Source organism: Denitrificimonas caeni (assembly GCF_905120345.1).
In the GTDB taxonomy this organism is placed as follows: domain Bacteria; phylum Pseudomonadota; class Gammaproteobacteria; order Pseudomonadales; family Pseudomonadaceae; genus Denitrificimonas; species Denitrificimonas caeni_A.
The window spans coordinates 1-57385 of record NZ_CAJHOA010000007.1; the positions used below are offsets into that span (position 1 = coordinate 1).

Sequence of the window (57385 nt, forward strand, 5' to 3'; positions counted from 1 at the left end):
GATTTATGATTGAATTTGAAGACCGCTTAACGGATTATATTTAACCTTGGCAGTTACACAGAATCATTTACAGGGTCTCAGTAAACCCAGCTGAGCGGTGTTGCGTAATAACCATACGCCGCTGATACCGCAAACCAACATCAATACGGTAGGAATCTGCAAGCCGTGATACAGCACTCGAATACTATCAGCATCAAGTCTCCAAAAAGCAGGCTTACAAGTACCACTTTCCAGCATATTTTTATCCGTTGCCATTAGCAGTTTTATTGTTATGTCGTGACATTTCACTGTCTCAACTTATGTGGATAGGTAGAGTTTGAATGTTGCCCATGTAAAGCATGCAAACATCCGTTTAATTTTTAGCAGCCAACATTAATCGTATTGACCTACTGTCCACAAGCCCAGAATGCGAAAAACCTTACGCAGAGCGAATAAACCCTAGACCATCAGCTTAACTCATAAAAGCTTTTATGCTTGCATTGTGTTTGCCCTTAATCGTATCGCCCACTAGAATACTCTGATGCATGATGATATCTCACACTTATTAAACGCCCTCAACGAAGCCCAGCGTGAAGCTGTTGCTGCGCCCATTGGTCAACAACGTGTTTTGGCGGGCGCTGGCTCCGGTAAAACACGGGTATTAGTCCACCGTATTGCTTGGCTCATCCAAGTTGAAGGTGCCTCACCACACAGTATTTTATCGGTCACTTTTACCAATAAAGCGGCTGCGGAAATGCGCTTGCGCATTGAAGACCTACTTGGGATCAGTCCTGCGGGCATGTGGGTTGGTACTTTCCATGGCCTAGCCCACCGTTTACTACGTGCACATTGGCAAGAAGCCGGTTTAGCCGAAGGCTTCAGCATCCTTGATGGCGATGATCAACAGCGTTTACTCAAACGTGTGATGCGCGAACTGCAGCTGGATGAACAACGCTGGCCAGTACGCCAAGCGCAATGGTTTATTAACGGACAAAAAGACGAAGGCTTACGCCCGCAGCACATTCAAGCCGGTGGCGATCTATTTCTCGCCACCATGCTGCAGATCTATACGGCTTACGAGGCGGCTTGCGCACGTGCTGGCGCTATTGATTTCGCCGAACTCTTGCTTCGTGCTCTAGATTTATGGCGTGACAACCCAGGTCTGCTGCAGCATTACCAACAACGTTTTCAACACATTCTCGTCGATGAATTTCAAGATACCAACGCCGTACAATACGCGTGGTTACGTTTACTGGCACAAGGCGGCAAAAGCTTAATGGTGGTTGGTGATGACGACCAATCCATCTACGGCTGGCGTGGCGCAAAAATTGAAAACATCCAACAGTTCTCCAGCGACTTTGTAAATACGCAAAGTATTCGTCTCGAACAAAACTATCGTTCTACTGCCAATATCCTCAAAGCCGCCAACGCTTTAATCGATAACAACCAAGGTCGGCTTGGCAAAGAACTCTGGACAGAAGGTGCTGACGGCGAACCCATCAGCCTCTATAACGCCTATAACGAATATGATGAAGCGCGTTATATCGTTGAGTGCATTGAGCAAGCGCTACGTAAAGGTGAGCTAGCACGCAGTGATATTGCTATTTTATACCGCTCCAACGCTCAGTCTCGTGTTCTAGAGGAAGCATTATTAAGTGCGGCAGTGCCCTACCGTATTTATGGCGGCCAGCGCTTTTTTGAGCGCTTGGAAATTAAAAACGCCTTAGCTTATCTGCGTTTATTACGTAGCCGTCATGATGACGGTGCAATTGAGCGAGTCATCAATGTACCGACCCGTGGTATTGGTGAAAAAACCATCGAAACAGTCCGCCAAGCAGCACGCGAACACGACGTGTCGTTATGGCAAGCGATGCAGTTGTTGATTAGCCAAAAAGCTCTAGCGGGGCGCGCCAGTAATGCCCTACAGGGTTTTGTTGATTTGATTGAGCAATTAGCCATCCAGACCCACGATTGCGAATTACATGCCGTCGCGCAAATCGTTATAGAGCAATCGGGCCTGATCAAGTATCACCAAGAAGAAAAAGGCGAAAAAGGCCAAGCACGTGTGGAAAACCTTGAGGAGCTGGTCAGCGCAGCGCGCAACTTCAAAAAGAATGACGATCTCGACGATGACTTACCGCCACTGGTGGCTTTTTTAGACCATGCGGTACTGGAAGCCGGCGACACCCAAGCTGATGAGTTTACCGAGGCGGTGCAGCTGATGACCTTGCATAGCGCTAAAGGTCTGGAGTTTCCGATTGTCTTTATTGCCGGTATGGAAGAAGGCTTGTTTCCACACAAAATGAGCCTAGAAGAACCCGGTCGTTTAGAAGAAGAGCGGCGCTTAGCCTATGTGGGTATTACCCGCGCCATGCAACAACTGTATCTGACGTGTGCCGAAACACGACGTCTATACGGCTCTGAAACGTACAACAAAGTCTCGCGTTTTGTTCGTGAAATCCCATCCGAACTCTTACAAGAAGTGCGGATGAATAATAGTGTCAGCCGTCCGTATCACAGCAACCGTCAGGTGCAACACGCTACCAGTAGCCTATTTAGTGGTACAGAAATACCACAAACAGAATTCAAGCTTGGCCAATTCGTCAGCCACACGGTATTTGGTGAAGGGGTTATTTTGAATTTTGAAGGCGCTGGCGCGCAAGCACGTGTACAAGTTAACTTCGCTAACGACGGTATCAAATGGCTGATGGTGGCGTATGCCAAACTGCAACCATTATAACGATCATCCACTTTTATATTGAGCTCAACGAGGACCCTACATGAAGCATAGTCAGAGCTTTACTTTTGCAGCCATTATCACGGCTTGCTTTACCCTACTGGGCTGCAACCAAGAGCCAGCCAGTCAAGCAGATAGCGTTGCTATCCCAGAAGAAACATTCACTTGGAAAATGGTGACGGCTTGGCCGAAAAACTACCCCGCCTTAGGCACCTCTGCTGAACGCGTGGCTGAACGTATCAACAGTATGAGTAAGGGTCGTTTGACCATTAAAGTCTACGCCGGTGGTGAGCTGGTGCCGCCACTGGAAGTGTTTGATGCGGTCTCCCGTGGCACTGCACAAATGGGCCATGGCGCAGCCTACTACTGGAAAGGTAAAACAGATACCGCACAATTTTTTACCTCTGTACCCTTTGGTTTATCAGCCATTGAGATGAATGCGTGGCTGCATAAAGGTGACGGTTTGAAGCTATGGGAAGAAGCCTATGCCCCGTTTGGCGTTAAGCCCTTCGCTATTGGTAACACCGGTATGCAAATGGGCGGCTGGTTTAACAAAGAAATTCATAGCTTAGATGACCTTAAAGGTTTAAAAATTCGCATGCCAGGTTTAGGCGGCGAAGTTCTCAATCACTTAGGCGCAACCACGGTCAATCTGCCAGGTAGCGAAGTATTTACCGCACTGCAAACCAATGCGATTGATGCATCAGACTGGGTGAGCCCGTATAACGACTTAGCCTTTGGTTTGCATAAAGCGGCCAAATACTATTACTACCCCGGCTGGCAAGAACCACAAGCGGTGCTGGAGCTGATTATTAATCAAGCAGCATGGGACAGCTTACCGAGTGATCTGCAAGCTATCGTCACTGAAGCCATTCGTGCAGGTAACGCCGATATGCTCGATGACTTTACTTGGAACAATGCTCGCGCCTTAGCTGAGCTTAAAGAGGCGGATGTACAATTGCGCCGCTTCCCTGATGAAGTATTGCAAGCAATGCAAGCAGAGTCAGCTAAAGTACTGGATAACCTAGCCAGTAAAAGTGATCTGAACCAGCGTATTTGGGATTCCATGCAAGCGTTCCAGAAACAAATCACTCTGATGCACGAAATATCAGAAAAAGAATTGTATAACTGGCGTGATTAACTGTCGCGGCTTGCTCTTAGTAGAGAGCACTGATGTCATAACCCTACTCCTGTCAGCACGCGCAGCATGCACCAGTGCCGACCTATTAAATTAACTGACAATAAAAAGGTACTTTATATGCAACGTTTTCTCAGTATTGCCTTAGCCCTGTGCTTAGGCTTAACGTTCAGCTTAGACGCTGACGCACGTCGTTTTGGTGGTGGCAAATCATTTGGATCAATGAAGCACCGTCAAACACAACAACAACAGCAAAAACCTGCTGCAACACAAGCACCGGGTAAACAAGCGGCAGCGGCTGGTGCCAGACCAGGCATCGGCGGTATGTTAATGGGCCTTGCTGCTGGCGGCCTGCTGGCCTCTATGTTTATGGGTGGAGCCTTTGAAGGCTTACAAATCATGGATATGCTGATTTTTGGCCTGATTGCTTTTGTCATCTTTAAGCTGATTGCCAGCCGTCGCAGGCAAATGCCGCAAGCAGCGACCGCTGGTGGTCCAGCTATGCAACGTGAAGCACATACGCCAACACAAAATATCTTTGGCAGTACCGCGTCAGCCGCAGCGACTGTAAAGCCAGTGATCAATGCCCCTGCCTGGTTTAATGAAAGCAGCTTTTTACAAGCGGCAGAAGGCCATTTTAATTCTCTGCAACAGCATTGGGATGCCAATGAGATGGAACAGATTGCCGAGTTCGTTACTCCGGAAATGCTGACATTCTTAACCAATGAGCGCAGCAGCCTCGGTGACGAGATGCAGTCCACCTATATTGACGACCTGAGCTTACAACTGGATGGTGTTGATGAGGAAAACGGTGTCACCATTGCTACGTTGACCTTCCACGGTGTTGCGAAAACGTCACGCTTTGATCAAGGTGAAGCCTTCTCGGAAAGCTGGCGCATGGAGCGTCAACAGGGCGACAACCAACCTTGGTTAATCGCTGGCATTCGCCAAAACGCTTAAATTTCCAACACGAATCTGCAGCGGTAGCCTCTAACGGCGCCGCTGTAAGCATTCAATGCTGCCCCGCAATTAATCGAGTGAGAATGCCGTGGAAGAAGTCATCGACGAGTTACGTGAGCGTAATGAGCCTGTCCCTGTTGCGTTAGAACTACCCGAAGAAGAAACCCTCGTAGAGATTCAAGAGCAAATTTTGATTCACCTACCTTTTGCTTTACGCGAATTTCTATTGACCGTCAGCGACGTTGTTTATGGCCGCCTCGAGCCTGTTACCGCCAGCGACCCTCACTCTCATACCTATTTGCCTGACGTGACAGCTACAGCGTGGGATCTTGGTTTACCACGCCACTTGGTGCCTGTCTGTTATGACCCACCGCTGTATTACGCCGTCGAGGAAGACGGAGAAGTGTTTGCTTGGGACTCAGAGACGCAGGAGATGCTCGACGAGACATGGGAAAGCGTCTGGCATTGGGTACGTGACGTCTGGCTGGAAAGCTAAGTAAGATCAGAGTAAGGTAGCATTGCTTTTTCAAGTGCATAGGTTTATTGCACCCAACACAACAAAAAGAGAGCGCTATGGAACCCGGATCTTCAACACTGACCATGACTGTTTTAATGACACCAGATAACGCCAATTTCTCTGGTAATGTGCATGGCGGTACCTTACTCAAATACTTAGATGAAGTCGCCTATGCTTGTGCCAGTCGTTATGCAGGTAGCTATGTCGTCACGCTATCGGTCGACCAAGTCACCTTTCGTCAACCTATTCATGTCGGCGAGCTGGTTACTTTTCTGGCCACAGTAAACTACACAGGGCGAACCTCTTTAGAGGTCGGTATTAAAGTAGTCACGGAAAATATTCGTGACAAGCTGGTCAGACACACCAATAGCTGCTTTTTTACTATGGTGGCGATTAATGAAAATGGGCAAACAGTTGAAGTACCTAAACTGATACCGCGCGGTGAAGATGAAATCAGACGCTTTGCTAACGCGCAAGAGCGCCGTGCAATTCGCGCTGAATTAGCCGAGCGCTATAAAGCACTTAAAGGCGACTAACTGTCACCTAAGTACAGATTGCAAACGACCCAGCCGATACTCTCGATCTGGGTCGTTTGCAATTAAGCGTCAGTTACACATGCTTTATACATCAATATTGTTTTCGACTTCCTGTACCTTACCACCGCGCGCTAAAAACTCTTCCATCGCCTTAGCTAAGGCATCACGCTCTTTTTGCTTAGCTTCGACAGACGGCAAGTCATCAACACTCACCGCCGCCTTGGCTTTTGCGCGTGACGGTGTGACCACCGCATCAGAACCATCATCAACGCTATCGTCAGCGACATCATCAACGTCTTCGACATCGTCATCAACGTCGTCGATATCTAAATCATCAGCATCAACGTCGCTATCATCGCCCGCATCTAATTCTTCTGTTTCTATTTCTTCATCAAACATAGTCAACCTCAAGCCTGCCTTCAGCAAGATAGTTTTAAATCTAACGCCAAAAAAATTTAGCGCCTAAATTGGGTTTAGCATAATGTCTAGCGATACTGGATGGCAATAAGATGTGCACAGCGCACTTAAAGCAGCCAACTGGCAATCACCGGTTATGCGTTGGGCGCGCATTCTAGTGTGATAAAAAGAAAATAACCACGATAATAAATTCTTTTTTAATATTTCTAAAAACCGCTGGATTAGACGGCGCGTTGCCTATAATAAGCCGTAAAAAGCACTAAGGCGCAACCCCACAAGAGCTACGCCTTAGTCGTATTGATACACCAGGGTAAAACAGCGTTAAAGAGCAGCGCGCACCCAGTAAACCGATAAAATTTATCTGATTAAATAGCGTCGGAGCCCGTTTCGCCAGTACGAATACGTACAGCTTGCTCTAAGCTGACCACAAAGATTTTACCGTCACCAATTTTGCCTGTATTGGCAGCTTTGCTGATAGCCTCAATCACACGGTCGAGCTGCGCAGCAGAAATCGCTACTTCAATTTTCACTTTAGGTAAGAAATCAACAACATATTCTGCGCCACGATACAGCTCTGTGTGACCTTTCTGCCGGCCAAAGCCTTTCACTTCAGTCACTGTAATACCTTGTACGCCAATTTCTGACAATGCTTCACGTACATCATCCAGCTTAAAGGGTTTGATGATGGCGGTAACTAATTTCATACAGTATCTCCGAGATTAAATGACTTATCATTCAAGCCAATTTTTAACATGCTTAGGCTCAGCATCTACGTATTAAGGATCTGGACTGGCGCGCATCACGCATTTATACAGTCAGTGAAACAGCAGCTACTGACAATATTTGAGCAGACACAGAAATACAATACGCTTTTTTGTAAAAACATCTGCACAGCCTATCAGTAACTGTAAATTATACCCAAGATTGCAGCGCTTCTCTTAGTTTTCATCGACATTCATATCTGCGCTGACGTGCTAAACTAAAACCATCATGATTAAGGAATGTTTTTATGTTACCGCCTAAGGCCTTATTTGACAGTATCAGTACCCATGCCGCACGTTTGCTGGGCAGTGAAAATCCGCTACCACGTGCTGAAGTTGAAGCGCAGCTTAAAGCACTATTACAAAGCGCCTTTAGCAAGCTCGACTTAGTCAGTCGGGAAGAGTTTGACAGCCAAATGGTTGTTCTGGCGCGTACCCGTGCCCGTTTAGAAGCGCTGGAAAGCACAGTTGCTGCTCTGGAAGAGCAGCTAAGACACACTGCACCTTAATATATAAGCAACACCCGGTTAGCCGCTTGCCAGATAAAGCTGCTCTGTAATGAAGATCAAGGAGGATCTATGTCACTCGCTATTATTCACAGCCGTGCACAAATTGGTGTTGAAGCGCCTGCTGTTAGTGTAGAAATTCATCTAACCAACGGTTTACCCTCGCTAACCATTGTTGGCTTACCCGAAACAGCCGTACGCGAAAGCAAAGACCGCGTACGCAGTGCGATTTTAAATAGCGCACTTGAGTTCCCACGCAAGCGTATCACTCTTAATTTAGCGCCTGCTGATCTGCCTAAAGAGGGCGGCCGTTTTGATTTAGCTATTGCCTTAGGTTTATTGGCTGCCAGTGCACAACTGCCCGGCGGTTGTCTTGATGGTTTTGAGTGTTTAGGAGAACTGGCCCTCTCTGGTCATCTGCGCCCCGTGCGTGGTGTGCTACCAGCAGCGCTAGCAGCACGTGCTGCAGGAAGGGCTTTAGTGGTTGCCTTAGCCAATGCCGAAGAAGCCTGTTTAGCCACGGGTTTAAAAGTCTATGCGATTGACCATTTGCTGGAGTTGGTCAGTCACTTTAATCAACAAACTGTTTTAAAGCCTTATCAATCACAAGGCTTACTACCACAAGCCACCAGTTACCCTGACCTTCTCGAAGTACAAGGCCAAGCAGCAGCCAAACGTGCGTTGCTAGTGGCTGCTGCAGGACGGCATAATTTATTACTCAGTGGCCCACCCGGTACGGGAAAAACCTTACTGGCCAGTCGTCTCCCCGGTCTATTACCACCGCTGACTGAACAAGAGGCTTTGGAAGTCGCTGCAGTACAGTCGGTGGTTAATATTGAGCCGTTACGTGGCTGGCCACAGCGGCCCTTTCGACAACCCCATCACAGCGCCTCAGGTCCTGCTTTAGTCGGCGGCGGCAGTCGTCCACAACCCGGGGAAATCAGCTTAGCTCACCAAGGTATTTTATTTCTAGATGAGCTACCTGAGTTCGATCGCAAAGTTCTTGAGGTACTGCGCGAGCCTTTAGAGTCAGGTTATATTGTGATTGCCCGGGCCCACAGCAAAGCGCGTTTTCCAGCACGCTTCCAATTAGTCGCAGCGATGAACCCATGTCCTTGTGGTTATTTTGGAGACCCCAACGGCCGTTGTCGCTGCAGCCCAGAACAAGTACAGCGTTATCGCCATAAGCTGTCTGGCCCTTTACTCGATCGGATTGACCTGCATATCAGCGTCGCCCGTGAAACCACCTCATTGAGTCAGCCGAAAGAGCAGGGACTCAGCTCTGCAGAAGCGGTTAAACAAGTCTGTGCCGCACGCGATAGGCAGCTAAAGCGCCAAGGTTGCAGTAATGCGCAACTGGACTTAAATTCTTTACACCAGCACTGTCAGTTACAGGATGAGGACCGTATTTGGCTTGAGCAAGCCAGCGAGCGTTTAAACTTATCATTACGCGCGACTCATCGCGTGTTGAAAGTAGCACGAACCTTAGCCGATCTAGAAAACACCGTGACCATTGCTCGTAGTCATCTCGCCGAGGCGTTGCAATATAGATTTAACGAGCAGCAATAACAACAAACAGCAGCACGCTTGCAATAAGTGCGCTGCTCAACAGACTTAGTCAGCTTTAGGCTTAGGCTTCTTGGGTACTAAATACTTCATTAAGCCCTGAAACCACATCACTAACATGGTATTGCCTTGAATCTGAATATTTTTATCTTGAATGCCCTGCATGAATGCCAACTGTTTGTTTTTCGCATTCATTGTGGCAAAACCAAAGGCGGCATCTTTAAAGCCAATCGAAAATGCCGGCTCGTGCGCCACACCTGAGCGGCTTTCTAAACGATTATTTTTCACCACAAAATGCCGCGCAACCTTGCCATCCAAAGTATGCAACATAAAGGTTAAGTCTTTACCGTCCAGCTGCTGTTGAAAAGCAGGATTAGTTTTGCTGGCCTTCTTCATCATCCGACCAAGCATCCAGAGTAAAAAACGAAATTTCATTAAACAGTTCCAATAAGCCAATAAATATCGACCAAGGATCGCACGATAGTCACATACTGACCAGAGCCACGTTACAATTTCGCTATGATTTTTACTATCAGCAACGTATTTCTGTGCACTCATGCCTTAACAACAGCATTAAGCCGTGTTGATCCACGAACAGTTGGACGCAAATCATCGATTAATGCGTGCTAAACTGGCAGCATATTTTCAGCAAGTAAGCAGCACTGTGCTCTCCAATACCTCAATCACTACTGCCACTGACTGGCACACCAACCCAACCGCGGTCGCCGCATTAAATGACTGGCTGTTTGATCAAGGCTCGCTAACCCAACGCCTGACGCAATTATGCCACAGCAGCTTCACGGTACAGTTGCTGGCGCAAGGTTGGCAAACCTTGACAGACGATGAGTGCCAGGCATTAAACATCGCTAGCAGCAGCTGTGGCTGGGTACGCGAGGTTTTTTTATGTGATGGCACGCAACCTTGGGTCTTTGCTCGTAGCGTGGCCAGTCAAACAGAGCTGCACGACTCAGATTTTGATATCAGCCAGTTGGGCACTCGCTCACTGGGAGAACTATTATTTAGCCACCAAGCCTTTAGCCGTGGCACGATGCACATCTGTCAGATATCACCTCTGCAACTGCCCTTGCAGGCTCAACAGCATGCTACACATACGACTCAATTATGGGCTCGACGCTCACGCTTCCAAAATCAAGGATTGGGCGTACTGGTCGCTGAGGTTTTTCTACCACAACTTTGGCAAGATACTGGCCACTCAGACTTTAATCGTTTTAATCCACGTTAAACTCAGCCAACCCCATACCGCGGAGTCTTTTATGTATATCAAACTGCTTAAGTCCTTTAATCGTCTACACCCTCGAGCTTGGGATTTTATTCAGTTGATGCGCTTAGATCGTCCCATTGGTATCTATCTATTGCTCTGGCCGACACTATGGGCGCTATGGATTGCCGGCGATGGCACGCCCAGTGTTAAAAATGTAGTTATTTTTGTTCTTGGCGTTATTTTAATGCGCTCAGCGGGCTGCGCGATCAATGACTTTGCCGATCGCGGTATTGATGGTGATATTGCGCGCACCAAGAACCGCCCGATTGTCACTGGACGCGTCAGCGCTAAAGAAGCGTTAATCACTTTTGCTATTTTAATTGCTATCAGTTTTTGCTTAGTGCTCTTCACCAACAGCCAAACCCTCTATTGGGCCTTTCTGGCTGTTGGCTTAGCCGCGCTCTATCCTTTTACTAAGCGCTACACCTATTACCCTCAGGTGGCGTTAGGTGCTGCTTATTCATGCAGTATTTTATTAGCCTTTAGCGCCGAGACAGGCTCAGTTCCTGCAGCCGTTTGGCTCATTTATAGTGCTAATCTGTTGTGGACCATTGCCTACGATACCTACTATGCAATGAGCGACCGCGAGGATGATTTAAAAATCGGAGTGAAGTCCACCGCGGTACTCTTTGGCACAGCAGATCGGACGATTATTCTAAGCTTACAAAGCGCTGCTGTATTATTACTGCTGCTCGCAGGTAATAGTTTTGCCTTAGGCGGTTATTTTTATCTGAGCTTACTGGCTGCTGTCGCTTGTTTTGCTTGGGAGTTTATCCATACGCGTCAACGCGATGCACAATCCTCACTAGAGGCATTTTTGCACAATCACTGGGCCGGCTTTACTATCTTTTTGGGTATTGTTGCGCATTATGCTTTTGCAGCTTAAACCTACTCATCCAAGATCCCAAGCAAAATGACATGCCCAACAGGCCGTATTAAATGCCTGTTACTCGCCGCCCACGGCAAAGTTAGGCAAGCTGTTAATCGGCTGGTTAAAGTCAAAAGGAATGGACTCAACGGCCAGTCCGACATTACGTTGCACCACAAAATGTAAATGTGGCCCAGTACTGTTGCCGGTATTACCAGAGCGCGCCAACAGCTGACCTTGTTCTACGCGCTGGCCCTCGCTGACGCTAACTGAGTCTGTTTGCAAGTGCAAATACACACCCATGGTTCCATCGTCATGCAAAATACGTACAAAATTGCCGGCTGGATTATTTCCGCGCCCAGTTTGTTGGCTTTCAGTGGTCACCACAACGCCTGCGCGGGCTGCCACAATCAGCGTGCCTTCAGGCATAGCGATATCTAGCGCATAACGACCTTTAGGGGTGAAGTGGCTGTACTTACCATTCGCGCCTTGAGTTAAGCGAAATGGGCCACCGCGCCACGGCAGGGGATATTGATCAGTCGTAGGTAATAAGCCTGGATCACCTAAGGCATAACGCAGCTTAGGCGTGTAATGCATCGACCGAGCTGCGTCTGTAGGTACCAAGGTTAATACATTACTTTTACTGCGTGCTGGTATCACCAAACGAATCGGTGACTTCATCTCACCCGCAAGATTAATTTGCTTTTCAAGGGTTAATTCAATTTCCACTGGCGCATATAAATCATTGCGCACCAGCAGCGTTTCACCTACGGCGTGCTTCTTGGTTTCCAGCTTTACATCATTATTGAGGCGCTCAACCATACGGTCGTTAAAGACAAATACTTGAGCGCCTGTTTTGGCTTTATCTGTATAAGTTACAACACCATTTTCATCGGTGTATTTATAAACAGTGAAAGCAAAGCTCTGACCACTCAGTAGCGTTAAAAGTGTCAGCAGCAGAATTTTTTTACACATAATCTATGCCCAAAATATGCCTTGCAAGGCAATATAGTAGCGCTCGCAGTGATGTTAGAACGCAATCAAAGAAAATATGCCCAGATGAACTGAACCACAGGCTACTATTCGTTTAAAGCATAATCGCACTTATGCGCTGGGAGAAAAATGCCGTTGTGTGGTGCCGCGTGCAATTAAACGCGATAAGTAATCCATCTTCTTAGGATCACTGTCGACAAAACGGCACGTCACTTGCAACCATTCACTATCAGGTCGTGATTCTAATGCACTAACGGCGTGCACATAAGCATTAAGACGCGCCACTTCAGCTTCTTCGCCTTGCTCTAAATCGAGTACAGCGCTGTCCAAAATCTGCGGTAAGGTGTTACCACGTTTAACCACCACCAGTGCATCCTTCAAACTTAGCGCTTTAATCACGCAAGCAAACTCACCGTTAGATAAACGCAACCGACCTTGGCCTTGTTCACGTACCGTACTACTGCTTGTTGCTGCAGAAACCGGTGTTAGAGAAGCAGCGAGTAAAGGTGAGCTAGTCGGCTTTTTTAAGACTGATGGCGCGACAGACGTCTGTCCAGTTAACACCGATAAAGAGTCATTCGCCACACCTGTGCTCAATATTTTGCTCGGAGCAGAGGCTGTTAATGCCGCTAACCGCCCGCTACGCGTTAGAGCTTTAGTGACCTTGCTGGTTAACTGCTCTTGAGTAAAAGGCTTACCAACGTAGTCGGTCACACCCGCCTGAATGGCTTGTACGACATTGTCTTTATCGCCACGGCTGGTCACCATAATAAACGGCACAGTCTTAAACTGCGGCTGCTGGCGGAACCACTCAAGCAGCTCTAGACCGCTCATTTCTGGCATTTCCCAATCGCACAAAATCAAATCAAAATCTTGCGTTGAGAGTATCTGTTGCGCTTTCAGCCCATTCACGGCTTCTTGAATTTGAATACCGGGAAAATAGCTACGCAGACCTTTCTTAATCAAGTCACGAATAAACGAGGCATCATCAACAACCAGCACATTCACTTTACTCACTGATACCCCCAACCCTACAACCATAGCGCCGCTAGCGCTTATCGAGCATGCTCCATAAACGCTAGAGTATTCGAGACTTAAGCTTGAACGTCTGCACCGGCTTGCATGCGCTGTAACTCTTGCGCATAGAGCGCATCAAAGTTAACAGGAGCCAGCATCAGAGCAGGGAAAGAGCCACGCACCACTAGACTATCTAAAGTTTCACGCGCATAAGGGAATAAAATATTTGGACAGAATGCGCCCAGTGCATGCCCTTTAGAAGCAGCATCTAGACCTTGAATCAGGAAAATACCCGCTTGCTGAACTTCAGCAATAAAAGCCACTTCTTCACCCGTTTTAACGGTCACGGTTAAAGTCAGGACTACTTCATGGAAATCGCCTTCTAAACCGCGCTGACGGGTATTAAGGTCCAGCTCAATGCTAGGATTCCACTCTTCACGAAAAATCTCTGGGCTTTTTGGTGCTTCAAAAGATAAATCTTTGACATAAATGCGCTGTAAAGAAAACTGTGAAGTTGGCTCTTCCTGTGCAGCTACAGTGTTGTTGTGTTCGCTCATCGGTGTTTTTCCCCTTAATTCTATAATAGTTAAATGAACTGCTTATCTAATAAACTAGCGCATCTTGTACAGTAACGACGAATGGTTTTCTAGCTGGCTAATAGAGAGTCTAGTTTACCAGCACGCTCAAGCGCAAAAAGCTCATCGCAACCGCCGACATGCAGCTCATCAATCCAAATTTGTGGTACTGATGTACGCTTAGCTTTTGCAACCATTTGCGCACGCAAATCAGCTTTACCATCCACTTTTATTTCTTCAAAAGCGACGCCTTTACTGCTGAGCAAATTTTTTGCCCGAATGCAGAAAGGACACCAGTCACTTGAATAGATCATTACTTTAGCCATTTTATTTCACCACAGGCAGGTTTTCACTGCGCCAGCCCGTAATACCACCGGATAAGCGTGCCACAGTAAAGCCTGCCTTTTTCAGTTCTGAACACGCTGCACCGGCATTAATGCCAGAAGCACAGACCACAATAATAGTTTTATCTTTATGCTTTTCAAGCTCAGCCATTCGGGTTTTCAGCTGATCATTGCTGATATTGACTGAACCAACAATATGTCCTGTTGCAAACTCTTTCTTCGGTCGGATATCGATGATAAATGCCTCATCTCGATTCACCATAGCAGTGAGTTCACGCGAACTTAAATTGCGCCCCGAGTTACGGGCCTGTTGCAGGATAAGCAGGACAACAAGCACTAAAAATGCGCCGCTGAGCACATAGTGAACAGTAATAAACTCAAGAAACTTGGCAAGCGTGTCAGCAATCATAATTAGTATCCAAAGCGTTAGAATTGGCAAAGTATACACAGACCTACGCATTCTCTGAACCACTAACAATGACGCGCCGAGCACATCCAGCTAAACTTAGCCTATATTCTGTCATTTACTTGCGAGCTAATCCTTATGCATGCCACGCCTAAACCTCTAGTTCTGGTTATTCTCGACGGTTTTGGTCATAGCGACTGCCCTGACTACAACGCCATTTACAGCGCTAATACCCCCGTCTATGACCAATTGCGGGCGCAATATCCCAACAGCCTAATTTCTGGCAGTGGTATGGATGTCGGTTTACCCGACGGACAAATGGGTAACTCTGAAGTCGGCCATATGAACCTCGGCGCTGGACGCGTGGTGTATCAAGATTTTACCCGAATCACTAAAGCCATTAAGGATGGTGATTTTTTCACTAATCCGGCACTTAGCAAAGCAGTCGACCAAGCGGTAGAGCATGGCAAAGCCGTGCATATTTTAGGTTTACTCTCTGAAGGCGGTGTACACAGTCATCAAGATCACCTCATTGCAATGCTTGAGCTGGCCGCACAACGCGGTGCTGAAAAAATTTATTTACATGCCTTCCTAGATGGTCGCGATACCCCGCCACGTAGCGCACAGCCGTCGATTGATGCGATTGAAGCGGCGTGCGCCAAGCTGGGCAAAGGCCGTATCGCCAGCCTGATTGGTCGCTACTATGCGATGGATCGTGACAATCGTTGGGATCGTGTCGAACAAGCGTGGCAGTTGTTGGTAGACGGCCAAGGCATTCATCAAGCCGCTAGTGCTACTGCGGCATTGGCTGAGTCCTATGCTCGCGAGGAGTCGGATGAGTTTGTTAAAGCCACCAGCATTGGTGAGCCAGTGCGAATGGAGGATGGCGATAGCGTGATCTTTATGAACTTTCGTGCTGACCGCGCACGCGAGCTCAGCCATGCCTTTTTAGATCAAGATTTCTCTGGGTTTAATCGTCAACGTCTGCCACAACTGAGTCAATTTGTGATGCTCACTCAGTACGCTGCTAATTTACCCGCACCCAGCGCCTTTGCCCCCACAGCATTGGTTAATGTACTGGGTGAATACTTGGCTAATCTTGGTAAAACCCAGCTGCGTATTGCCGAAACAGAAAAGTACGCCCATGTTACCTTCTTCTTTTCTGGCGGTCGTGAGCAGCCTTTCGCTGGAGAAGAGCGTATTTTAATTCCATCACCGAATGTCGCCACCTATGATTTACAGCCGCAAATGAGCGCACCTGAAGTCACTGACCGCATTGTTGAAGCCATTGAAAAACAGCGGTATGACGTCATCGTCGTCAACTATGCCAACGGCGATATGGTGGGTCACACGGGTGTGTTCTCCGCTGCCGTACAAGCTGTAGAGTGCCTCGATGCATGTGTAGGACGTATTGTTACGGCTCTAGATAAGGTTGGTGGTGAAGCGCTTATTACCGCCGACCATGGCAACGTTGAACAAATGGAGGATGAATCAACTGGGCAAGCGCATACTGCGCATACCTGCGAGCCGGTGCCTTTTATTTATGTTGGCAAACGTCCTGCCAGCATGCGTGTCGGTGGTGTATTGGCGGATGTTGCGCCGACCATGTTGACGCTGATGGGCTTACCTATTCCCGTTGAAATGACAGGTCGCAGTATTGTTGAGCTGAAATAACACGACTAACTCGAGTGTAGTGACTGTACTCAGCGCTACACTCGGGTTTAATCTTCTAACTTAGCAGGCTGTGTGCTGCGCTATTTTTAGGCATAATCACACCCTTGTCTCGTTCAGGTTAATCTCCGCCATGTTGCGCACATTTCTCTTTATTTTACTTAGTTGTGCATTCACTGTTGCCGTGGCAGATGATCAACGTGCGCAAACTCAACAACAGATTGCCCAGGCGGCAAAAGATATTGCTGAGCTGAAAAAACAATTAAGCAAAATTCAGCAAGAAAAATCCACTGCCGAACAGGCTCTGAAAAAAACCGAAACTGAAATTGGCGAGCTAGAGAAGCAAGTTAATACGCTGAAACAGCAGGAAAAAGCTACTGCACAAGAGCTACTCGAACTGCAGAAACAGCAAACTCAATTAAAAAACTCACGGCTTGAGCAGCAAGAATTGATTGCCATTCAAGCGCGCGCAGCCTACCAAGCAGGCCAACAAGAACCGCTGCGATTATTATTGAATCAGCAGCAACCGGAAAAATTCTCCCGCAACCTGACCTACTATCAATATATTGGCAAAGCGCGCCAACAACAAATCAATACATTTAATGATACTTTGCGCCAAATAAACGACATTGCCACAGAAATCAGCAAACAACAAAAAGCGCTCGCCGAACAACAAAACGCTCTGCTTAGCAAACAAGAAACGCTTAAGCTGTTACGTCAGCAACGCCAGCAAAAAGTCGCCACGCTTGATCAGCAGCAACGTAAAGAAACGCAATCACTGAAAACACGGCAAACCGATCAAGACGCGCTGAATAAAGTATTAAAAACTATCGAAGAAACACTGGCACGCCAAGCGAGGGAAGCGCAAGAAGCCGAACGTAAGCGTCAACAACGCATCGCTGAACAGCAACGCCAGCAAGCACAAGAGCTACTTGCTAGCAGACCATTCAGCAGCCCTAGCAAACAGCCCAAAAGCCCCATGGTGTCCACTGCAGTCACCCATAACGGCGGCTCATTTGCCAGTGTCCGCGGTAAACTGCCTTGGCCAGTGAACGGCCGTCTGATTGCCAACTTCGGCAGCGCTCGCGGTGATACCCGTAGCAAGTGGGACGGAGTATTAATTAGCTCGCAACCCGGCACACAAGTACGCGCCATCCACTCAGGTCGTGTAGTATTCGCCGACTGGTTACGCGGTGCTGGATTACTGATTATTGTTGATCACGGGGATGGTTACCTCAGCCTCTACGGCCATAATCAAAGCCTATTAAGCAGCCCGGGTGATATTGTGCAAACCGGTCAAGCAATATCGACCGTGGGTAATACTGGCGGCAATGACCAAGCAGCCCTCTACTTTGCTATACGACAAAAAGGTCAGCCGACCAACCCAACATTGTGGTGTCGCACACAAGGCTAATGGAATGCCAAAACTAACTAGGAGTTACGTCATGCCCTTTACTAAAACATCTTTGGCTTCGGCTATATTAAGCACTTTGCTGATATTGGGCTTGATCAATACGCCAGCACTTGCGGTACCCAACTCTGCAGATGCAACGGCTCCCAGCGAAGTCTTGCCGCTCAATGACCTGCGCACCTTTGCCGAAGTTTTAGAGCGGATAAAGACGGCTTATGTCGAGCCCATTGACGATAAAACTCTGTTTGAGAACGCCATTAAAGGCATGCTCAGCAATTTAGATCCCCACTCCAGTTATTTAGAACCTGAAGCCTTTCGTGAACTGCAAGAAAGCACCAGCGGTGAGTTCGGCGGCTTAGGCATTGAAGTTGGCTTAGATGATGGCGTGCTGCAAGTCATTGCTCCGATTGATGATTCACCTGCCGCTGCAGCAGGTCTTGAAGCTCAGGATTTAATTATCAAAATTGATGATCAACCCACCAAGGGTTTGTCTTTAATGGAAGCCGTCGACAAAATGCGCGGCAAGCCTGACACCAGTATTCGTTTAACCATCGTACGCGATGGCCGCAAACCCTTTGATGTCAACCTCAAGCGTGCAGTGATTAAAAGTCGTAGCGTAAAAAGCCAGCTGCTAGAAGAGGGCTATGGTTTTCTGCGCATCAGCCAATTCCAAGTCAATACCGGTAGCGAAGTTGAGAAAGCGCTGAGCAGTTTAAAGAAAGATAATAAAGGCCAGCCGCTGCAAGGGTTGATCTTGGACTTGCGCAATAACCCGGGTGGTGTCTTGCAAGCCGCAGTCGAGGTGACCGATCACTTTATTAGCTCTGGCTTAATCGTCTACACCAAGGGTCGCTTAGCCAATGCCGAGTTGCGCTTTTCTGCTAATGCGGCTAACGCCAGTGCCGGCGTACCGCTGGTTGTCTTAATCAACGGCGGCAGTGCATCAGCATCAGAAATTGTTGCAGGTGCTTTGCAAGACCATAAACGTGCCGTATTGATGGGGACTGATAGCTTTGGTAAAGGCTCGGTACAAACCGTGTTACCACTGAATAACGACCGCGCCCTGAAGCTGACCACAGCGTTGTATTACACGCCCAAAGGCCGCTCAATTCAGGCACAAGGCATTGTTCCAGACATCCTCGTGGAGCGAGCAAAAATCAGCCAAGAAGACAGCTCTCTAGGTATTAAAGAGGCTGACTTAGCCGGCCACTTGGGCAACGGTAATGGCGGCCCTGATAAGCGCGGCACAGCGGATAAAGATAAAAAGCCACGCTTGCAGGATGAAGACTACCAAATCAATCAGGCGATAAATTTGCTGAAAGGCATGAATGTACTGAAAACCACTAGCGCTAAGTAATCTGTACTCGCCCCACAGGAGGCAATAAAAAACGGCATCTCAGCACGTCGCTCAGATGCCGTTTTTTATTCGTGCGAGCAAGGGTTAGTGAGCTTTAACGCACCACAATACCTTGGCTGGCTAAATAGGCTTTTGCTTCTTGGATAGTGTATTCGCCAAAGTGGAAAATACTCGCTGCTAATACTGCATCAGCCTTACCGAGTAAAATACCATCAGCTAAATGCTGCAAGTTACCCACACCACCCGATGCGATCACGGGGATATTGACGGCCTCACTGACTGCGCGAGTGACCCCCAGATCAAAGCCATTCTTCATACCGTCTTGATCCATACTGGTCAGCAGAATTTCACCGGCACCGAAGCTTTCCATCTTTTTCGCCCACTCAATCGCATCAATACCAGTTGGTTTGCGACCGCCATGAGTGAAGATTTCCCAGCGTGGCGGCTCACCAACAGCTGAAACTTGCTTGGCATCAATCGCGACAATAATCGACTGCGAACCAAAGTGTTGCGCCGCTTCCTGAACAAACTCAGGGGTAAATACTGCAGCTGAGTTGATCGAGACCTTATCCGCACCAGCATTGAGTAAGTTACGGATATCGTTGACGGTGCGCACGCCACCACCGACAGTGAGCGGAATAAACACCTGACTGGCCATGCGCTCTACAGTTTGCAGCATGGTGTCACGGCCTTCTAGCGTGGCGGTAATATCAAGAAAGGTAATCTCATCAGCACCTTGCTCGTTATAACGACGGGCAATTTCTACCGGATCGCCAGCATCACGAATATTCTCAAATTTTACGCCTTTTACCACACGGCCATTTTCAACATCAAGGCAAGGAATGATACGTTTCGCGAGCGTCATGCTGCTCTCCACAGAGTTCGATTAAGTTGCTGTATTGTTATAAAAAAAGCCCTTGTTTAAAAGGGCTTTTTAAGAAGAATTACTTGAAGCTATCGCACAAGGCTTGTGCCTCGGCAATATCCAGCGTGCCTTCATAGATGGCTCGGCCAGTAATAGCACCAACAATACCAGGCGCGCGTGCATCCAATAAAGATTGCACATCACCAATATGATGGATACCGCCTGAAGCAATCACTGGAATACGGGTAGCGCGTGCTAACGCAGCAGTAGCCTCAACGTTACAGCCCTGCATCATCCCGTCTTTAGCAATATCAGTGTAGACAATCGCGGAGACACCATCAGCTTCAAAGCGCTTAGCAAGATCAACCACTTGCAGCTCGCTGATTTCAGCCCAACCATCAGTTGCCACAAAGCCATTCATCGCGTCTAAGCCAACAATCACTTTACCCGGGAAGGCTTTGCACGCTTCAGCGACAAACTCAGGCTCTTTCACCGCTTTGGTACCGATAATCACAAAACTGACGCCAGCACTCACATAGTGCTCAATGGTGTCTAAATTACGAATACCACCGCCAATTTGAATCGGCAGATTAGGGTAACGTGCCGCAATCGCTTTGACCACGTCGCCATTCACAGGCTGACCTTCAAAAGCACCATTTAAGTCAACTAAGTGTAAGCGACGGCAACCCGCCTCAACCCACTTCGCGGCCATTTCCACTGGATCATTAGAAAAAACAGTAGAATCTTCCATACGCCCTTGGCGCAGTCGAACACACGCACCATCTTTTAAATCAATCGCGGGAATAATCAGCATTAAATCAGCCTGCCTAACGGTTAAAGTAATTAATCAACTCAGAACCTGACGCTACCAGCGCCCATCCCAAGCCACAAAATTTTGTAAAAGTTGCAAACCATGAGTATGGCTTTTTTCTGGATGAAATTGCACAGCAAAGCGTGCTCCATCAGCCAAGGCAGCCGCAAATTCGACGCCATACTGACAACTACCGGCCACTTGGCGTGAGTTATCAGCCTCAACATAGTAACTGTGCACAAAATAAAAGCGCGTGTGATCAGCAATGTTATGCCACAACGGGTGCGGCAAACGTTGCTCAACAGTATTCCAGCCCATATGCGGCACTTTTAAGTGCTGCTCGCCTTGATACAGCGTTGGACCGAAAGCACGTACTCGCCCAGGAAATAAGCCTAGACAGTCCACCCCACCATTCTCTTCACTGCTATCGAGTAAAGCTTGCATACCGACACAAATCCCTAAAAAAGGACGGTCGTTGCTGACCTCACGGATCACATCGAGCAACTGGTGCCGCGCCATTTCCGCCATACAGTCGCGAATTGCACCGACACCGGGCAGGACAATACGATCAGCATCGCGGATCACTTGTGGATCACTGGTGATTTGCACTCGCGCAGAACTAACATGCTCGAGCGCCTTACCGACAGAGTGTAAGTTACCCATCCCGTAATCAATTACGGCGATGGTTTGCATCACAGGCTGCCTTTAGTAGATGGCATGCGACCTTCCATACGTGGATCAATTTCCACTGCCATTCGCAGCGCACGGCCAAAAGCCTTAAACACTGTTTCAATCTGGTGGTGAGTGTTGATGCCACGTAAGTTATCAATATGCAAAGTCACCTGAGCATGGTTGACAAAACCTTGGAAGAACTCTTGGAATAAATCCACATCAAAGCCGCCAACGACTGCGCGAGTAAATGGCACATGCATTTGCAAACCAGGACGGCCAGAAAAATCTAAAGCAACACGTGACAGCGCTTCATCCATCGGCACATAGGAGTGACCATAACGGCGCAAACCACGCTTATCACCGACCGCTTTCGCAAAAGCTTGACCAATCGTGATACCCACATCTTCGACGGTGTGGTGATCATCAATATGCAAGTCACCGGTGCACTCAATATCTAAGTCGATCAAACCATGGCGCGCAACTTGATCAAGCATGTGCTCTAAAAAAGGCACACCAATTGCAAAACGTCCCTCGCCAGTGCCATCTAAATTAATTGTGGCCTTAACTTGGGTCTCAAGTGTATTACGTTCAACAGAAACCTTACGTTCGGTCATGATTTACTCCACCGCTAAAAGCCGCACGATACGGCCAACTTGTACCATTAGTTGCTTATTATAGGCTTGCAACGACGATGACCGCTACCGATAGACGTTTTTGAGCGGTACACTAAGCCATCAGTTGTAGGAGTTTTGTAATGCCTGTTTACTTTGAAAGCGCTGAGCAACCCAGCGAGCAAGACCTCGCCGACCTTGAAAAAATTTATGCCGACGCACCTCATTGGCTACTTGCACCTTATGCTAATGCTGCAGCTCTGACCGAGCACGGACTCAATCAGAGCACCTTGGTCACCGCGCGATTCAATAGTCGTCTGCTGGGTGCTGCTTTATTGGATAAACAAGCCGATCGTTGGTTATTATCGCACCTATGCGTGCGAGAATTAACCCGTAACCGCGGTGTAGCCCGTCGTTTAGTCGAGGAAGCGACGCGTTTAGCTGGCGAAGCAGGACTAATACTGCAGGTCGTGATCCCTAATGATCAGCTGGAACTTGTGCAACTGGCTAAGAAAAAATCACTGGTCATCGCTACTCACGCATGATTGCATGTGACACATCGTATTGATTTACCCGCCTGCTCAACAGCAGGCACTATTGTTTATTTTCCACAAGGAATCGGCCCGTGAAATCTTTTAGCAAGCTTATCGGTCTGCTACTGCTAGGTGTGCTACTCCTGTTAGTAGCGGCTGGATTTGCCCTAACTCATTTTTTTGATCCCAACGATTATAAAGATGAAATCCGCCAGCTAGCACGCAAACATGCCAACCTTGAGTTAGAACTCAACGGCGATATTGGCTGGAGTTTATTTCCTTGGCTGGGTATTGAGATTACCGATGCCAAAGTTGCGAGCGCCGACACACCTGAAGATCCATTTGCCGACTTACGACTGTTAGGTCTTTCCGTACAAGTGCTACCGTTACTGCGTAAAGAAATCCAAATGAGCGATATCCGTATCGACGGTTTAAATCTCAGCCTGCACCGTAACGCCAAAGGTCAGGGCAACTGGGAGCATATCGGTAAGCCGCACAAAAACCCTGAACAAGCTACCGAACAACAAGTGCAGGACGCCACTACCACGCGTGCGACTGAATCAGCTGTTGCCCCCAACACACCGCTGAAACTGGACATCAATAGTTTGATTGTTAATGGCGCGCGGATTGATTACCACGATGAGAAAAGTGGTCAACAGTTCAACCTGGAAAGTGTACAGCTGACCACCGGCGCTATTCGCGATAACCAGCCGATTGCGCTAAAGTTTTCAGGTTTTTTAGGCAATACTAAACCACTGATTCGCGCACGCATCGAACTCACGAGCAAAGTAAGTATTGATCAAGCATTACAACGTTACCTACTCGATGATATGAAACTATCGGGTGAAGTTGCCGGTGAGCCGTTAAATGGTAAAACTGCCAATTTCACTGTACGCGGCAATCTACTGTATGACCAAAGCGCCCAAGTCGCACGCGGAGATAATCTCAAGCTGTCGATTAATCAACTCAAAGCGCTCGGCGAACTGCAAGCCACGCAACTTGATAAACAAGCTCAGATCAGCGGTGCATTGTCGATTGCGCCACTGAACCTGCAAGAGTTTCTCAGTGGTGTTGGCATTGAGTTACCAGAAATGGCCGATAAGAAAGCCTTAAGCCACTTTGAATTTAATAGTCGTCTGCAAGGTAGCAAAAACAGTTTACTATTTAACGAAATGGCACTGAGCATTGATCAAACAGCCCTATCCGGTAGCGTGGGAATTAAAGACTTCGTTAACAACACCCTTTACGTGCAGCTGCAAGGCGATCAATTGGATGCCGATCGTTATTTACCACCCGTCAAAAAACAAGCACCAACCGAACGGCAAGCAGAAGTTAAACAACAAACTGAGCAAGCCGGCAGTAGTGGCACGACCGCATTGCCTAAAACACCGTCACAATCTGCTTGGAGCACCGAGCAACAGTTGCCTATCGAACGTCTCGGCAAAATCAATGCTGATCTGGAACTAGCCTTTAATGAGCTCACCATTAGCAAATTCCCAATCACCCAAGCCAAACTTAAATTGCTCGCCAAACAAGGTGTTATCACGTTAAATAACTTACAAGGTAATCTGTTTAACGGTGAATTTAAGACCAGCGCTAGCGTGGATACTAAAGCTGAGCCGCCGCTGTTGACCCTCAAGCAAACCACGCACAATATTCCCGTTGAAAAGATTTTGCAGACCCTTGAGCATGAAGTGACCATCACCGGACTGCTCGATCTTGATACTGACCTGCGCACCCGTGGCAATAGTCAACAGGACTGGGTTAATCACCTCAATGGCAAGCTAGACTTTGCACTGCATAAAGGTGTGTTGCCCGATGCTAATCTTGAGCGTCAACTGTGCATCGGTATTGCCACCTTAAATCGCAAAGCACTCAGCACCAACACGGCAACAAGAGACACTGCCTTCAACGAGCTGCATGGCAAGCTGAATATCCAGAATGGTCTCGCCAACAACCCAGACTTACGTGTCGCCATCCCTGGCATTACCGTTAAAGGCCAAGGTGATATCGACTTACGCGTATTAAGTCTTGATTACTATTTGGGCATCATTATTGAAGGCGACACCCATCCTATGCCGGACCCCGCCTGCCAAGTGAATCAGCGTTATGTCGGTTTAGAATGGCCAGTGCGTTGCCGCGGACCTCTGGAGCTCGGTGCTAAAGCTTGCCGTATTGATCAAGAGGGCTTAGGTAAAATCGCCGCCACCTTAGCCGGTGAAAAACTCACCGAGAAGCTTAATGAAAAACTCGGCGACAAAGTCAGTCCAGAATTAAAAGATGCGCTTAAAGGGTTATTTAAACGATGAGTCCAGACGCCTTTGGCCCCGCGGTTGTTGCTTGGCATAGCGTCCACGGCCGCAAAGATTTGCCTTGGCAGCAGGACATCTCACCGTACCGCGTGTGGATCTCCGAGATTATGCTGCAGCAAACTCAAGTCAGTACTGTGCTGGATTACTTTGCCCGCTTTATGCAAACCTTGCCCAACCTACAAGCTCTGGCTGACGCACCACTCGATGAAGTGCTGCACCTGTGGACCGGCCTAGGTTATTACACTAGAGCGCGTAATTTGCACAAAACCGCGCAATTGGTCTGTACCACCTACGGGGGTGAGTTTCCACGTAGCGCTGAAGTGTTAGCCACCTTGCCGGGTATTGGTCCGTCCACTGCCGGCGCTATTGCCAGCCTCAGCATGGGCCTGCGCGCACCTATTCTTGATGGCAACGTGAAGCGCGTACTCGCTCGCTATAGCGCTCTAGAAACCTATCCTGGCAGCAGTCAAGCCAGTAAACAGCTATGGCAGCTGTCTGAGTTACTCACCCCGCAGCAAGATGTCGCCCAGTACACGCAAGCAATGATGGATTTAGGTGCAACTCTATGCACACGTAAACAGCCCCAATGCACGCGTTGTCCGGTACTCAACGGTTGCCTCGCCTATCAAAGAAACCAACAACACCTCTTACCGGCACCACGCCCGCGCAAAGAGCTACCCGTAAGGCGCGTAGCCATGCCACTGCTGATAAACCAAGACAACGCTATCCTTTTACAACAGCGCCCCACCACAGGCCTGTGGGGCGGCTTATGGAGTTTGCCAGAGCTTAGCAATATCAGCTTGCTTGAACCGCTCTTACAACAGCATCAGCTGCATACCCCCCAACAGCAAAGCTTAACGCCACTGCGCCATACCTTTAGTCACTTCCATTTAGACATTGAACCTTGGCTGATCCGCGTACAGAGCAGTGGGCCACTTAGCGTAGCCGAAAACAATTGGCTCTGGTATAACCCCATCAACCCTCAGCGCTTAGGTTTAGCAGCTCCAATCAAAGAGCTGATTAAGCGCGCACTTATTCAGTTGCAACAGGAGATCTAAGATGACTCGTATGGTTATGTGCCGTAAACATCAGCAACAACTCGCCGGCTTAGCTCGCGCGCCCTTCCCTGGCAGTAAAGGTGAAGATATCTACAACAACATCTCTCAACAAGCTTGGGATGAATGGCAGAGCCATCAAACCATGCTGATTAACGAGCGTCATCTGAATATGATGAATGCCGATGATCGTAAATTTCTTATGGCGGAAATGGATAAATTCTTCGCCGGTGAGGACTTTGCCAAGGCTGAGGGTTACGTGCCGCCTAGCGAATAAAAACTATTTTCACTAAGGTGCTTGACAGTAGACCCATAAATCTATTTAATTGCACCCCGTTGAGCCCGGATAGCTCAGTCGGTAGAGCAGAGGATTGAAAATCCTCGTGTCGGCGGTTCGATTCCGTCTCCGGGCACCATATTTAAAAAACTCATTCAATTTGAATGAGTTTTTTTTTGCCAAAAAATTATTCCTCGACAAACTAGTTCAGCATCAATTATTTGTATACTCCATTAAGCTATCTTGTCTCACAGCTGTTCAGTATATAATCTGATAAATCTCTTATTCTGAGTTTGCAGTCAAAATGAAGCTGGAACCTAGCCTATTAAAGTACTTGTTAGCTTATGCACTGCTTGGAATGAGCTGGGCGCTGGGTAGCTTTGCTTTACATTCTTTGTCGGCAGCAACTGCCGAGAATAGCGCACAATTACAGCTGATCAATATTGCACTCTTTGCCTTAATGTCAGGGTTGTATTGGTTTATTGCTCTACAGTGGCACAGCAAACAAAAAACCAACCAACAGGTCGATGCACAAGTCAGCTTAGAACGCCTGAAACTGGCCTTAGACTCGGCGCAAGAAGCCTTATGGGACTGGAGTCTCAATGAGCAACAAGAGGTGTTCTTTTCCGCGACCTACTGCAGCAACCTAGGCTATAGCCAAAAAGAGTTTGGGAGCAATCAACTGGCGTGGCAAAGCCGCTTAATTCCAGAAGAGCGCGAACGTATTTATCGCAACGTGATGCGCTTTATTGCAGAGGGTGATGGCAACTATGACAGCACCTACCGCATGCTGCATAAAGACAACAGCCATCGCTGGATACGCTCACGCGGCCGCTTAATCAAAAACGCCCAAGGGATGCCTGTCCGTTTTATTGGTATTGCTCAAGATATCACCGCACAACGTGGCGCAGAAGAACGTTTAAAACAAGCCAATGCGGTTTTTGAAAGCACTCATGAAGGGGTGTTGATCACTGACCACACCAATACTATCGTGCATATCAATCCAGCCTTTAGCCATATTACTGGCTACAGCGCAGAAGATGTGATTGGGAAAACGCCACGGATATTTCAGTCTGGTCGTCATACACAAGAATTTTATAAGTCCTTATGGACAACCTTAGAAGCCACTAATGAATGGAGTGGCGAAATTTGGAACCGTCGTAAAAGCGGTGAGATTTTGCCTCAATACCAAACGATTCGACTGATCCGTGATGAAAACGGTTTTATTTCACATAACGTCGCGATCTTCTCAGATATTTCGGTTCTCAAAGACTCCCAGTCGGAACTCAATTACCTATCACTTTATGATCCGCTAACCGGTTTACCGAACCGTTCACACTTGTACGAACGTTTAAAAACAGCGTTAAAAACTGCGATAGAGCTGCAAAAAAACAGTACCCTTTTCTTAATCGATTTAGACCATTTTAAAAATATCAACGAAAGCTTAGGCCATAGCCTTGGCGATCAATTGTTACAAGCGGTAGCTCTGCGCATATCTAAACACATCAACAAAAACTGCACATTATTCAGAGTGGGTGGCGATGAATTTGTACTCATCAGTGAGACAGTTACCACACCGGCTGAAGCGGTGTTGCTGGCACAAAAAATCACTAAAATCAGCAAAGAACCATTTGTTTTGGATAACAATGAGCTTTTTATAAGTGCCAGCGTTGGCATCTGCATGTTTCCAAGAGTAGGTAACACTGTTGAAGAAATCATGCGTAATGCCGACTCAGCATTAAGCAAAGCTAAAATAAGTGGCCGCGACACTTTTGCTTTTTATTCCAGTGAACTGACCGAACAAGCACTACAGCGCATTCGTATTGCCAGCGAATTACGCCATGCGTTAGAAAGCGATGGACTGCAAGTCTACTATCAGCCTGTCTATGCAATGCCTGAACAAAAGTTAGTCGGGTGCGAAGCGTTGGTACGCTGGAACCACCCTGAGCGCGGCTTAATAGCACCGAATGATTTTATTCCGATTGCTGAAGAAAATGGGCTGATTAGCTTTATTGATGAGTGGGTACTGCAGCATGCCTGTCAACAAATGCGTCAATGGCTCGATGCTGGGACTGAGATGCAGTTTGTCGCAGTCAACCTTTCAAGCCGCTCCTTATCCAACCCGCTGCTGGCAGCAACAGTGGCTAACGCTTTGCAAAAAGCTAATATTACCGCACAGCATTTAGAACTAGAAGTGACCGAAAGCGCAGTGATGGAAGACCCAGACAGCGCTGATAAAATCCTGCAAGAGTTACGCGTGCTGGGGGTGCATTTAGCCATTGATGATTTCGGTACCGGCTACTCATCGCTAGCGCGCTTAAAGTCTTTGCCGGTACATAAGCTAAAAATTGATCAGAGTTTTACCCGTAACTTACCCGCAGACCTCGAAGATGTTGCTATTGCTCGTGCAGTGATCGCGCTCGGCAACAGTCTTGGTCTTGAAGTACAAGCCGAAGGTATAGAAACCAAGGAACAAATGGACTTTTTACAAGAGCAAAACTGCCCTTTAGGACAAGGTTACTGGTTTGGTCGCCCGATGCCCAGAGAGGTCTTTACTGAGTTGTTGGCGAACAGCACTAACCTGCATATTTAGCTTTCACCATGCCCAATACACCGTGAAAACCAAACACAAGCAATCGATTAAACACGCGCCAAACTTAAAAAGAACAGCATAAAGAATGGCGCGGCAATCGTGAGAATTAAACCACTAATGATTGCCGTAGGCACATACTCGTAATTACAGGCTTTGCGCACGAAGGGTAACGTCGTATCCATCGCCGTTGCCGCACACACACCGATGCTGCTATTGGCATATTTACTGCCTAATAAAAACACCACAGTTAAGCCAATCAGCTCGCGCATCAAGTCATTCAGTAAGGCCACGCTACCGTAAGCATCGCCTAAATATTGTCCAGCCAAGGCACCGGACAAACTAAACCAGCCAAAACCTGTGCTCAATGCCAGAGCTACCGCCAGTTGCTCGCCGGTTATTAGACTAATAAGTACCCCAGCCAGCATTGAACCAATCATCACTAAGCAGGGAATCAGCAGCACCCGCGGCGCCAACCAAGACCGACTGATCGAGACTTGCGCCAAATCTAAGCCTATCAATAACAGCAGCACATACAGCCAGTAGGAAATATTAAACAGCACCTCACCGAGCTGGTTTTCATGCCAGTGTAAACGGTAAAAAAACGCCCCCAACAACACTAAGCTAAAGGCTATTAAACACTCTTTAAGCGGATGCCAGAGTGCCGCCCACGAGTTAGGCTCGACATCCTCTGCAGAGCGCTTACGGTTAAATGGCATGATCAGCGCAAACACTACCGCGCTGATGGTAAAAGCATACACCGCGGCATGTTTAAGGATATTCAACCCTGATGCCAGCGAGCTAAACGCCTCACCCGACTCCAAACCAATCACAAACAGAATAATCCACACCACTGGTGTGATACGTTTGACGGCGCTGTGCACGATAAATTTTGCTAATACTTTTCCTAAGCCATAGCCGCCTACTAAAAACAATAAAATAGGCAGCACTGACGATAAAATATTGTACAAGACAGCAGTCACAGATAACCTCTCAGGGATCAAGGTAAAAATAAAGAAGATAAAAGAATGGTCGCTAGTCTAGTGCATTGACTCTTTGAAAGGGTGCAACGAGCGCTGTTATTTATTGATTTTCAGCTGATTCCCTCGCGTATCTGTTGCGTATTATGATTCAGCCGTTGCAGCACTTAATCCTTTATAGATTGCCAGCCAGTCGTTTATGCTAAGCAGCTTTTATACATCTAAATCGAGTAGTGATGAGCAGTACTGCGCGCAATGCCCTGTTGTTAATGATTGGCAGCTCAATTGTCCTCGCGCTGTCGTTAGGCATTCGTCACGCCTTCGGTTTATTTTTACAACCGATGAGTACTGAGTTTGGTTGGGGCCGTGAAATTTTTGCCTTTGCCATCGCGATTCAGAATTTAATTTGGGGCATGTTGCAGCCTTTTGTCGGAGCCTTTGCCGATCGCTACGGGGTCAAGCGCACGGTATTTTTTAGTGCCCTCGCGTATATGCTGGGCTTGGTGTTAATGGCCTATGCCAGCACGCCTTCAGCATTGATTGTGAGTGCTGGTTTATTAATTGGTTTTGGCTTGTCCGGTACCTCCTTTGCCGTACTGCTATCCGCAGTAGGACGCTCGGTGGCGCCAGAAAAACGCAGTATGGCCATGGGCATGGCCAGCGCTGCAGGCTCCTTTGGTCAGTTTGTCATGTTACCTGGCACCTTAGGCTTACTGGAATGGTTGGGCTGGTCGTCGACCTTGTTGGTCTGTGCTGGGCTTATTGCGCTACTACTGCCCTTATCACGCATGCTAAAGGAAGACCTTGCCACTGCACCCGATGACAGTGACAAGCTGCCACTGCGCAGCGTATTAAAACAGGTGGCTGGACATACCGATTTCTGGCTGTTGTCGTTAGGCTTCTTTGTCTGCGGCTTTCAGGTGGTATTTATTGGCATCCATATCCCAGCCTACTTGATCGACCAACATCTACCGGCACAAGCTGGCACCACGGTACTAGCCTTAGTCGGGTTATTTAATATCGCTGGTACTTGGTGCGCAGGCTGGCTTGGCGGACGCTACTCAAAACCGCACTTACTGGCGGCTTTATACTTTTTACGTGCGATTGCCATTGCTTTGTTCTTTTATTTACCGCTCAGTGAATTCTCAGCCTATGCCTTTGCGGTGGCGATGGGCTTACTCTGGTTGTCTACAGTACCGTTAACCAATGGCACCATTGCCACTATGTTTGGCGTACGCCATTTGTCGATGTTGGCCGGTATCGTCTTTTTATTCCATCAAGTAGGATCATTTTTAGGCGGCTGGTTGGGCGGTTTAGCGTATGACCAAACTGGCAGTTACTCGTTAGTCTGGCAACTCTCAATTATTTTAAGCGTGATAGCTGCGCTACTTAACTTGCCCATTCGTGAGCGTTTTGTCGCCTTCACTAAGGTGCAAACAAGCCGCTAGCAGGAGTACTAGCATGTCGAAAAAACATCTGTATATTATTGCCTCAACCTTAATCTTGCTGGCACTCCTCGCCGGCGCTTGGTGGGGCTGGTCGAAAGCAGGCCTGACGGTATTACAGCTGGATATGGGTGTTTGCTAATCACCCTCAAGATCTTTTAGCGGCGGGCGCTGTAGTGCTTGCCTGACAAGCGAGATACTCTGCTAGCAACCAACACAATACAGCGCCTCAACATCAGCTTAACGCTATGACACGGATTAAAAGTCACCCCATAACTGCTGCGCCACACTTAACGCCACCACCGGAGCTGTTTCCGTGCGCAACACCCGTGGACCTAGACGTGCAGGTTGAAAATCATGCTGCCCTGCTTGCGCAACCTCATCTTCAGTTAACCCACCCTCTGGACCAATTAAGAAAGCCAAAGTACTTGGTGCGGTATGCTCAGTTAATGGCTGCGCGACTGGGTGCAGGACTAATTTCAAATCTGCCTGCACCTGAGCTTGCCAGTCTTTAACTGACTGCGGCGAATGTATGACTGGCACCTTAGAGCGCCCACACTGCTCGCAGGCGCTGATGGCAATCTGTTGCCAATGCTCTAGACGTTTCTGTGCACGCTCATCGTTGAGGCGCACCTCACAGCGTTCTGTGAAGAGCGGCGTAATCTCTGCTACACCCAACTCAGTGGCTTTTTGAATGGCCCAATCCATGCGTTCGCCACGCGATAGGCCTTGGCCGAGATGAATATGTAAAGACGACTCCGGTAGCCCGGCAAGGCTGCCGCGCAAATCCACCTGCACGGCTTTCTTCGTCACGCTGCTCAGCTCGCCAATATATTCTTGACCGCTACCATCAAACAACTGCACAGCAGCACCCGCAGTTAAGCGCAGCACGCGGCTGAGATAGTGCGCTTGCGCTTCTGGCAAATCATGCAGACCCAACGCCAATGGCGCAGCAACAAAAAAACGCGGTAGCGACATCTTTAAACTCCGACGATAAAAAACCACGCTATGGTGCGTGGTTTTCTACAGAGCGTCTAGCCGTTAATCACGCGTGGCGAGATCAATACCTTCGGTCGCCACTTCAGCCAGCCAGTGAATTTGCTCAGGTGTGATCACATACGGCGGAATAAAATACACCACATTGCCCAAAGGACGCAGCAAAGCACCTTTAGCCATCGCATGCTCAAAGACCTTAAGACCGCGGCGTTGTTGCCAAGCAAACGGCTCTTTAGTGGCTTTATCTTTAACCATTTCAATGGCTAAGATCATGCCGGTCTGGCGTACTTCGGCCACATGTTTATGCTCTTTCAGGTGCGCAGTCGCCTCGCCCATATGCTTGGCTAAGACTTGGTTTTTCTCAATCACATTGTCTTCAGCAAAGATATCTAGGGTCGCCAACGCAGCAGCGCACGCTAAAGGATTACCGGTGTAGGTATGCGAATGCAAAAACGCGCGCATAGTGTCGTATTCATCATAAAACGCCTGATACACCTGATCGGTGGTCATAATCGCCGCCATCGGCAAATAACCACCGGTTAACGCCTTCGACAGAATCATAAAGTCAGGGGTGATCTTGGCTTGCTCGCAGGCAAACATCGTACCGGTGCGACCAAAGCCCATGGCAATTTCATCAACAATCAAATGCACGCCATACTCATCGCAGGCTTCACGCAGCAGAGTCAGATAAACCGGATGGTACATACGCATACCACCCGCACCCTGCACCAACGGCTCGAGAATCACCGCAGCCAGCTCCTGGTGATGCTCAGCAAGGGCTTGGCGCATATGCTCAAACATCAGGCGTGAATGCGCTTCCCAGCTGACCCCTTCTGGACGGTGGTAGCAATCAGGACTCGGCACTTTAATGCAGTCCATCAGCAAGGCTTTATAGGTTTCAGTAAACAACGCCACATCACCCACCGCCAAGGTCGCGAGGGTTTCACCGTGATAGCCATTGGTAATGGTGGCAAAGCGCTTTTTCTGTGGCTGATCGTAATTAAGCCAATAGTGATGGCTCATTTTCAGTGCCACTTCAATACCCGACGAGCCATTATCGGCATAGAACACGCGCTCTAAACCCGGCGGCGTCATCTCAACTAAACGCTCAGACAGCTCAATCACTGGGCCATGGCTAAAACCAGCGAGCATGACATGCTCAAGCTGATCCAACTGCTGCTTAATCCGCTGATTAATCCGTGGGTTGCAGTGGCCAAAAATATTGGTCCACCATGAGCTCACTGCATCGAGATAGCTGTTGCCGTCAAAATCTTCCAGCCAGATACCTTCGGCGCGACGAATCGGCACTAAAGGTAGTTTTTCGTGGTCTTTCATTTGTGTGCAGGGATGCCAGAGAACGGCTAAATCGCGCTGCATCCAGTGATCATTTGAACTCAATGGTTTTCTCCCGTTAACGGATGACCCAGCCTAGCAGATGCATTCATCGTTGACAGAAAAAATCCTCTGCTAGACGACCTTAAAACTCAGCAGTACTCTGCAACTCCAGCTGTAAGCGATGACGCCCGCCCGGCGCCAGCAACACATAATCATCCAGCACATTAGCACTCTCAAGACAAAGCATCTGCTGCCACGCATGGCTGGCGAAACCATTGAGGGTGTGTGCTTTAGCGATCCAAGGATTCCAGACAATCGCCGAGCGTGAACCTTGCGTACGCAAATGAATACGACGCTGCCAGCCGGCATCGACAATCTGCAGATGCTCAGGTACTTGCAGATAGACGCGATCAGTTTCCCCGCTAAAACGTAGCGCACCCACTTGTTCGCGCAGCTGCCACTGCTCAAGGGTTTCATAATACGCACAGCCCTCTAAGCCTTGCACCTTAACCTGGTGAATATCGCTGACAGCAAAATACGTGTGTAACGCCTGACTGATCGCCAACGGTTGCGCGCCCAGATTGTGGTTATCCAAACGGAGGGTTAAGCGCTCGCCCAGTTCAACATGCAATTGCACAGTAGCGGCATGCGGCCAGCTGGCTAAACCCTTGCTGGCATCCAATTGCAAACATACTTGCACGCTATGACTATCAGCGCTGCTGTTTAACAACTGCCAATCTAAAGTACGCGCCAAACCATGAAACGGCGCGTCAGCAGTGGTCATCTTTTGTAGCGCGTACGGATTGCGCTGAATATCGCCAAACCACGGCCAACAGACTGGCACACCACCGCGTACGCTCTGGCCTTGCTGATACTCCGCACAGTCACTCAGCCAAATCAGCGGCGGCTGCTCGATATCAGGGAAATAACTGAGAATTTGCCCACCTTGCTGACAGATATCCAGTTGCGCCTGACCAAAGCGTAAACGCCAGCCCGCTAAGCCAGAAAAAGTCATCGGCGTAATGCTCTGTTGCATGCTTAGCTCCCCAGTGTAATCCACTTAGTTGCCGCCATAAATCTGGTTAGGCAACCAAGTAATAATGCCTGGCCACACATAGGCAATCACTAGCATCATCAGCTGAATGCCAATAAAGGGCAAAACACCGCGATAAATAGTGCTGGTCGGTACCGATGCCGGAGTGACACTACGCAAATAGAATAACGAAAAACCGAACGGTGGCGTTAAGAACGAGGTTTGCAGATTTAAAGCAATCATCACCCCCAGCCAGACTGGATCCAGGCCCATCGACAGCAACACCGGCCCCACAATCGGCACCACAACAAAGATGATTTCAATAAAGTCGAGAATAAAGCCCAGTAAAAAAATCACCAGCATGACAAGAAAAAATGCACCCAGTACGCCACCTGGCAACTGGGCAAAGACATTTTCAATCATCACATCGCCGCCAAAGCCACGAAACACTAACGAAAACAGCGAGGCACCAATTAAAATCATAAACACCATGGCGCTGATTTCAGCGGTGCCAAAGGACACTTCACGCAGACGGGCAATAGTAAATTGACCTTTAAGCAGTGCCAGTATTAAAGCACCAATTGCGCCCAAAGACGCCGCCTCAGTTGGCGTCGCAACACCGGCTAAAATCGAACCCAATACCGAACCCATTAATACCAAGGGCGGAATTAAGGCTTTAAATAAGCGTCCCCATTCGATCGGCCCTAAAGCTTCTTGCGGTAATGCTGGGAGTTTCTTCGGCTGAGTCACTGCAACAAAAATCAAATAGGCGATATACATCCCCACCAACAACATGCCGGGAATTAACGCACCAATAAATAAGTCACCGACCGAAACGGTTTTTGGAGTAAACACACCCATACGAATTTGCGCTTGCTGATAAGCACTGGAGAGCACATCACCGAGCAGCACCAGAATAATCGACGGTGGAATAATCTGCCCCAAGGTACCGGTTGCAGCTAGAGTGCCGGTTGCGACCGCAGGGTCATAACCGCGGCGCAGCATAGTCGGTAGCGCCAGTAACCCTAAAGTCACCACCGTGGCACCGACCACACCGGTACTGGCAGCCAATAAGGCTCCGACGACACAGACCGAAATGGCCAAACCACCGCGTAAGGTGCCAAACAGGCGCGACATGGATTCCAGTAAGTCTTCCGCCACCCGTGACTTCTCAAGCATCACGCCCATAAACACAAACAGCGGCACGGCCAGCAGGGTTTGGTTATTCATAATGCCGAATAAGCGGTTGGGTAAGGCTTGCAAAAAGACCGGATCAAAAACACCGGTTAACATCCCGAGCACGGCAAATAATAAAGATACGCCGCCCAGCACAAAAGCCACTGGATAACCCAACACCAGAGTTAAACAAATAGTGATAAATAAGCCAATCGCCAATACTTCAGTCATGTTGCACATCCTTAACTGAGCTTGGCGCCAGCAGTTGCTGAGCAAACAGCACCAAGTCCGCGCAACATTGCAGCAGTAAACTCACCACCAATAATAAAATAATACTTTTTTGTAGATACATAAAACCTAAGCCGCCGCTCTCGCCCGAAGTTTCATGGATTGCCCAAGAGTTAGCCACATAGCCCCAACTGTTCCAGCCTAAAAATAAGCACATCGGCAACAGCAGAAACAGGTGACCACAGCTATCGACTAAGGCTTTTTTTCGTACGGAGAAGTTTTGATAAAAAATATCCACTCGCACATGCGCTTCGCGCTGCAAGGCCCAAGCGGCAGTCCCCATAAACGTCAGCGCATGCGCATACATCACCGCTTCCTGCAACGCCGTTGCGCCGACACCAAAGGCATAACGCAAGACCACCACACAAGCAGTTCCCAACACCAAAAATAAAGTGAGCCAAGCACAGGCTCGGCCCAAAACAGCATTAGCAGCCTGAATGTGCGTAGCGATGCGCACCGGCCAAGTTGATAAGGACATAAGAAAGCTTCTAAATCTAAGTAAGTCGCTAATTGTAGAGTGTGTGCATAAAATTGACCATGCGCATGTTATCCACCTATGACGTGCACGGTACTGTGGATAAGCTGGGGAGACTCGGCGCTAAAGCAGAGCAGGCGGGGCGTACAGGGATCTGTTCAAAAAACGTACAGCGTTGTTAAACTGTACACAAAGGCACGGGATGGTGCTGTGGATAACCTGTTCATCCATGTCTACAGGCCATGTATTACCAAGGCTACAGCTCATTGATTATTTTTTAACCAAGCAGTTTCATCTGTATATCTCTGTCGCTTATCCACTGCACTAAATATAAGAATCTAGAGTTATTCATGAATGTCTAACCAGCGTCGATAATTTTCCACCTAGTTTATCCACTTAGAGCGTGCACCATACTGTGGATAAGCTGGGGAGACTCTGCGCTAAGCCTGATCTGCTCTGACTTGCAGGTGACTGATCAATAAACACACAGACTTTTTAAACTGTGCACAAAGCCACTGGACGGTACTGTGGATAACCTGTTCATCCATGTCTAGAGGCTATATGCTACAAGGCTTACAGCCTACTGATTGTTTTTTAACCATATTTTTATATCAATGCATACCATCATCTTATCCACATGACAAAACTCTGCGCCATGCACAGTCAATCTAAAATATTTGCGCTACGCCTCAGTTAACTCCCCAGCTTATCCACTTAGAAGCTGTATGAGGCTGTGGATAAGCTGGGGAGACTCAGCGTAGAGCCATAGCTGACGTGGCTTTCAGAGAGCTGCTCAATAAACGTACAGCCCTTTTAAACTGTGCACAAAGCCACTGGACGATACTGTGGATAACCTGTTCACCCCTAGCCACAGGCCACAGCCTGTCTGGTTTAGAGCGTACTGTCTATTTTTTGATCAAGAAACCTAAGCATCTGCAACACAACAGCTGTAGAACTGCGCCGATCACTCGATCCACATTCAATATCAACGCTAAAATAAATTGACAGCTTGCACAACTCACCTAACAATGCGGCAAGGTTGGTTTGTATCTACGCGATAACAATGGATGCCCATAATGCCATCACAATTACTGACACTGCTTGGAGTTATTATCATTGCTGTTGCTCTATGGGGATTGTTGCGCGGTAAAATTATTGCCGGCGCTTGTGGATTGCGCAGTCACTACTACTACAAATACGATAACCCATTTAGTTTTTATGGTTTTGTCCTGATCTACCTCTCGATCGGCTCTTTTATTCTCTATCAATCCCTCTTGTAGCAGAGACGATACAAACCATTAGTAACTTATCCACTTTAAGCATGCATGGTGCTGTGGATAAGCTGGGGAGACTCTGCGCTAAGCCTGACCTGCTCTGACTTGCAGGCGACTGATCAATAAACACACAGACCTTTTAAACTGTACACAAAACAAGCCAGCCATTCTGTGGATAACTTGTTGATAGAAACCGCATGTCTTTGTTTTATAAAGGTTTACGCCTGTTGATTACTTTTCTGGCAATGCCTGACGACCATGCTTTAAAACGCGTAAAGCATCCCAGCTATACACAGCTAAAGCCGTCCAAATAAAACCAAAGAAGATAAATGAGTCGGCTGCAAAGGGCTCTTTAAATAACAGCACAGCTAACAGCAAGAGTACTGTCGGGGTGATGTACTGTAAAAAAGCCAGGGATGCATAAGGCAAATTTTTCGCGGCTGCATTAAAGAGCAACAGTGGTATTAAGGTCACAGGCCCAGATAAAGCTAACCAAAACATCTGTCCACTGCCTAAAAACTCACGTTGCATACTGGCTGCTTGTGGATGGAGCCATAGCCACGTTAACGCTACTGGCACCAGCATCCAAGTTTCAATGGTCAAACCCGGTAATGCCGCCACCGGTGCTTGCTTACGAATCAATCCATACAAGCCAAATGAGCAGGCCAAGGTCAAAGACAGCCAAGGTATCTTACCCAGGCTCCAAACTTGCAGCCCCACGCCAATCGCCGCCAAGGCAACCGCTAGCCATTGTAAGCGTCGTAAACGCTCACGTAAAAACAGCATAGCTAATAAGACATTCACTAACGGGTTGATGTAATAGCCCAAGCTGGCTTCCACCATCTGGTCATTGTGCACGGCCCAGACATACAGCGTCCAGTTTGTCGCAATCAGCGCACCTGAAACAGCTAAAACCATAAAGCGCTTAGGATGGCTGTACAGTTCTTGCCACCAGCCACGATGTCGCCATATCAATAAAAGGCTCGCACTGAACAGCGCTGACCACAGCACACGATGAACGATCACCTCGTCGGCAGGCGAGCCATCTAAGGTTTTAAAGTAAAGCGGGAACATGCCCCAGAGGCTATAGGCCAAAAGACCGAGCACATAACCGCGACGTGTATTAGGTATAAAGCTCATATTTGTTAGCCAGCTAACTAAAAATTCAGTCTATTCTAGGCTGCAACACTACGACTGTCTTGCTTGCGCTTAAAAAAGCTTTAAAAAAGGCTCATCTAAAGCGGCACGCTGCTCACGTAAGATCAAAATCTGCTCGCCCCAATAGCGTTCGCTACCAAACCAAGGGAAGCTTTGTGGAAACGCAGGATCATCCCAGCGTTGCGCTAGCCATGCACTATAATGCAATAGCCGTAACGCACGTAGGCCTTCAATCAGCGGCAGTTCACGTGGCGAAAAGTCATAAAACTCTTGATAACCTTCGACCAACTCTGACAACTGCGATAAGCGTTCTTGATAGTCACCCGCCAGCATCATCCATAGATCTTGGATAGCAGGTCCCATCCGGCAGTCATCTAAGTCAACGATAAAAAAACTTTCATCGCGGCACAGTAAATTACCGGGATGGCAATCGCCGTGCACACGTATGGCGGTATAGGGGTGCTCGGCAAATAACGCATCGACCTTAATCAATAAATCACGCACCACCGACTCCCATGCCGGTCGCAAGCTTTTTGGTACATGTTCGCCACTGCATAAGCGCTCAAATGAAGCATGTCCGTAGCTGGCCACACTCAACTCTGGACGCTCGCTAAAATCCTTACTGGCGCCCACTGCATGCAGACGTCCCAGCAATTGTCCAAGACGATATAATTGATCTAAATTACCCGGCTCAGGCGCTCGGCCACCGCGGCGTTCAAATAGGGCAAAGCGAAAACCAGCATGCTCAAATAAACTCTGAGCGTTATGTTGCATGGGCGCAACCAACGGGACATCACATTCAGCCAACTCAAACGAGAAGGCATGCTCTTCAAGAATTTGCGCATCGCTCCAACGTTTTGGGCGATAAAATTTGGCAATTAGAGGTGCTTTATCTTCAATACCGACTTGATACACACGGTTCTCATAGCTATTGAGCGCCAGCACGCGTGCATCACTTAAAAACCCTAAGCTTTCGACCGCATCCAAAACTAAATCTGGGGTCAATGCAGCAAACGGATGAGCAGACATGGCGAGCTCCTTAACTTAAGTGGCACAGTGTAACAGGCTACAAATAAAACACTGCACAGCTTGACCGCTCTCAGAGCAAAATAGATATTGCCGCTTGTTCTTTATTTATGTGCCAGCAAACACTACAACATTAACAACCATACACACAATCAAAGCAACTCTGTGGGCGCGTGTCATCTCGACACAAGCACGCGAGGCAAAGTTCATCCTATAATAGAAGCATTCCTGCTGGTGACACGCAGATTTACCTATCATTAAGGATATTTTATGTCGTATTTAAGTAAAGGCCGAACGCTTATTTTAAGCATCATAGGCATTTTATTTGCGGTGATAATTGGCTTACTGGTCGGCAATTATTTAACAGCCGATGGGGACAGTTCGCAAGCCATACGCGAGGCCGGGATTATTATTTTACCTAAGAGCCGTGAACTGCCCGCTCTGCAGCTCGCCCGTACTGATGGCGCACTACAGGATACCCAAGCCTTGACTGGCAAATGGAGTTTAGTATTTTTTGGTTATACCTTTTGCCCTGATATTTGCCCAACCACTTTGGCAGAATTACGCCAACTGAAGAAGTTGCTGCCCGAAGACATCAAAAGCAACTTGCAAATATTGATGGTTAGCGTCGACCCACAGCGTGATACCTCAGAGCAACTGAAACTGTATTTACAGTACTTTGACCCTGAATTTATTGGTTTAACTGGTGAATTAACCGATATCCAAACCCTCAGTAACGCACTAAGTATTCCCTTTATTCCTGGCGACACCAGCAAACCACGCTACACCGTCGACCACAGTGGCAACTTAGCAGTCATCAGTCCTGATGGGCGTCAACACGGTTTTCTCCGTGCGCCCTTGGATGTGAATAAATTGGCAGAACAGCTACCGCAGGTTATGACGCCATAAAATAGGGGATCAACAAGGTCGCGGCAATAATCACGCTCATTGCCAGCGGCCAGCCATACATGATGACCCGCCAACGTGTTTGTGTATGACGCAGCTCCATAAAGCCATCAATAATCAAACCTGATTTGATCACCGCGACCGTTAGTACCGCACCGACCTGGCTACCGAGAGTCATCGCATTGGCACCGAAATACACCGTTGCCGCAGTCGCTGCGACCAACGCTAACCAACAGAAAATCAACACTTTTGTATTTGACATGCTGTCGTCCTACCCCAGTAAATACACGAGTGGAAAGATAATCACCCAGGCTAAGTCGATCATATGCCAATACATCACACCAGACTCCATACCGCTACGATTCTCAGCATCATAACCCAGCTTAAAACAGCGCCAGGCTAAAAAAGCCAAGACCAATAAGCCTAACCACACATGTAAGAAGTGAAACAGCGTCAGCAGCCAATACAAGGTAAAAAACATATTGTATTCAAGATCAAATCCCGCATTGGCTAGATGCGTGTATTCACTGAGTTTGAGCACCACATACACCATCGCCGAAGCAATCGCTGCCACTATCAACAGCGATGCTTGTCGCGGACGATTAGCCCGTACTCGCTCCACGGCCAAGGCCGCTAAAAAGCCTGAAGACAAAAGACCCACCGTCATAGCAAAACCGGTCGACGGATCGAGCTGCGCACGTCCCGCCTGAAACATCTCTGGATAGAGCATTTGTGTGACACTGAAAGCGATAATAAACAGCGTAAAAGCGGCCAGCTCAGCTAGGATAAAAATCCACATGGCCAAATCACCCGGCAAGGCATGACTGGCAGCAGGCTGCACCACTGCAGCCTGGGGCTGCTTACTCGAAGTGGACATCGACGACATCCATTAATGCTGCGACTGTTTGCGGATCATCACTGAGCGGCTCAGCTAAACAGGCTAGACAGGCTTCACGCACCGGCATACCAGCTTTGATCATACGTGCGGCAAAAATCAATAAGCGCGTAGAAGCAACTTCTTCAAGATCATGATTTTCTAAACGACGCAACGCTTGCCCTAAACGGACGATTTGCGCCGCAAGTTTAGCATCCACACCCGCTTCAATTTCAACGATTTTTTGCTCCTCAGCAGCACTTGGATAATCAAAACGCAAAGCGACAAAACGCTGACGGGTACTGGGTTTCATGCCTTTCAATAAATTTTGGTAACCGGGGTTATACGACACCACCAACATAAAACCAGGGGGTGCTTTAATGGCTTCACCGGTGCGCTCTAAAAATAATTCACGGCGATCATCGGCTAGCGGGTGTAAAACCACTGCGGTATCTTGTCGCGCCTCAACGACTTCATCTAAATAGCAAATGCCGCCTTCACGTACCGCACGGGTCAGTGGGCCATCTTGCCACCAGGTCCCTTCAGAACCAATTAAGTGACGACCGACCAAGTCAGCAGCACTTAAATCATCATGGCAGGCTACGGTATATAAAGGCAGGTTTAAGCGGTGCGCCATATGCTGCACAAAGCGCGTTTTACCACAGCCAGTCGGGCCTTTGATCAGCACTGGCATCCCATGTTGCCAAGCATGCCGAAAGACCGTTTCTTCATTACCAAGAGTCTGGTAAAACGGCTCATCAGAACGTACAAAAGCATCTTGTTTAAGACTTGTATTCACGCTTATACCCTACCTATTCACTTGGTTATGACTACGTTAACTGCCTTATAGGTCCCTTCTCAACCGCTCAAATAGTGAATCTTGATTGCCGTCAAGCGCATTGTTAGCCTGCCTGTCTAGGATGTGACTGCACGCACAGTTTACCCGGGATATGCCAAACAGCCACTCATTGAAAACAGGATGGCTTTAAAGCTCAAATAAACCACAGGTTTTAAAAGAGTAAAGTCATTCAAAAGGAGATTAATCTATGTCTACAAAAGGCAAACCACTTCTGGCGGGTATCGTGGCCGCTATGTCGATGTCGCTATTGAGTTTTTCAATAGCGCACGCTGCAGCAAATCCAGAAGAAGCTGAAGCAGCTTACAAAGGCGCCGCATCAACTGTTGACCCTGCAAGTATTAAAACAATACGTACTGCGGGCGCCCCTGACCTCTCTGATTCTGAATTTGAGATGGCCAAGGAGATTTACTTCCAACGCTGCGCGGGTTGCCACGGCGTACTACGTAAAGGCGCAACAGGTAAGCCACTCACGCCAGATATTACCCAATCTCGCGGACAAGCCTACTTAGAGGCTTTGATTACGTACGGATCTCCGGGCGGTATGCCGAACTGGGGAACATCAGGTGAGCTCACCAAAGAGCAAATCACTTTGATGGCCAATTATATTCAGCATACGCCGCCAACTCCACCAGAGTGGGGCATGCCTGAAACGAAAAAATCCTGGAAAGTATTGGTTAAGCCAGAAGACCGTCCAACCAAACAAATGAATAAACTCAACCTTCCCAATCTTTTCTCAGTCACCTTGCGTGATGACGGTAAGATTGCGTTGATTGATGGTGACACCAAGGAAATTATTAAAACCATTGAAACCGGTTATGCGGTGCATATTTCGCGGATCTCAGCATCAGGTCGTTACTTGTTCGTGATTGGCCGTGATGCACGCATCGATATGATCGACCTCTGGATGGAAGAGCCGACGCGCGTTGCCGAAGTAAAAGTGGGTATCGAAGCACGTTCAGTAGAAACATCTAAGTTTAAAGGCTATGAAGATAAGTATGCGATTGCTGGCTCTTACTGGCCGCCGCAATACACCATCATGGATGGTGAAACGCTTGAGCCGCTACAAATCGTTTCAACTCGCGGTATGACCGTTGGCACTCAGGAATATCACCCAGAACCACGTGTCGCGGCGATTATTGCTTCGCACGAACACCCAGAGTTTATTGTCAACGTCAAAGAAACCGGCCGTATTTTGCTGGTCAACTATAAAGATATTGATAACCTCACCACGACCAGTATTGGTGCATCACTGTTCTTACACGACGGTGGTTGGGATAGCACACACCGTTACTTTATGACGGCGGCCAACAACTCCAACCAAGTCGCGGTGATCGACTCAAAAGACCGTAAGCTCGCAGCCTTGGTTGATGTGGGTAAAATCCCTCATCCAGGCCGTGGTGCTAACTTTGTGCACCCTGAGTTTGGTCCAGTATGGGCAACCAGTCACTTAGGTGATGAGACTATTTCTCTGATTGGTACTGATCCAAAGAAACATCCTGATCAAGCCTGGAAAGTTGTACAAACCCTGAAAGGTCAAGGGGGTGGTTCGCTGTTTATCAAAACTCACCCGAAATCGACCAATCTGTATCTTGATACCACCTTTAACCCAGATGAAAAAATCAGCCAGTCTGCGGCTGTATTTGATATCAAAAACCTCGCTGCAGGCTACAAAGTACTTCCTATTGCCGACTGGGCTGACATCGACGGTGGCGTAAAACGTGTACTACAACCAGAGTATAACGAAGCAGGTAATGAAGTTTGGTTCTCTGTCTGGAGTCAGCAAGACGAAGTTTCTGCCATCGTAGTGGTTGACGATAAGACCTTAAAACTGAAAAAAGTGATCAAAGACAAGCGTTTGATCACTCCGACCGGTAAATTCAACGTGAACAATACTCAACACGACGTGTACTGAGTACACTATAAGAAGGGTGAGTTAAAACTCACCCTTTACTAAGCCTTGAGGAATACTTATGAAAAAACTTTTAATTCCAATGTTTGCACTGGGTGTAGCTTTCGCTGCACAACCAGCATTAGCAAATGATGGTGAAGCACTGTTTAAAACCAAGCCATGTGCTGCTTGCCACACTATTGACAGCAAAATGGTGGGTCCAGCCCTTAAAGAAGTCGCAGCTAAATATGCGGACGTTGATGGCGCATCTGAGACACTTGCTTTGCACATTAAGGATGGTATTTCTGGCCTTTGGGGTCCAATCCCTATGCCACCTAATGCCGTAACCGAAGAAGAAGCGAAAATCCTCGCTGACTGGGTTTTAAGCCTGAAGTAACACCGTTGGAGGACGTCATGCCGGTCACCAAGAAAGCTGTACAGTATTTGTTGGGAATTTTCATGGCGTCTCTCCTTCCTCTTTCTACGAGCGTGGCTACGCCGCTCACTGCTGAACGGCAAGCGACACTCGAACACCTCTTGATTCAGGACTGTGGCTCTTGCCATGGCCTGCGTATGACCGGCGGTCTCGGTCCTGCCCTGACCCCGCAAATTTTAGCTGATAAATCCCGTGAAAGTTTAATCGCGACGGTCATGTATGGCCGCCCGGGTACAGCAATGCCACCATGGGACGCCTTACTCAACGAGCAAGACGCGACTTGGATGATTGATCGTTTGTTACAAGGAGTTACCCCATGATGCGTCGAATTGGTACGGTCTTTTTAGCGGGCCTACTCAGCGCCTGTGCCACACAGCCAAACACGCCTCTGCGCGGCACAGGCGACTTAGGTATCGTGATTGAACGTGCCGCTGGCAGCGTGCAAATTATTGAGCACAGTCACAACACGGCTCTGGCTCGCGTCGAAGGCTTAGGTGATTTATCGCATGCCTCAGTGGTGTTCTCGCGTGATCAGCGCTTTGCTTATGTGTTTGGTCGTGATGGTGGCCTAAGCAAAGTCGATATGCTGCTTGCTAAAATTGATAAGCGCATTATCCAAGGCGGCAACAGCATTGGCGGCGCCATCAGCCAAGACGGTCGCTTAATCGCCGTGGGTAACTACGAGCCAGGCGGGGTCAAAGTCTTCGATGCCGACACTTTAGAGCTGGTCGCTGATATTCCCGCGACCACTGTCGCGGATGGCAGTCGTGGCTCGCGGGTGGTGGGCATGGTGGACGCACCTGGGCAAAAATTCTTAGTCAGTTTATTTGATACCGGTGAAATTTGGATTGCTGACTTCAGTAAAAGTAAAACACCAGAAATCACCCGCTTTACTAATATTGGCGACCAACCCTACGACTCGATGCTGACCCCCGATGGCCGCTATTATATCGCTGGATTGTTTGGCGAAGATGGTATGGCGCTGTTGGATTTATGGCACCCAGAAAAAGGTGTCAAACGTATTCTAGATGGCTACGGCCGTGGCAGCGAAAAACTCCCAGTGTACAAAATGCCTCATCTTGAAGGCTGGACCGTTGCCGGCGATCACGCTTTTGTACCGGCCATTGGCCGCCATAAAGTACTGGTGATGGACACTAATACCTGGCAGCAATCCGGCAGTATTGACACAGTCGGTCAACCCGTTTTTGTCATGGCCCGTCCTGATGCGCGGCAAATATGGGTCAACTTTGCCTTCCCTGACAACCAGTATGTACAAGTCATTGATAGCGAAACCCATAAGATTCTCGCTACGTTAGAGCCGGGTCCAGGCGTGCTCCATATGGAATTCACTCCGCGCGGCGAACATATTTGGATTTCCGTACGAGATAAGGGCGAAGTACAAGTGTGGGATACCGCAACCTTGAAAAAACTTCACACCCTGCCCGCCGACAATCCCAGCGGTATCTTCTTTAGCGACCGAGCGCACCGTATCGGTCTATAGGAGTTGCACCATGGACGACCTTTGCTTACGCATGCTGGATCGTTTCCAGCATGACTTACCTATTTGCGCTGCACCCTACCAAGCAATGGCCGATGAACTGGGCTGTACTGAAGACGATATCTTGCAGCGCCTCACTTTGCTCAATCAGCGCAAAGCCCTCTCACGAGTAGGTCCGGTGTTTGAACACAGCCGTGCCGGCGCTAGCACTTTAGTTGCTTTAGCGGTACCTGAAGCACGGATTGAAGAAGTGGCAGCGCAAATTAACGCCTTTGATGAAGTCAATCACAACTATTTACGTGAACATAACTGGAATCTTTGGTTTGTACTGACCGGTCCCAGCCGTGAGCATCTCGATCAAACGCTAGAAAAAATCGAACAACTCACCGGTCTAACCCCCTTAGATTTACCAATGCTCACCGCCTACCAAATTGATCTCGGTTTTGCTTTAGGCAAAAACTCACAGGTGCCCACATGAATAGCGCCTTATCGATTGCACAGCAACAACAGCTGCGACGTATGCTGGAAAATGGCCTAGCGTTGACCTCGCGTCCTTATCAAGTGTTTGCTGAACAGATTAATAGCACTGAGCAAGCCGTTATCGAGCATGTCCAGGGTTTAGAAGAGCAAGGTTTCTTTCGGCGCTTTGGTATTGTCGTTAAGCACCGCGCGCTCGGCATCAATGCCAACGTTATGCTGGTGATGGACATTGAAGATGAGCGGGTTCACCAAGTTGGCGAAGCACTTGGAGAAGCACCTGGCGTCAATCTTTGCTATCGCCGCCCACGTCGTCCGGACTGGCCCTATAACCTATTTTGTATGGTCCATGGCCGTGATCGCCAAGCCGTCGAAGCTCATGTAATCGAGCTATTACAACAACATAATTTGCAACAACGCCCACATCATTTGCTCTTTAGCACGCGTGCCTTCAAACAGCGCGGTGGGCGTTATAACCAAACGGGGACAATCTAGTGGATGAATTTGATCGTCACCTGCTGAATCGACTGCAACATGGTTTGCCTCTGGTACGTGATCCGTGGGGCGCACTGGCAGAAGAGTTAGACTGCAGCGCAGAGCGTATTCGTCAGCGCTTACAAGAACTACTCGATGATGGCACCTTAACCCGTTTTGGTCCGATGTTTGATATCGAACAACTGGGCGGCGCTTTTACCTTAGCGGCGATGACCGTGCCTGAACAGCGCTTTGCTGAAGTCACCGAACTGCTCAATAATATTCCCGCGGTGGCGCACAATTACCGCCGCGAGCACGCTTTTAATATGTGGTTTGTTTTAGCCTGCCCCAGCCCTGAAGGGATTCAACACAGCATTGCTGAAATTGAAGCCCTAACCGGTTTATCAGTGCTGAACTTACCTAAGGAGAAGACCTACCATGTCGGCCTCCATTTCCCGCTCTGATCAACAACTCGCCCAACAACTGATTACCCTCACTGAAGCCGGCATGCCTCTGGTTGCTGACCCCTGGGCATGGATGGCAGAGCGCATGAACCTCAGTGTCGATGACACTTTGGCTTTATTGCAACGCTTACAAGACACAGGCGCGATTCGCCGGATTGCCGCAGTACCCAATCACTATCGTCTCGGCTATACCTTTAATGGCATGACGGTGTGGGATGTCGATGATGAACATATCGACCGCTTAGGCGAGATCGTCGGCAACTTGCACTTTGTTAGCCATTGCTATCGCCGGCCACGTTTAGAGGGTTGGCGTTACAATCTATTTGCTATGGTGCACGGCCTGAATGCTGAGCAAATAGAATACGAACGAAATCTTATTCGTAATCAACTCGGTGATGCCTGCCGCGCTGATACGATGCTGGTCAGTACTCGCATTCTAAAGAAAACTGGTTTGCGATTGGCCGCTCAGCGTCAGGAGAAGTAAGCATGCTTAGAATCAGCACTTATCTACGTGCCATTGCTGGCCACAGCCCTGCACCTCGTGCAGCAAAGCCTGGCAGCACCCGCGCGCCAGTGGTCATTTGGAACGTTTTACGACGCTGCAATCTCACTTGCAAACACTGCTATTCAACTTCTGCCGATATCGACTTTAAAGGCGAATTGAATACGGCCGAAGCACTGGCAGTCATTGATCAGCTGCATGCAGCTGGCGTCAAAGTTTTAGTCCTCAGTGGTGGGGAACCACTGATGCGTCCCGATATTTTTCAACTGGCCGAACATGCACGTCAATACGGCTTTTATGTTGCCCTCTCCACCAATGGCACTTTAATCAACGAAAGCAATATTGAACAAATTGTCGCCGCTGAATTTGACTATGTCGGCATCAGCATTGATGGTTTGCCAGAAATACACGATGAATTCAGACAAATGAAAGGTGGCTTTGCGGCATCAATGCATGCTGTCAAACTCTGCCGACAGCATAATATTCGCGTCGGTCTGCGTACCACTTTAACCATGCATAACCATGTCCAACTGCCTGATTTATTAGAGTTGATGCGTGAGTATGATGTACAGAAATACTACTTATCGCACCTTAATTACAGTGGTCGTGGCAAACGCAGCAGTAAAATTGATGCGCACTGGGAAATGACCCGCGATGCGATGAATCAAATTTTTGATCGCGCTTGGGACGATGTACAAAAAGGTATCGACACTGATTTTGTCAGCGGCAATAACGATGCTGATGCGATCTTATTGCTGCAATGGACTGAGCGTAACCTGCCACAACACCGTCAACACATGGAAGATATGCTGCGTGCTTGGGGTGGTAACGCCTCAGGAGCTGGGGTCGCCAATATTGATAATCTCGGTGATGTGCACCCTGATACGTATTGGCAACAACATACGCTGGGTAATGTACGCAAACAAAACTTCTCCGATATTTGGTTCAATAACGCTGACCCTTTACTGCTGCAACTACGCCAACACCCACGTCAAGTCAAAGGCCGCTGCGGTGAATGCCAATGGCTCAGCATTTGTAATGGTAATACCCGTACTCGTGCTTGGGCTGCTGGTAATTTATGGGCTGAAGACCCCGGCTGTTACCTCAGCGATGAAGAAATAGGCGTCACTGTTTTACCAGAGATTAACTGCGTAGCGCTGTAGGTGTGTCACACCTTGGTGATGACTTTATTACTGTGACCTGAAGTCACTTTGGAGCTGACATGGATCAGACAACCGCTCTCCCCGCTGCACTGCAAGCCGCTTTCGCACCTGGCGAAGTCGCATTAATTGGTGCCGGACCCGGTGACCCCAGCCTGCTCACTTTGCGAGCTTGGAGCTTATTGCAGCAAGCCGATGTCGTCGTCTATGACCGACTGGTTAGCCAAGAATTAATGGTGCTCATTCCTGAGCGTTGCGTGCGCCGTTATGTCGGCAAATCCAGCGGTCATCATAGTTTGCCACAAGAACAAATCAACCAACTGCTTGCCGATCTGGCGCAGCAGGGTTTACGTGTTGCACGCCTCAAAGGCGGTGATCCATTTATTTTTGGTCGTGGCTCAGAAGAGCTGGATTTTCTTCTACAGCGACAGATTAGCTGCCAAGTAGTACCCGGTATTACAGCCGCCTCAGGTTGCACCGCGTACGCAGGAATTCCGTTAACGCACCGCGGCGTTGCCCAATCCTGTCAGTTTATTACCGGTCACTTACAAGAAGACGGCGCACTGCATCTACCCTGGAAAAGTTTAGCCAGCCCAAATCAAACCTTAGTATTTTATATGGGACTGAGCAGTCTTGAAGAAATCTCCAGTCAATTGGTGCTCGCCGGCTTACCTGCCAACACCCCAGCAGCTTTGATTGGTAACGGCACCTATGCCAATCAACAAGTGGTACGCGGTACGGTTGCCGAGTTACAAAATATGGCCGATAACGCTTACTTGACACCGCCGACCTTAACCGTAATTGGCCAAGTGGTCGATTTATTCAGCCATCACCCCGTACGTCACCCCGCTTATATCAGTCATATCCCTGCTGAGATTGAGGAAGCATTATGCGTTTAACCTTCGACTGGCGGCCGCTGACCTTACTGGGCGTGCTCGGATTTGCTAGCAGCGCAATGGCCGCAGACAACACTGATTTTACCGAGACGCAGCAGCTCTATGAACAACATTGCACTGTCTGCCATGGCGCACAACGCATTGGTGGTGCAGGTCCCGCATTACTTCCAGAAAGTTTAGGTCGGATCAAAAAAGCTGAAGCCAGCAAAGCAATTAGCGAAGGTCGTCCTGCCAGCCAAATGGCTGCCTATAAAGATATCCTCAGTCCAGCGCAAATAGAAAATATGGTCGAGTATCTCTACACCCCAAGCGAAAACCCTCCGTCTTGGAGTGACGCTGATACTCGCAACAGCCATCATATACTGGCGGATCTCAGCACTCTAGCGACGACACCACAACACACATCTGATCCGCTTAATTTATTTGTGGTAGTGGAAGCTGGCACTCACCATGTCACCGTATTGGACGGCGATACGTTTGAATCAATAGCGCGTTTTCAATCACACTTTGCTCTGCATGGCGGCCCAAAATTCTCACCGGATGGTCGTTTTGTCTACTTTGCCTCACGTGATGGCTGGGTCAGCAAATACGACTTAAATAACCTCACCATGATCGCCGAAACTCGCGTGGGTCTAAACACCCGTAACCTCGCGGTCAGCAATGATGGACGCTGGGTACTGGCCGGTAACTATTTGCCTGGGAATCTAGTGCTGCTCAATGCTAGTGATCTAACGCTGGTGAAAAGCATCCCAACGATCGGTGCGGATGGCACCAGCTCACGGGTCAGTGCCGTGTATACCGCGCCACCACGCGATAGCTTTGTCGTCGCATTAAAAGATACTAAAGAAGCTTGGGAATTATCCTATGCTGGCACGCCAGACTTCACTCCGCGACGTATCATTGCTCAAGACTTCTTAGATGATTTCTCCTTTACCCCAGATTATCGCTATTTATTAGCCACCTCACGCAAAGCGCATGGCGGCCAAGTCATTGATTTAGATACGGGTAAATCCATCACCGATATTCCTCTACCCGGCATGCCACATCTTGGTTCTGGTATTTACTGGAAGCGTAACGGTGAATGGGTCTTTGCTACACCTAATATCAGTAAAGGTTTAATCTCCGTTCTAGATCTAAAAACTTGGAAGCTGATTAAAGAGATTCCGACCGAAGGTCCAGGTTTCTTTATGCGCAGCCATATCAACTCCAAGTACGCATGGACCGATGTGTTTTTTGGTCCTAATCAAGAGGTTGTGCATTTAATTGATAAGCAAACCTTAGAAATCGCTCATACGCTACGCCCAATGCCAGGCAAAAACGCTGCACACGTTGAGTTCACCAATGATGGTAGCCATCTGATCCTTAGCGTTTGGGATACCGACGGCGCACTGATCGTATACGATGCAAAAACCTTAAAAGAGGTCAAGCGTATCCCAATGAATAAGCCATCAGGCAAATACAACGTGGGCAATAAAATCGAATTTGCTGAAGGGACTTCACACTAAGCTCAGCCCCTCTTTGTCGGTTGCCGTCAGCCGACCAAGAGGGGCGCTCATGGCCTATACGTTATGCTGCACCGTTAAACACTGTCATGAACATGCGCCACGGCCTATTTTACTCATCTCTAAGGGGCATATTTGTGTATCAAGCCGCAGTCAAAACTGCAGCAATAGAGGCCTACCTATGTGGTTTAAGTGGAAGAAAAGAGCAACACAACTACAACAACAATGCACGACTCTGCAAGCTGTAAACACCCAGCAACTTGAGCACATCCAGCAGCTGGAAGACGCCTTAGCACACGCGCAAAGCTCGGCTGATCAACACCAGCAGCACCTGCAATTTAATCGCGGCGTTTCCAGTAACCTAATTCGCTTCGGTAGTTCCATCGCCCATTTGGGTGACTCGTTTGAATACCTCGCAGCGCAAATGAACTGTAATCAACAACATGCACAAACAGTCGCCAGCGCCACAGCCACCAACCAAGAAAATTTCAGTGAACTGCAAAATACAGCAATGGCGATGGAAAAAGGCCTCTTAGAAACCACTGAAAAGATTGATACGCTGGCGGCACACTCACAAGAAATCAACGGCATTGTTGATCTGATTAGCGGCATTGCCAGCCAGACTAACTTACTCGCTCTCAACGCTGCCATTGAAGCCGCCCGCGCCGGTGATGCTGGTCGAGGTTTTGCCGTAGTGGCCAGTGAAATTCGCCATCTTGCCGAAAGGACGGCTTTAGCGACGGATGATATCGTCCACAAGATCAATGAAATCCAAGTCGAAACAAAACAAGCACACGACTACATTCAGAGCCAAGGACAACTGGCACAAGGCTTTAATGAGACCACTCAACACGCTGTTGCCGCCATGCGCAGTCTGCATACCTTGGCAGGGCGTATGCATAAAGATATCGAGCTATCCGCCTTGCGCGCCGGTATTGAGCTGGCCAACCTTGATGAGCTGTCGCTTAAATTTATTGTTTATCACCACCTCCTTAACCAAGAAAAGCAAGCCGTGCCACAGCTGCCGTCTGATCATGAATGCCGCTTTGGTCGCTGGTACTACAATGATAGCAGTCGCGATTTGCGCCAATTAGCAGAATTCCAACGCATTGAACGGCCACATTCAGCCGTTCATAAGCAAGGACAGCAGGCAATGGAAGCCTACCAAAATGACGCATTAAAAGCGGCGGTAGAGCACTTAGAAGCCATGGAAATCGCTAATTTGGAGGTGATGCAAGTGGTCACCGCTGTCTTAAAATACTACGAAGAGCAGTAAGCCGACTGGCAAAAATAAAACCTGCTCGCACCCCTCATATAGAAAGTGATGGTCAGCCTTCACTGCGACTATCTAGCCCCAGTTCAGAGAGCAGCAAGCGCTGATTTAAGGTTAGCGTATTTAAATTCAAAGCCAATATGCACGGTGCGCTCAGGCTGAATATGCTGTCCGCCCAATAATAATCCAGCCATTTCTCCGAGCATTAGTTTCAAGACAAAACCTGGCGCGTGCATAATGGCCGGACGCTTCACATGCTGGCCTAACGCTTTGGCAAACGCTTGATTACGCACCGGCTGTGGCGCGCAAGCATTGTATGCACCGCGCGCCTCGGGCTGGTGCAGCACATGATCAATTAATGCCACTTCATCATCTAAGTGCACCCAAGGCATCCATTGCTGACCACTACCTTGCTTACCACCCAGTCCTAAACGAAATAATGGCAATAACCGCGCTAAAAAGCCGCCTTTACTGGTGAGTACCAAACCGGTACGCACCAGTACCACACGCACACCCAGTGGTTCTGCTGCCTGCGCTGCGGCTTCCCAATCGGCACACAGTTGCGTGGCAAAGTCAGGGCTTTGTACAGGGCTGTTTTCTGTCAATAGCTGCTCGCCACCATCACCGTACCAACCGACCGCAGAGCCCGAAATTAACACCTGTGGCTTATGCTCTAAAGTAGATATCCAACTGACTAAGCGCTCAGTCAAAGCAATCCGACTGTCGCGCAACAGTTTGCGCCGCGCTTGCGTCCAAGGTCGATCGGCAATCGGTGCGCCGGCTAAGTTAATTACCGCATCCAGCTTAACCTGATCAAGCTCATGCAACTCACCTACGGCATGCACCGCGTCACCACATAAGCGCTTAACCCGCTCAGGTGTACGACTCCAAACATAGAGCTCGTAGCCTTGAGCCAACCAATGTTGGCATAAGCTACGGCCAATCAAACCCGTACCGCCGGTTATTAAAATACGCATAGTTCATTTCTCCTGCACGCTGCAATAGTAAATCGACCTAGCACGTTCACACACCAACCAAGATTAAAAAGCAAAACGCCCTAGTCTTCATTAAACTATAGATCCACCTAAAATACTTGTACAATAACCAAGAACAGGTACAACTATTTGTTATACATACATTTTAATAACCGTGCAAAACTATTTACCTGCAAGGAACCCTTATGCCATCGTCTAAAATTGCCATTATCGGTGCTGGAATGGCCGGCATTACGGCTTAGCTGATCCACAACGTGGATTGTATATCGCTGGAGATTGATGCGGTAATGGCGATGTTTACAGTGCTTGGCACAGTGGCCAACAATACAGCAGGCAGTCGCACGACTGTATGCGGTGATAAATTATTCCTAGGCGAGTACAGTTGTTTGCTAAAATAGGCTATTTATTGCCACCTGCTAGGGATTTTTTGTGATTGAAGCTGTATGGATTGTTTTTGCTTTTAGCTTAGGGATTGGCGTTCGAATGATCGGGCTGCCACCGCTAATTGGCTATCTCGCCGCTGGCTTTTCAATTGCCGCTTCAGCAGACTATCTTGGCTTATCTATCGAGAGTACTACTGCTCTACAGCATATTGCCCACCTTGGCGTGTTGCTATTATTATTTACCGTCGGTTTAAAACTTAAAGTAAAAAGTTTAGTTCGCCCAGAAGTGATGGGCGGTGGGCTGCTGCATTTTTTTATTAGCACATTAGTTTTTGCACCCGCTTTTTTCTTATTTTTAGACGTCAGTTGGTACACAGCAATTATGCTGTCGATTGCCTTATCATTCTCTAGCACGGTATTGGCTGCTAAAGTTCTAGAAGGCAAGCGTGAACTGCGTGCATTCCATGGTCGTGTCGCAATTGGTATTTTGGTAGTACAAGACTTAATTGCCTTGTGTGTCATGAGTATTGCCAGCGGACAAACACCATCCATGTGGGCCTTGGTAGTCTTTGGTATTCCATTACTGCGCCCACTGATTTATCGCTTGGTCGATTATAGCGGCCACGAAGAGCTTCTAGTGCTATTGGGCTTGCTGCTGGCTCTGGTGGTCGGTGGTTACGGTTTTGAGCAAATTGGCTTGAGTTCAGAGTTGGGTGCCTTGGCATTTGGTGCATTACTCGCCAACCACCCACGCTCCAGTGAGCTCTCAAAAGCACTGTGGAGCATCAAAGAAATCTTTTTGGTGGGCTTCTTCTTACAAATAGGGATGGGCGGTCTACCTGATCAGCAAGCGATTATTTTTGCATTGATTCTGGCAATTGCACTACCGCTAAAAGGCGCGTTGTTTTTCGGCTTAATGGTGCTGTTTAAACTCAGGGCGCGCAGTGCTTTTCTAACCAGTTTAAGCCTGACTAACTACAGTGAATTCGGTTTGATAGTTGCCAGTATTGCTATTCCCGAATGGATTATTCCGCTGGCTTTGACCGTCGCCTTTTCCTTTGTCGTTTCAGCACCGCTCAATCGCTTTGCCCATACGCTGTATGAAAAACTGAGTAAGTATCTGATTTTGCTCGAACGCAAAGGTTTTCATCCCGATGAACAGCCACTGTATATCAATGATGAAATCCTAATTGTGGGGATGGGTCGCACCGGCATGGCAGCCTATAAAGCTTTGCATAATAAAGGCTATTCAGTGCTCGGTATTGACTCAGACCCGATCAAAATTGAACAACAAACACTAGAGAAAATTCATAGTCTATTTGCTGATGCAGAAGACTCAGTGTTCTGGAAACGTCTACGCGCTCCTCATTTAAAATATGTCATTTTAGCCGCCAACGATTTAGAAGCAAAAACCTTAGCCGCACAGAAACTACGCGAAAGTGGTTTTAAAGGCTTTATTATCAGTCACTGCTTATACCCTGAACATGCGGACAGTATCCGTGCTGCGGGTGCGGATTTTATCCACAAAACTTTTTCAGAGACGGGTCTTAAACTGGCTGAGCATGTTCTCGAGCATACTCAACCACAAGAGCACTAAGGGACACCCTGTTAATTAAATATCACCGCAAGCAACCAAGCATGCCCAGTCAAGATTGATTTAACACTCAACTAAACAGCGCATCACTGCTTAGCTCTCGTCATGGGCGATTGGTACACTGATCGTAAAGCGTGCGCCATAAAGACCACTTTCTGCAGTCAGCTTGCCACGCATCAAATTAATAATACCGTAGCTTACTGATAAGCCTAATCCAGTACCTTTACCCACTGGCTTAGTCGTGACAAAGGGCTCAAAGATACGATCAAGCAAATCATCCGGTATACCACCGCCGCTATCCTCAACAGTGATACAAACCATATCGTTCTCAACTTTACTGTAAATATGAACCCAAGCCTGCCGACCCGCCTCATTAAAGTAGCGCGTTGCTGCATATTGAGCATTAAGCAATAAATTAATCAGGACCTGCTCAAAACGATCAACGTGACCTTTGATTTGCGGTAAAGGCAGCAAATCCATCGTTATTCGTACTGAATCCTTTTCCATGCCTTCTTGCACGAGCAAGACCGCATCCTTAATAGCCGCGGCAGGATCAAACAGGGTACCTTCGATTTCCGAGTGACGCCCAAAAAGACGCATATGATCAACGACTTTAGACACGCGACTCACCTGGCTTTCCAGTCGCTTCAATTTATCAAACAAATACTGCGGATCAATAGATTCAGAACTGTCGAGACGCTTCAAGATATTGGTTAATGCCATATGCATCACTGTCAGCGGCTGGCTTATCTCATGGGCTAACCCAGTCGCCATTTCACCAAGTGTCGCCATTTTTGAGCTCTGATAGATCTGTTGGCGAGCATTGTGTATCTCAGTATTATCGCGCCCAACACCTTGAATCTCAATAAGATTGCCCTCTTCATCAAATAGGGCTCGATCTGACCAGACCCACCATACATGCACGTTCTCAGACAGATTCAATAACATTTCGATGCTGCCGCTAGGATTTTCAGGTGTCAGTTGGGCATAACGCTGGAGTAGTTTTTGCCGTTGCGCAGAGGAAAGAAAATCACCCAAATTAATCTTTAAATCATTATCAGCATCTGGACTTAAGCCCAAAGAAGTTAACAGCTGACGATTACTGTACAGAACGGTTAAATCGGGCAAGTATCGGCAAATAATCGCTGGCGCATCCTCAACCAACATTCTGTAGCGCTCTTCGCTTTTACGCACTTGCTCTGCAGATTCTGTCGCATCGGTCACATCAATGCTCAGTCCTACCACCTCTTT

60 protein-coding genes and 1 tRNA gene (1 of these 61 cut by a window edge) are annotated in these 57385 nt (G+C 48.2%); 35 read left to right on the forward strand and 26 right to left on the reverse strand.

Annotated elements, in window-relative coordinates:
• Positions 1–63 precede the first annotated feature (63 nt).
• Positions 64–255 carry a hypothetical protein gene (locus tag JYJ62_RS12610; RefSeq protein WP_205342587.1) on the reverse strand — a complete coding sequence of 64 codons (192 nt, stop codon included), beginning with the start codon at positions 253–255 and terminating at the stop codon, positions 64–66.
• A gap of 265 nt (positions 256–520) precedes the next feature.
• Here JYJ62_RS12610 and uvrD point away from each other — a divergent pair, with 265 nt between their 5' ends.
• The 5 genes from uvrD to JYJ62_RS12635 all read left to right on the forward strand — a co-directional run bounded on the left by uvrD (position 521) and on the right by JYJ62_RS12635 (position 5867).
• The gene (gene uvrD, locus JYJ62_RS12615) at positions 521–2719 is read left to right on the forward strand and encodes a DNA helicase II (protein ID WP_205342588.1); all 2199 of its coding nucleotides are present in this window, start codon (positions 521–523) and stop codon (positions 2717–2719) included.
• Positions 2720–2759: 40 nt separating this feature from the next.
• On the forward strand, positions 2760–3857 hold the full coding sequence (locus JYJ62_RS12620) for a TRAP transporter substrate-binding protein (protein WP_205342589.1): 1098 nt from the start codon (positions 2760–2762) through the stop codon (positions 3855–3857).
• Between the two features lie 117 nt (positions 3858–3974).
• A complete protein-coding gene (locus JYJ62_RS12625; protein WP_205342590.1) occupies positions 3975–4814 on the forward strand; it encodes a Tim44 domain-containing protein in 840 nt (279 codons plus the stop codon).
• 88 nt (positions 4815–4902) lie between these two features.
• Entirely contained in the window at positions 4903–5310 is a 408-nt protein-coding gene (locus JYJ62_RS12630) for an SMI1/KNR4 family protein (RefSeq protein ID WP_205342591.1), read from the forward strand.
• Positions 5311–5387: 77 nt separating this feature from the next.
• Positions 5388–5867, forward strand: coding sequence for an acyl-CoA thioesterase (locus JYJ62_RS12635; protein WP_205342592.1), 480 nt, complete (start codon positions 5388–5390; stop codon positions 5865–5867).
• Between the two features lie 84 nt (positions 5868–5951).
• Here the strand turns inward: JYJ62_RS12635 and JYJ62_RS12640 are convergent, their stop codons facing one another.
• Both JYJ62_RS12640 and glnK read right to left on the reverse strand, forming a co-directional pair.
• On the reverse strand, positions 5952–6266 hold the full coding sequence (locus JYJ62_RS12640; protein ID WP_205342593.1) for a hypothetical protein: 315 nt from the start codon (positions 6264–6266) through the stop codon (positions 5952–5954).
• A gap of 383 nt (positions 6267–6649) precedes the next feature.
• Positions 6650–6988 (reverse strand): P-II family nitrogen regulator, encoded by a 339-nt coding sequence (glnK, locus tag JYJ62_RS12645; protein WP_205342594.1) that lies wholly within the window; start codon positions 6986–6988, stop codon positions 6650–6652.
• A gap of 305 nt (positions 6989–7293) precedes the next feature.
• On the opposite strand from glnK, the gene JYJ62_RS12650 reads away from it, so the two are divergent.
• Both JYJ62_RS12650 and JYJ62_RS12655 read left to right on the forward strand, forming a co-directional pair.
• Positions 7294–7554, forward strand: coding sequence for an accessory factor UbiK family protein (locus JYJ62_RS12650; RefSeq protein ID WP_205342595.1), 261 nt, complete (start codon positions 7294–7296; stop codon positions 7552–7554).
• Between the two features lie 69 nt (positions 7555–7623).
• On the forward strand, positions 7624–9120 hold the full coding sequence (locus JYJ62_RS12655; protein WP_205342596.1) for a YifB family Mg chelatase-like AAA ATPase: 1497 nt from the start codon (positions 7624–7626) through the stop codon (positions 9118–9120).
• 45 nt (positions 9121–9165) lie between these two features.
• On the opposite strand, the gene JYJ62_RS12660 is transcribed toward JYJ62_RS12655, so the two are convergent.
• Positions 9166–9552 (reverse strand): SCP2 sterol-binding domain-containing protein, encoded by a 387-nt coding sequence (locus JYJ62_RS12660; RefSeq protein WP_205342597.1) that lies wholly within the window; start codon positions 9550–9552, stop codon positions 9166–9168.
• 145 nt (positions 9553–9697) lie between these two features.
• Here JYJ62_RS12660 and JYJ62_RS12665 point away from each other — a divergent pair, with 145 nt between their 5' ends.
• Together JYJ62_RS12665 and ubiA are read left to right on the forward strand one after the other, a co-directional pair.
• Positions 9698–10360: a chorismate--pyruvate lyase family protein gene (locus JYJ62_RS12665; RefSeq protein WP_232365788.1), complete on the forward strand. Its 663-nt coding sequence runs from the start codon at positions 9698–9700 to the stop codon at positions 10358–10360.
• Positions 10361–10391: 31 nt separating this feature from the next.
• On the forward strand, positions 10392–11285 hold the full coding sequence (gene ubiA / locus JYJ62_RS12670) for a 4-hydroxybenzoate octaprenyltransferase (protein ID WP_205342598.1): 894 nt from the start codon (positions 10392–10394) through the stop codon (positions 11283–11285).
• 60 nt (positions 11286–11345) lie between these two features.
• Here the strand turns inward: ubiA and JYJ62_RS12675 are convergent, their stop codons facing one another.
• The 5 genes from JYJ62_RS12675 to JYJ62_RS12695 all read right to left on the reverse strand — a co-directional run bounded on the left by JYJ62_RS12675 (position 11346) and on the right by JYJ62_RS12695 (position 14605).
• A complete protein-coding gene (locus JYJ62_RS12675; RefSeq protein ID WP_205342599.1) occupies positions 11346–12242 on the reverse strand; it encodes a peptidoglycan DD-metalloendopeptidase family protein in 897 nt (298 codons plus the stop codon).
• 129 nt (positions 12243–12371) lie between these two features.
• Positions 12372–13277 carry a response regulator gene (locus JYJ62_RS12680; RefSeq protein ID WP_205342600.1) on the reverse strand — a complete coding sequence of 302 codons (906 nt, stop codon included), beginning with the start codon at positions 13275–13277 and terminating at the stop codon, positions 12372–12374.
• Positions 13278–13354: 77 nt separating this feature from the next.
• Positions 13355–13834 carry a protein-export chaperone SecB gene (gene secB / locus JYJ62_RS12685; RefSeq protein WP_205342601.1) on the reverse strand — a complete coding sequence of 160 codons (480 nt, stop codon included), beginning with the start codon at positions 13832–13834 and terminating at the stop codon, positions 13355–13357.
• Between the two features lie 89 nt (positions 13835–13923).
• On the reverse strand, positions 13924–14178 hold the full coding sequence (gene grxC / locus JYJ62_RS12690) for a glutaredoxin 3 (RefSeq protein ID WP_205342602.1): 255 nt from the start codon (positions 14176–14178) through the stop codon (positions 13924–13926).
• A gap of 1 nt (position 14179) precedes the next feature.
• On the reverse strand, positions 14180–14605 hold the full coding sequence (locus JYJ62_RS12695; protein ID WP_205342603.1) for a rhodanese-like domain-containing protein: 426 nt from the start codon (positions 14603–14605) through the stop codon (positions 14180–14182).
• A 135-nt stretch (positions 14606–14740) separates the two neighbouring features.
• Here JYJ62_RS12695 and gpmI point away from each other — a divergent pair, with 135 nt between their 5' ends.
• From gpmI to JYJ62_RS12710, 3 genes are all read left to right on the forward strand, one after another.
• Complete coding sequence (gpmI, locus tag JYJ62_RS12700; RefSeq protein ID WP_205342604.1) at positions 14741–16276, forward strand: 2,3-bisphosphoglycerate-independent phosphoglycerate mutase; 1536 nt, start codon at positions 14741–14743, stop codon at positions 16274–16276.
• Positions 16277–16406: 130 nt separating this feature from the next.
• Positions 16407–17687, forward strand: coding sequence for a murein hydrolase activator EnvC family protein (locus JYJ62_RS12705; protein ID WP_205342605.1), 1281 nt, complete (start codon positions 16407–16409; stop codon positions 17685–17687).
• Positions 17688–17718: 31 nt separating this feature from the next.
• Positions 17719–19041, forward strand: a complete 1323-nt coding sequence (locus tag JYJ62_RS12710; protein WP_205342606.1) for a S41 family peptidase — start codon at positions 17719–17721, stop codon at positions 19039–19041.
• Positions 19042–19135: 94 nt separating this feature from the next.
• Here the strand turns inward: JYJ62_RS12710 and hisF are convergent, their stop codons facing one another.
• From hisF to hisB, 4 genes are all read right to left on the reverse strand, one after another.
• Positions 19136–19906, reverse strand: a complete 771-nt coding sequence (gene hisF / locus JYJ62_RS12715; RefSeq protein WP_205342607.1) for an imidazole glycerol phosphate synthase subunit HisF — start codon at positions 19904–19906, stop codon at positions 19136–19138.
• A 79-nt stretch (positions 19907–19985) separates the two neighbouring features.
• Entirely contained in the window at positions 19986–20720 is a 735-nt protein-coding gene (gene hisA, locus JYJ62_RS12720; RefSeq protein ID WP_205342608.1) for a 1-(5-phosphoribosyl)-5-[(5-phosphoribosylamino)methylideneamino]imidazole-4-carboxamide isomerase, read from the reverse strand.
• A 51-nt stretch (positions 20721–20771) separates the two neighbouring features.
• Positions 20772–21410, reverse strand: coding sequence for an imidazole glycerol phosphate synthase subunit HisH (gene hisH / locus JYJ62_RS12725; protein WP_205342609.1), 639 nt, complete (start codon positions 21408–21410; stop codon positions 20772–20774).
• On the reverse strand, positions 21410–22003 hold the full coding sequence (gene hisB, locus JYJ62_RS12730) for an imidazoleglycerol-phosphate dehydratase HisB (protein ID WP_205342610.1): 594 nt from the start codon (positions 22001–22003) through the stop codon (positions 21410–21412). The genes hisH and hisB overlap by 1 nt, the downstream gene beginning before the upstream one ends.
• A 140-nt stretch (positions 22004–22143) precedes the next feature.
• On the opposite strand from hisB, the gene JYJ62_RS12735 reads away from it, so the two are divergent.
• The 6 genes from JYJ62_RS12735 to JYJ62_RS12760 all read left to right on the forward strand — a co-directional run bounded on the left by JYJ62_RS12735 (position 22144) and on the right by JYJ62_RS12760 (position 28770).
• A complete protein-coding gene (locus JYJ62_RS12735) occupies positions 22144–22545 on the forward strand; it encodes an acetyl-CoA sensor PanZ family protein (RefSeq protein WP_205342611.1) in 402 nt (133 codons plus the stop codon).
• Between the two features lie 80 nt (positions 22546–22625).
• On the forward strand, positions 22626–24842 hold the full coding sequence (locus tag JYJ62_RS12740) for an AsmA family protein (RefSeq protein WP_205342612.1): 2217 nt from the start codon (positions 22626–22628) through the stop codon (positions 24840–24842).
• On the forward strand, positions 24839–25903 hold the full coding sequence (gene mutY / locus JYJ62_RS12745; protein ID WP_205342613.1) for an A/G-specific adenine glycosylase: 1065 nt from the start codon (positions 24839–24841) through the stop codon (positions 25901–25903). The genes JYJ62_RS12740 and mutY overlap by 4 nt, the downstream gene beginning before the upstream one ends.
• A 1-nt stretch (position 25904) precedes the next feature.
• Positions 25905–26177, forward strand: coding sequence for an oxidative damage protection protein (locus JYJ62_RS12750; protein ID WP_205342614.1), 273 nt, complete (start codon positions 25905–25907; stop codon positions 26175–26177).
• Positions 26178–26240: 63 nt separating this feature from the next.
• Positions 26241–26316 (forward strand) — tRNA-Phe (locus JYJ62_RS12755).
• A 165-nt stretch (positions 26317–26481) separates the two neighbouring features.
• The gene (locus JYJ62_RS12760) at positions 26482–28770 is read left to right on the forward strand and encodes a GGDEF domain-containing phosphodiesterase (RefSeq protein ID WP_205342615.1); all 2289 of its coding nucleotides are present in this window, start codon (positions 26482–26484) and stop codon (positions 28768–28770) included.
• Between the two features lie 47 nt (positions 28771–28817).
• On the opposite strand, the gene JYJ62_RS12765 is transcribed toward JYJ62_RS12760, so the two are convergent.
• Positions 28818–29750, reverse strand: coding sequence for a lysine exporter LysO family protein (locus JYJ62_RS12765; RefSeq protein WP_205342616.1), 933 nt, complete (start codon positions 29748–29750; stop codon positions 28818–28820).
• Positions 29751–29983: 233 nt separating this feature from the next.
• Between JYJ62_RS12765 and JYJ62_RS12770 the strand changes: the two genes are divergently transcribed.
• Positions 29984–31195 (forward strand): MFS transporter, encoded by a 1212-nt coding sequence (locus JYJ62_RS12770; protein WP_205342617.1) that lies wholly within the window; start codon positions 29984–29986, stop codon positions 31193–31195.
• Between the two features lie 13 nt (positions 31196–31208).
• Positions 31209–31334 carry a hypothetical protein gene (locus JYJ62_RS15895; RefSeq protein ID WP_269751425.1) on the forward strand — a complete coding sequence of 42 codons (126 nt, stop codon included), beginning with the start codon at positions 31209–31211 and terminating at the stop codon, positions 31332–31334.
• Between the two features lie 116 nt (positions 31335–31450).
• Here the strand turns inward: JYJ62_RS15895 and JYJ62_RS12775 are convergent, their stop codons facing one another.
• The 5 genes from JYJ62_RS12775 to JYJ62_RS12795 form a co-directional block, all read right to left on the reverse strand.
• On the reverse strand, positions 31451–32170 hold the full coding sequence (locus JYJ62_RS12775; RefSeq protein ID WP_205342618.1) for a 16S rRNA (uracil(1498)-N(3))-methyltransferase: 720 nt from the start codon (positions 32168–32170) through the stop codon (positions 31451–31453).
• 63 nt (positions 32171–32233) lie between these two features.
• Positions 32234–33586: an adenosylmethionine--8-amino-7-oxononanoate transaminase gene (locus JYJ62_RS12780; protein WP_232365789.1), complete on the reverse strand. Its 1353-nt coding sequence runs from the start codon at positions 33584–33586 to the stop codon at positions 32234–32236.
• Positions 33587–33665: 79 nt separating this feature from the next.
• Complete coding sequence (locus JYJ62_RS12785) at positions 33666–34559, reverse strand: D-hexose-6-phosphate mutarotase (RefSeq protein ID WP_205342619.1); 894 nt, start codon at positions 34557–34559, stop codon at positions 33666–33668.
• 24 nt (positions 34560–34583) lie between these two features.
• Positions 34584–35963 carry a TRAP transporter large permease gene (locus tag JYJ62_RS12790; RefSeq protein ID WP_205342620.1) on the reverse strand — a complete coding sequence of 460 codons (1380 nt, stop codon included), beginning with the start codon at positions 35961–35963 and terminating at the stop codon, positions 34584–34586.
• On the reverse strand, positions 35956–36498 hold the full coding sequence (locus JYJ62_RS12795) for a TRAP transporter small permease subunit (RefSeq protein ID WP_205342621.1): 543 nt from the start codon (positions 36496–36498) through the stop codon (positions 35956–35958). The genes JYJ62_RS12790 and JYJ62_RS12795 overlap by 8 nt, the downstream gene beginning before the upstream one ends.
• A gap of 1073 nt (positions 36499–37571) precedes the next feature.
• Here JYJ62_RS12795 and JYJ62_RS12800 point away from each other — a divergent pair.
• A complete protein-coding gene (locus tag JYJ62_RS12800) occupies positions 37572–37775 on the forward strand; it encodes a hypothetical protein (protein WP_205342622.1) in 204 nt (67 codons plus the stop codon).
• Between the two features lie 225 nt (positions 37776–38000).
• On the opposite strand, the gene rarD is transcribed toward JYJ62_RS12800, so the two are convergent.
• Positions 38001–38909, reverse strand: coding sequence for an EamA family transporter RarD (rarD, locus tag JYJ62_RS12805; RefSeq protein WP_205342623.1), 909 nt, complete (start codon positions 38907–38909; stop codon positions 38001–38003).
• A 69-nt stretch (positions 38910–38978) separates the two neighbouring features.
• Complete coding sequence (locus tag JYJ62_RS12810; protein ID WP_205342624.1) at positions 38979–39956, reverse strand: serine/threonine protein kinase; 978 nt, start codon at positions 39954–39956, stop codon at positions 38979–38981.
• A 267-nt stretch (positions 39957–40223) separates the two neighbouring features.
• Between JYJ62_RS12810 and JYJ62_RS12815 the strand changes: the two genes are divergently transcribed.
• On the forward strand, positions 40224–40862 hold the full coding sequence (locus JYJ62_RS12815; protein ID WP_205342625.1) for an SCO family protein: 639 nt from the start codon (positions 40224–40226) through the stop codon (positions 40860–40862).
• Here JYJ62_RS12815 and JYJ62_RS12820 read toward each other — a convergent pair.
• Genes JYJ62_RS12820 through JYJ62_RS12830 form a run of 3 tightly spaced genes read right to left on the reverse strand, consistent with a single transcriptional unit; the run spans position 40849 to position 42532 of the window.
• Positions 40849–41121, reverse strand: coding sequence for a cytochrome C oxidase subunit IV family protein (locus JYJ62_RS12820; protein WP_205342626.1), 273 nt, complete (start codon positions 41119–41121; stop codon positions 40849–40851). The two genes, JYJ62_RS12815 and JYJ62_RS12820, sit on opposite strands and share 14 nt — an antisense overlap.
• A gap of 9 nt (positions 41122–41130) precedes the next feature.
• Positions 41131–41736, reverse strand: a complete 606-nt coding sequence (locus JYJ62_RS12825) for a cytochrome c oxidase subunit 3 family protein (RefSeq protein ID WP_205342627.1) — start codon at positions 41734–41736, stop codon at positions 41131–41133.
• On the reverse strand, positions 41720–42532 hold the full coding sequence (locus JYJ62_RS12830; protein ID WP_205342628.1) for a CbbQ/NirQ/NorQ/GpvN family protein: 813 nt from the start codon (positions 42530–42532) through the stop codon (positions 41720–41722). The genes JYJ62_RS12825 and JYJ62_RS12830 overlap by 17 nt, the downstream gene beginning before the upstream one ends.
• A 292-nt stretch (positions 42533–42824) precedes the next feature.
• On the opposite strand from JYJ62_RS12830, the gene JYJ62_RS12835 reads away from it, so the two are divergent.
• The 12 genes from JYJ62_RS12835 (at position 42825) to JYJ62_RS12890 (ending at position 53165) form a co-directional block, all read left to right on the forward strand.
• Positions 42825–44504 (forward strand): cytochrome D1 domain-containing protein, encoded by a 1680-nt coding sequence (locus JYJ62_RS12835; RefSeq protein ID WP_420042848.1) that lies wholly within the window; start codon positions 42825–42827, stop codon positions 44502–44504.
• Positions 44505–44562: 58 nt separating this feature from the next.
• Positions 44563–44877 carry a c-type cytochrome gene (locus tag JYJ62_RS12840; protein ID WP_205342630.1) on the forward strand — a complete coding sequence of 105 codons (315 nt, stop codon included), beginning with the start codon at positions 44563–44565 and terminating at the stop codon, positions 44875–44877.
• A 17-nt stretch (positions 44878–44894) separates the two neighbouring features.
• Complete coding sequence (locus JYJ62_RS12845; RefSeq protein ID WP_205342632.1) at positions 44895–45236, forward strand: c-type cytochrome; 342 nt, start codon at positions 44895–44897, stop codon at positions 45234–45236.
• Complete coding sequence (locus JYJ62_RS12850) at positions 45233–46417, forward strand: cytochrome D1 domain-containing protein (protein WP_205342633.1); 1185 nt, start codon at positions 45233–45235, stop codon at positions 46415–46417. Before JYJ62_RS12845 ends, JYJ62_RS12850 begins: the two co-directional genes overlap by 4 nt.
• 10 nt (positions 46418–46427) lie before the next feature.
• Positions 46428–46892: an Lrp/AsnC family transcriptional regulator gene (locus JYJ62_RS12855; RefSeq protein ID WP_205342634.1), complete on the forward strand. Its 465-nt coding sequence runs from the start codon at positions 46428–46430 to the stop codon at positions 46890–46892.
• Positions 46889–47386, forward strand: a complete 498-nt coding sequence (locus tag JYJ62_RS12860; protein WP_205342635.1) for an Lrp/AsnC family transcriptional regulator — start codon at positions 46889–46891, stop codon at positions 47384–47386. The genes JYJ62_RS12855 and JYJ62_RS12860 overlap by 4 nt, the downstream gene beginning before the upstream one ends.
• Positions 47386–47829 carry an Lrp/AsnC family transcriptional regulator gene (locus JYJ62_RS12865; RefSeq protein ID WP_205342636.1) on the forward strand — a complete coding sequence of 148 codons (444 nt, stop codon included), beginning with the start codon at positions 47386–47388 and terminating at the stop codon, positions 47827–47829. The genes JYJ62_RS12860 and JYJ62_RS12865 overlap by 1 nt, the downstream gene beginning before the upstream one ends.
• The gene (locus tag JYJ62_RS12870) at positions 47804–48313 is read left to right on the forward strand and encodes an Lrp/AsnC family transcriptional regulator (protein ID WP_205342637.1); all 510 of its coding nucleotides are present in this window, start codon (positions 47804–47806) and stop codon (positions 48311–48313) included. The genes JYJ62_RS12865 and JYJ62_RS12870 overlap by 26 nt, the downstream gene beginning before the upstream one ends.
• 2 nt (positions 48314–48315) lie before the next feature.
• The gene (gene nirJ, locus JYJ62_RS12875; protein WP_205342638.1) at positions 48316–49494 is read left to right on the forward strand and encodes a heme d1 biosynthesis radical SAM protein NirJ; all 1179 of its coding nucleotides are present in this window, start codon (positions 48316–48318) and stop codon (positions 49492–49494) included.
• A gap of 59 nt (positions 49495–49553) precedes the next feature.
• Entirely contained in the window at positions 49554–50390 is an 837-nt protein-coding gene (gene cobA, locus JYJ62_RS12880) for a uroporphyrinogen-III C-methyltransferase (RefSeq protein WP_205342639.1), read from the forward strand.
• A 56-nt stretch (positions 50391–50446) separates the two neighbouring features.
• Positions 50447–51892 (forward strand): nitrite reductase, encoded by a 1446-nt coding sequence (locus JYJ62_RS12885; protein WP_205342786.1) that lies wholly within the window; start codon positions 50447–50449, stop codon positions 51890–51892.
• Between the two features lie 178 nt (positions 51893–52070).
• Positions 52071–53165 (forward strand): methyl-accepting chemotaxis protein, encoded by a 1095-nt coding sequence (locus tag JYJ62_RS12890; RefSeq protein ID WP_205342641.1) that lies wholly within the window; start codon positions 52071–52073, stop codon positions 53163–53165.
• Positions 53166–53248: 83 nt separating this feature from the next.
• Here the strand turns inward: JYJ62_RS12890 and JYJ62_RS12895 are convergent, their stop codons facing one another.
• The gene (locus tag JYJ62_RS12895) at positions 53249–54139 is read right to left on the reverse strand and encodes a TIGR01777 family oxidoreductase (protein WP_205342642.1); all 891 of its coding nucleotides are present in this window, start codon (positions 54137–54139) and stop codon (positions 53249–53251) included.
• Positions 54140–54586: 447 nt separating this feature from the next.
• Here JYJ62_RS12895 and JYJ62_RS12900 point away from each other — a divergent pair, with 447 nt between their 5' ends.
• Positions 54587–56137: a cation:proton antiporter family protein gene (locus JYJ62_RS12900; protein ID WP_205342643.1), complete on the forward strand. Its 1551-nt coding sequence runs from the start codon at positions 54587–54589 to the stop codon at positions 56135–56137.
• Between the two features lie 90 nt (positions 56138–56227).
• Here the strand turns inward: JYJ62_RS12900 and JYJ62_RS12905 are convergent, their stop codons facing one another.
• On the reverse strand, positions 56228–57385 hold the final stretch of the coding sequence (locus JYJ62_RS12905) for a PAS domain-containing sensor histidine kinase (RefSeq protein WP_205342644.1). The gene runs 1545 nt beyond the window's last position; the window shows 1158 of its 2703 coding nt (coding positions 1546–2703); its start codon lies beyond the right edge, outside the window — the gene reads right to left on this strand; the stop codon is at positions 56228–56230.

Bases quoted from the DNA above. Each gene is read 5' to 3' on its own strand.
- JYJ62_RS12610 (WP_205342587.1), bottom strand. From the start codon at position 255: ATGGCAACGGATAAAAATATGCTGGAAAGTGGTACTTGTAAGCCTGCT.
- uvrD (WP_205342588.1), top strand. From the start codon at position 521: ATGCATGATGATATCTCACACTTATTAAACGCCCTCAACGAAGCCCAG.
- JYJ62_RS12620 (WP_205342589.1), top strand. From the start codon at position 2,760: ATGAAGCATAGTCAGAGCTTTACTTTTGCAGCCATTATCACGGCTTGC.
- JYJ62_RS12625 (WP_205342590.1), top strand. From the start codon at position 3,975: ATGCAACGTTTTCTCAGTATTGCCTTAGCCCTGTGCTTAGGCTTAACG.
- JYJ62_RS12635 (WP_205342592.1), top strand. From the start codon at position 5,388: ATGGAACCCGGATCTTCAACACTGACCATGACTGTTTTAATGACACCA.
- JYJ62_RS12640 (WP_205342593.1), bottom strand. From the start codon at position 6,266: ATGTTTGATGAAGAAATAGAAACAGAAGAATTAGATGCGGGCGATGAT.
- glnK (WP_205342594.1), bottom strand. From the start codon at position 6,988: ATGAAATTAGTTACCGCCATCATCAAACCCTTTAAGCTGGATGATGTA.
- JYJ62_RS12650 (WP_205342595.1), top strand. From the start codon at position 7,294: ATGTTACCGCCTAAGGCCTTATTTGACAGTATCAGTACCCATGCCGCA.
- JYJ62_RS12655 (WP_205342596.1), top strand. From the start codon at position 7,624: ATGTCACTCGCTATTATTCACAGCCGTGCACAAATTGGTGTTGAAGCG.
- JYJ62_RS12660 (WP_205342597.1), bottom strand. From the start codon at position 9,552: ATGAAATTTCGTTTTTTACTCTGGATGCTTGGTCGGATGATGAAGAAG.
- ubiA (WP_205342598.1), top strand. From the start codon at position 10,392: ATGTATATCAAACTGCTTAAGTCCTTTAATCGTCTACACCCTCGAGCT.
- JYJ62_RS12675 (WP_205342599.1), bottom strand. From the start codon at position 12,242: ATGTGTAAAAAAATTCTGCTGCTGACACTTTTAACGCTACTGAGTGGT.
- secB (WP_205342601.1), bottom strand. From the start codon at position 13,834: ATGAGCGAACACAACAACACTGTAGCTGCACAGGAAGAGCCAACTTCA.
- grxC (WP_205342602.1), bottom strand. From the start codon at position 14,178: ATGGCTAAAGTAATGATCTATTCAAGTGACTGGTGTCCTTTCTGCATT.
- JYJ62_RS12695 (WP_205342603.1), bottom strand. From the start codon at position 14,605: ATGATTGCTGACACGCTTGCCAAGTTTCTTGAGTTTATTACTGTTCAC.
- gpmI (WP_205342604.1), top strand. From the start codon at position 14,741: ATGCATGCCACGCCTAAACCTCTAGTTCTGGTTATTCTCGACGGTTTT.
- JYJ62_RS12705 (WP_205342605.1), top strand. From the start codon at position 16,407: ATGTTGCGCACATTTCTCTTTATTTTACTTAGTTGTGCATTCACTGTT.
- JYJ62_RS12710 (WP_205342606.1), top strand. From the start codon at position 17,719: ATGCCCTTTACTAAAACATCTTTGGCTTCGGCTATATTAAGCACTTTG.
- hisF (WP_205342607.1), bottom strand. From the start codon at position 19,906: ATGACGCTCGCGAAACGTATCATTCCTTGCCTTGATGTTGAAAATGGC.
- hisA (WP_205342608.1), bottom strand. From the start codon at position 20,720: ATGCTGATTATTCCCGCGATTGATTTAAAAGATGGTGCGTGTGTTCGA.
- hisH (WP_205342609.1), bottom strand. From the start codon at position 21,410: ATGCAAACCATCGCCGTAATTGATTACGGGATGGGTAACTTACACTCT.
- hisB (WP_205342610.1), bottom strand. From the start codon at position 22,003: ATGACCGAACGTAAGGTTTCTGTTGAACGTAATACACTTGAGACCCAA.
- JYJ62_RS12735 (WP_205342611.1), top strand. From the start codon at position 22,144: ATGCCTGTTTACTTTGAAAGCGCTGAGCAACCCAGCGAGCAAGACCTC.
- mutY (WP_205342613.1), top strand. From the start codon at position 24,839: ATGAGTCCAGACGCCTTTGGCCCCGCGGTTGTTGCTTGGCATAGCGTC.
- JYJ62_RS12750 (WP_205342614.1), top strand. From the start codon at position 25,905: ATGACTCGTATGGTTATGTGCCGTAAACATCAGCAACAACTCGCCGGC.
- JYJ62_RS12760 (WP_205342615.1), top strand. From the start codon at position 26,482: ATGAAGCTGGAACCTAGCCTATTAAAGTACTTGTTAGCTTATGCACTG.
- JYJ62_RS12770 (WP_205342617.1), top strand. From the start codon at position 29,984: ATGAGCAGTACTGCGCGCAATGCCCTGTTGTTAATGATTGGCAGCTCA.
- JYJ62_RS15895 (WP_269751425.1), top strand. From the start codon at position 31,209: ATGTCGAAAAAACATCTGTATATTATTGCCTCAACCTTAATCTTGCTG.
- JYJ62_RS12775 (WP_205342618.1), bottom strand. From the start codon at position 32,170: ATGTCGCTACCGCGTTTTTTTGTTGCTGCGCCATTGGCGTTGGGTCTG.
- JYJ62_RS12785 (WP_205342619.1), bottom strand. From the start codon at position 34,559: ATGCAACAGAGCATTACGCCGATGACTTTTTCTGGCTTAGCGGGCTGG.
- JYJ62_RS12790 (WP_205342620.1), bottom strand. From the start codon at position 35,963: ATGACTGAAGTATTGGCGATTGGCTTATTTATCACTATTTGTTTAACT.
- JYJ62_RS12795 (WP_205342621.1), bottom strand. From the start codon at position 36,498: ATGTCCTTATCAACTTGGCCGGTGCGCATCGCTACGCACATTCAGGCT.
- JYJ62_RS12800 (WP_205342622.1), top strand. From the start codon at position 37,572: ATGCCATCACAATTACTGACACTGCTTGGAGTTATTATCATTGCTGTT.
- rarD (WP_205342623.1), bottom strand. From the start codon at position 38,909: ATGAGCTTTATACCTAATACACGTCGCGGTTATGTGCTCGGTCTTTTG.
- JYJ62_RS12810 (WP_205342624.1), bottom strand. From the start codon at position 39,956: ATGTCTGCTCATCCGTTTGCTGCATTGACCCCAGATTTAGTTTTGGAT.
- JYJ62_RS12815 (WP_205342625.1), top strand. From the start codon at position 40,224: ATGTCGTATTTAAGTAAAGGCCGAACGCTTATTTTAAGCATCATAGGC.
- JYJ62_RS12820 (WP_205342626.1), bottom strand. From the start codon at position 41,121: ATGTCAAATACAAAAGTGTTGATTTTCTGTTGGTTAGCGTTGGTCGCA.
- JYJ62_RS12825 (WP_205342627.1), bottom strand. From the start codon at position 41,736: ATGTCCACTTCGAGTAAGCAGCCCCAGGCTGCAGTGGTGCAGCCTGCT.
- JYJ62_RS12835 (WP_420042848.1), top strand. From the start codon at position 42,825: ATGTCGATGTCGCTATTGAGTTTTTCAATAGCGCACGCTGCAGCAAAT.
- JYJ62_RS12840 (WP_205342630.1), top strand. From the start codon at position 44,563: ATGAAAAAACTTTTAATTCCAATGTTTGCACTGGGTGTAGCTTTCGCT.
- JYJ62_RS12845 (WP_205342632.1), top strand. From the start codon at position 44,895: ATGCCGGTCACCAAGAAAGCTGTACAGTATTTGTTGGGAATTTTCATG.
- JYJ62_RS12850 (WP_205342633.1), top strand. From the start codon at position 45,233: ATGATGCGTCGAATTGGTACGGTCTTTTTAGCGGGCCTACTCAGCGCC.
- JYJ62_RS12855 (WP_205342634.1), top strand. From the start codon at position 46,428: ATGGACGACCTTTGCTTACGCATGCTGGATCGTTTCCAGCATGACTTA.
- JYJ62_RS12860 (WP_205342635.1), top strand. From the start codon at position 46,889: ATGAATAGCGCCTTATCGATTGCACAGCAACAACAGCTGCGACGTATG.
- JYJ62_RS12870 (WP_205342637.1), top strand. From the start codon at position 47,804: ATGTCGGCCTCCATTTCCCGCTCTGATCAACAACTCGCCCAACAACTG.
- nirJ (WP_205342638.1), top strand. From the start codon at position 48,316: ATGCTTAGAATCAGCACTTATCTACGTGCCATTGCTGGCCACAGCCCT.
- cobA (WP_205342639.1), top strand. From the start codon at position 49,554: ATGGATCAGACAACCGCTCTCCCCGCTGCACTGCAAGCCGCTTTCGCA.
- JYJ62_RS12885 (WP_205342786.1), top strand. From the start codon at position 50,447: ATGGCCGCAGACAACACTGATTTTACCGAGACGCAGCAGCTCTATGAA.
- JYJ62_RS12890 (WP_205342641.1), top strand. From the start codon at position 52,071: ATGTGGTTTAAGTGGAAGAAAAGAGCAACACAACTACAACAACAATGC.
- JYJ62_RS12895 (WP_205342642.1), bottom strand. From the start codon at position 54,139: ATGCGTATTTTAATAACCGGCGGTACGGGTTTGATTGGCCGTAGCTTA.